49 protein-coding genes (1 of these 49 only partly in view) are annotated in these 56,346 nt (G+C 71.8%); 21 read left to right on the forward strand and 28 right to left on the reverse strand.

What is annotated here, in order from left to right; genetic code table 11:
• Positions 1-103 precede the first annotated feature (103 nt).
• The 6 genes from ACIBKX_RS26525 to ACIBKX_RS26550 form a co-directional block, all read right to left on the reverse strand.
• Positions 104-4,003, reverse strand: a complete 3,900-nt coding sequence (locus ACIBKX_RS26525) for a lipopolysaccharide biosynthesis protein (protein ID WP_363275017.1) — start codon at positions 4,001-4,003, stop codon at positions 104-106.
• Positions 3,996-4,790 (reverse strand): polysaccharide deacetylase family protein, encoded by a 795-nt coding sequence (locus ACIBKX_RS26530; RefSeq protein ID WP_363275016.1) that lies wholly within the window; start codon positions 4,788-4,790, stop codon positions 3,996-3,998. Before ACIBKX_RS26530 ends, ACIBKX_RS26525 begins: the two co-directional genes overlap by 8 nt.
• Positions 4,787-5,836: a glycosyltransferase family 2 protein gene (locus ACIBKX_RS26535; protein WP_363275015.1), complete on the reverse strand. Its 1,050-nt coding sequence runs from the start codon at positions 5,834-5,836 to the stop codon at positions 4,787-4,789. Before ACIBKX_RS26535 ends, ACIBKX_RS26530 begins: the two co-directional genes overlap by 4 nt.
• Complete coding sequence (locus ACIBKX_RS26540; RefSeq protein WP_363275013.1) at positions 5,833-6,666, reverse strand: glycosyltransferase family 2 protein; 834 nt, start codon at positions 6,664-6,666, stop codon at positions 5,833-5,835. Before ACIBKX_RS26540 ends, ACIBKX_RS26535 begins: the two co-directional genes overlap by 4 nt.
• A 372-nt stretch (positions 6,667-7,038) precedes the next feature.
• A complete protein-coding gene (locus tag ACIBKX_RS26545) occupies positions 7,039-8,139 on the reverse strand; it encodes a GNAT family N-acetyltransferase (RefSeq protein WP_363275011.1) in 1,101 nt (366 codons plus the stop codon).
• 1 nt (position 8,140) lies between these two features.
• Entirely contained in the window at positions 8,141-8,473 is a 333-nt protein-coding gene (locus tag ACIBKX_RS26550; protein WP_363275010.1) for a hypothetical protein, read from the reverse strand.
• A gap of 333 nt (positions 8,474-8,806) precedes the next feature.
• Here ACIBKX_RS26550 and ACIBKX_RS26555 point away from each other — a divergent pair, with 333 nt between their 5' ends.
• Entirely contained in the window at positions 8,807-9,631 is an 825-nt protein-coding gene (locus ACIBKX_RS26555) for an SGNH/GDSL hydrolase family protein (RefSeq protein ID WP_363275009.1), read from the forward strand.
• Here the strand turns inward: ACIBKX_RS26555 and ACIBKX_RS26560 are convergent.
• The 4 genes from ACIBKX_RS26560 to ACIBKX_RS26575 all read right to left on the reverse strand — a co-directional run bounded on the left by ACIBKX_RS26560 (position 9,628) and on the right by ACIBKX_RS26575 (position 15,897).
• Positions 9,628-11,295 carry a serine/threonine-protein kinase gene (locus ACIBKX_RS26560; RefSeq protein WP_399376307.1) on the reverse strand — a complete coding sequence of 556 codons (1,668 nt, stop codon included), beginning with the start codon at positions 11,293-11,295 and terminating at the stop codon, positions 9,628-9,630. The genes ACIBKX_RS26555 and ACIBKX_RS26560 overlap by 4 nt on opposite strands.
• 110 nt (positions 11,296-11,405) lie before the next feature.
• Positions 11,406-12,848: a sulfite exporter TauE/SafE family protein gene (locus ACIBKX_RS26565; protein WP_363275007.1), complete on the reverse strand. Its 1,443-nt coding sequence runs from the start codon at positions 12,846-12,848 to the stop codon at positions 11,406-11,408.
• A complete protein-coding gene (locus ACIBKX_RS26570) occupies positions 12,845-14,185 on the reverse strand; it encodes a tetratricopeptide repeat protein (protein WP_363275005.1) in 1,341 nt (446 codons plus the stop codon). The genes ACIBKX_RS26565 and ACIBKX_RS26570 overlap by 4 nt, the downstream gene beginning before the upstream one ends.
• Positions 14,186-14,343: 158 nt before the next feature.
• Entirely contained in the window at positions 14,344-15,897 is a 1,554-nt protein-coding gene (locus tag ACIBKX_RS26575; RefSeq protein WP_363275004.1) for a DUF4331 domain-containing protein, read from the reverse strand.
• A gap of 148 nt (positions 15,898-16,045) precedes the next feature.
• Between ACIBKX_RS26575 and ACIBKX_RS26580 the strand changes: the two genes are divergently transcribed.
• The 4 genes from ACIBKX_RS26580 to ACIBKX_RS26595 all read left to right on the forward strand — a co-directional run bounded on the left by ACIBKX_RS26580 (position 16,046) and on the right by ACIBKX_RS26595 (position 19,708).
• Positions 16,046-16,630 (forward strand): sigma-70 family RNA polymerase sigma factor, encoded by a 585-nt coding sequence (locus ACIBKX_RS26580; protein WP_363275002.1) that lies wholly within the window; start codon positions 16,046-16,048, stop codon positions 16,628-16,630.
• Complete coding sequence (locus ACIBKX_RS26585) at positions 16,627-17,409, forward strand: anti-sigma factor (protein ID WP_363275001.1); 783 nt, start codon at positions 16,627-16,629, stop codon at positions 17,407-17,409. Before ACIBKX_RS26580 ends, ACIBKX_RS26585 begins: the two co-directional genes overlap by 4 nt.
• Positions 17,410-17,525: 116 nt before the next feature.
• Positions 17,526-17,792, forward strand: a complete 267-nt coding sequence (locus tag ACIBKX_RS26590) for a hypothetical protein (RefSeq protein WP_363275000.1) — start codon at positions 17,526-17,528, stop codon at positions 17,790-17,792.
• 188 nt (positions 17,793-17,980) lie between these two features.
• Positions 17,981-19,708, forward strand: coding sequence for an amidohydrolase (locus tag ACIBKX_RS26595; protein ID WP_363274999.1), 1,728 nt, complete (start codon positions 17,981-17,983; stop codon positions 19,706-19,708).
• A 19-nt stretch (positions 19,709-19,727) separates the two neighbouring features.
• Here the strand turns inward: ACIBKX_RS26595 and ACIBKX_RS26600 are convergent, their stop codons facing one another.
• The gene (locus tag ACIBKX_RS26600) at positions 19,728-20,510 is read right to left on the reverse strand and encodes an ABC transporter permease (protein ID WP_363274998.1); all 783 of its coding nucleotides are present in this window, start codon (positions 20,508-20,510) and stop codon (positions 19,728-19,730) included.
• A gap of 57 nt (positions 20,511-20,567) precedes the next feature.
• Positions 20,568-21,509, reverse strand: a complete 942-nt coding sequence (locus ACIBKX_RS26605) for an ATP-binding cassette domain-containing protein (protein WP_363274997.1) — start codon at positions 21,507-21,509, stop codon at positions 20,568-20,570.
• Between the two features lie 63 nt (positions 21,510-21,572).
• Between ACIBKX_RS26605 and ACIBKX_RS26610 the strand changes: the two genes are divergently transcribed.
• Entirely contained in the window at positions 21,573-22,298 is a 726-nt protein-coding gene (locus tag ACIBKX_RS26610) for a TetR/AcrR family transcriptional regulator (RefSeq protein ID WP_363274995.1), read from the forward strand.
• A 13-nt stretch (positions 22,299-22,311) separates the two neighbouring features.
• Here the strand turns inward: ACIBKX_RS26610 and ACIBKX_RS26615 are convergent, their stop codons facing one another.
• The 4 genes from ACIBKX_RS26615 to ACIBKX_RS26630 form a co-directional block, all read right to left on the reverse strand.
• Positions 22,312-25,098, reverse strand: coding sequence for an AAA family ATPase (locus ACIBKX_RS26615; protein WP_363274994.1), 2,787 nt, complete (start codon positions 25,096-25,098; stop codon positions 22,312-22,314).
• A 25-nt stretch (positions 25,099-25,123) separates the two neighbouring features.
• Positions 25,124-26,068, reverse strand: coding sequence for an NADP-dependent oxidoreductase (locus ACIBKX_RS26620; RefSeq protein ID WP_363274993.1), 945 nt, complete (start codon positions 26,066-26,068; stop codon positions 25,124-25,126).
• Positions 26,069-26,141: 73 nt separating this feature from the next.
• A complete protein-coding gene (locus ACIBKX_RS26625; protein ID WP_363274992.1) occupies positions 26,142-27,125 on the reverse strand; it encodes a zinc-binding dehydrogenase in 984 nt (327 codons plus the stop codon).
• Positions 27,126-27,153: 28 nt separating this feature from the next.
• On the reverse strand, positions 27,154-27,726 hold the full coding sequence (locus tag ACIBKX_RS26630; protein WP_363274991.1) for an NAD(P)H-dependent oxidoreductase: 573 nt from the start codon (positions 27,724-27,726) through the stop codon (positions 27,154-27,156).
• Positions 27,727-27,935: 209 nt separating this feature from the next.
• On the opposite strand from ACIBKX_RS26630, the gene ACIBKX_RS26635 reads away from it, so the two are divergent.
• On the forward strand, positions 27,936-29,333 hold the full coding sequence (locus ACIBKX_RS26635) for an MFS transporter (RefSeq protein ID WP_363274990.1): 1,398 nt from the start codon (positions 27,936-27,938) through the stop codon (positions 29,331-29,333).
• Positions 29,334-29,389: 56 nt separating this feature from the next.
• Here ACIBKX_RS26635 and ACIBKX_RS26640 read toward each other — a convergent pair whose 3' ends face one another.
• The 3 genes from ACIBKX_RS26640 to hmgA are packed head-to-tail and all read right to left on the reverse strand — an operon-like array spanning position 29,390 to position 32,717.
• Positions 29,390-30,595 carry a type ISP restriction/modification enzyme gene (locus tag ACIBKX_RS26640; protein ID WP_363274989.1) on the reverse strand — a complete coding sequence of 402 codons (1,206 nt, stop codon included), beginning with the start codon at positions 30,593-30,595 and terminating at the stop codon, positions 29,390-29,392.
• A gap of 15 nt (positions 30,596-30,610) precedes the next feature.
• Entirely contained in the window at positions 30,611-31,360 is a 750-nt protein-coding gene (locus tag ACIBKX_RS26645) for a GntR family transcriptional regulator (protein WP_363274988.1), read from the reverse strand.
• Positions 31,361-31,382: 22 nt separating this feature from the next.
• On the reverse strand, positions 31,383-32,717 hold the full coding sequence (gene hmgA / locus ACIBKX_RS26650; RefSeq protein ID WP_363274987.1) for a homogentisate 1,2-dioxygenase: 1,335 nt from the start codon (positions 32,715-32,717) through the stop codon (positions 31,383-31,385).
• Positions 32,718-32,862: 145 nt separating this feature from the next.
• Between hmgA and ACIBKX_RS26655 the strand changes: the two genes are divergently transcribed.
• From ACIBKX_RS26655 to ACIBKX_RS26665, 3 genes are all read left to right on the forward strand, one after another.
• The gene (locus ACIBKX_RS26655; RefSeq protein WP_363274986.1) at positions 32,863-33,495 is read left to right on the forward strand and encodes a TetR/AcrR family transcriptional regulator; all 633 of its coding nucleotides are present in this window, start codon (positions 32,863-32,865) and stop codon (positions 33,493-33,495) included.
• 148 nt (positions 33,496-33,643) lie between these two features.
• Complete coding sequence (locus ACIBKX_RS26660; RefSeq protein ID WP_363274985.1) at positions 33,644-35,098, forward strand: citrate:proton symporter; 1,455 nt, start codon at positions 33,644-33,646, stop codon at positions 35,096-35,098.
• Positions 35,098-36,345, forward strand: a complete 1,248-nt coding sequence (locus tag ACIBKX_RS26665) for an MFS transporter (RefSeq protein ID WP_363274984.1) — start codon at positions 35,098-35,100, stop codon at positions 36,343-36,345. Before ACIBKX_RS26660 ends, ACIBKX_RS26665 begins: the two co-directional genes overlap by 1 nt.
• 27 nt (positions 36,346-36,372) lie before the next feature.
• Here the strand turns inward: ACIBKX_RS26665 and ACIBKX_RS26670 are convergent, their stop codons facing one another.
• Entirely contained in the window at positions 36,373-37,587 is a 1,215-nt protein-coding gene (locus ACIBKX_RS26670) for a S8 family peptidase (RefSeq protein WP_363274983.1), read from the reverse strand.
• A 388-nt stretch (positions 37,588-37,975) separates the two neighbouring features.
• Here ACIBKX_RS26670 and ACIBKX_RS26675 point away from each other — a divergent pair, with 388 nt between their 5' ends.
• The 3 genes from ACIBKX_RS26675 (at position 37,976) to ACIBKX_RS26685 (ending at position 42,033) form a co-directional block, all read left to right on the forward strand.
• Positions 37,976-39,364 carry an aldehyde dehydrogenase family protein gene (locus ACIBKX_RS26675; protein ID WP_363274982.1) on the forward strand — a complete coding sequence of 463 codons (1,389 nt, stop codon included), beginning with the start codon at positions 37,976-37,978 and terminating at the stop codon, positions 39,362-39,364.
• Positions 39,365-39,425: 61 nt separating this feature from the next.
• Entirely contained in the window at positions 39,426-40,508 is a 1,083-nt protein-coding gene (locus ACIBKX_RS26680; RefSeq protein WP_363274981.1) for a Zn-dependent alcohol dehydrogenase, read from the forward strand.
• A 178-nt stretch (positions 40,509-40,686) separates the two neighbouring features.
• The gene (locus ACIBKX_RS26685) at positions 40,687-42,033 is read left to right on the forward strand and encodes an MFS transporter (RefSeq protein ID WP_363274980.1); all 1,347 of its coding nucleotides are present in this window, start codon (positions 40,687-40,689) and stop codon (positions 42,031-42,033) included.
• Here ACIBKX_RS26685 and ACIBKX_RS26690 read toward each other — a convergent pair.
• Together ACIBKX_RS26690 and ACIBKX_RS26695 are read right to left on the reverse strand one after the other, a co-directional pair.
• Complete coding sequence (locus ACIBKX_RS26690; RefSeq protein WP_363274979.1) at positions 41,999-43,000, reverse strand: urea transporter; 1,002 nt, start codon at positions 42,998-43,000, stop codon at positions 41,999-42,001. The two genes, ACIBKX_RS26685 and ACIBKX_RS26690, sit on opposite strands and share 35 nt — an antisense overlap.
• Positions 43,001-43,135: 135 nt before the next feature.
• Positions 43,136-43,786 carry a TetR/AcrR family transcriptional regulator gene (locus ACIBKX_RS26695; RefSeq protein ID WP_363274978.1) on the reverse strand — a complete coding sequence of 217 codons (651 nt, stop codon included), beginning with the start codon at positions 43,784-43,786 and terminating at the stop codon, positions 43,136-43,138.
• Positions 43,787-43,866: 80 nt separating this feature from the next.
• Between ACIBKX_RS26695 and ACIBKX_RS26700 the strand changes: the two genes are divergently transcribed.
• The 3 genes from ACIBKX_RS26700 to ACIBKX_RS26710 all read left to right on the forward strand — a co-directional run bounded on the left by ACIBKX_RS26700 (position 43,867) and on the right by ACIBKX_RS26710 (position 46,153).
• Positions 43,867-45,018 (forward strand): acyl-CoA dehydrogenase family protein, encoded by a 1,152-nt coding sequence (locus ACIBKX_RS26700; RefSeq protein ID WP_363275048.1) that lies wholly within the window; start codon positions 43,867-43,869, stop codon positions 45,016-45,018.
• A gap of 114 nt (positions 45,019-45,132) precedes the next feature.
• Entirely contained in the window at positions 45,133-45,423 is a 291-nt protein-coding gene (locus tag ACIBKX_RS26705) for a YiaA/YiaB family inner membrane protein (RefSeq protein ID WP_363274977.1), read from the forward strand.
• A 103-nt stretch (positions 45,424-45,526) separates the two neighbouring features.
• Positions 45,527-46,153 (forward strand): TetR/AcrR family transcriptional regulator, encoded by a 627-nt coding sequence (locus ACIBKX_RS26710; protein ID WP_363274976.1) that lies wholly within the window; start codon positions 45,527-45,529, stop codon positions 46,151-46,153.
• A 10-nt stretch (positions 46,154-46,163) separates the two neighbouring features.
• Here the strand turns inward: ACIBKX_RS26710 and ACIBKX_RS26715 are convergent, their stop codons facing one another.
• On the reverse strand, positions 46,164-46,628 hold the full coding sequence (locus ACIBKX_RS26715) for a MaoC family dehydratase (protein WP_363274975.1): 465 nt from the start codon (positions 46,626-46,628) through the stop codon (positions 46,164-46,166).
• Between the two features lie 116 nt (positions 46,629-46,744).
• Here ACIBKX_RS26715 and soxR point away from each other — a divergent pair, with 116 nt between their 5' ends.
• A complete protein-coding gene (gene soxR / locus ACIBKX_RS26720; protein WP_363274974.1) occupies positions 46,745-47,215 on the forward strand; it encodes a redox-sensitive transcriptional activator SoxR in 471 nt (156 codons plus the stop codon).
• Here the strand turns inward: soxR and ACIBKX_RS26725 are convergent.
• Together ACIBKX_RS26725 and ACIBKX_RS26730 are read right to left on the reverse strand one after the other, a co-directional pair.
• Positions 47,169-48,494, reverse strand: coding sequence for a solute carrier family 23 protein (locus ACIBKX_RS26725; RefSeq protein ID WP_363274973.1), 1,326 nt, complete (start codon positions 48,492-48,494; stop codon positions 47,169-47,171). The two genes, soxR and ACIBKX_RS26725, sit on opposite strands and share 47 nt — an antisense overlap.
• 4 nt (positions 48,495-48,498) lie before the next feature.
• Complete coding sequence (locus tag ACIBKX_RS26730) at positions 48,499-49,659, reverse strand: aryl-sulfate sulfotransferase (protein ID WP_399376309.1); 1,161 nt, start codon at positions 49,657-49,659, stop codon at positions 48,499-48,501.
• 102 nt (positions 49,660-49,761) lie between these two features.
• Between ACIBKX_RS26730 and ACIBKX_RS26735 the strand changes: the two genes are divergently transcribed.
• Positions 49,762-50,346, forward strand: coding sequence for a helix-turn-helix domain-containing protein (locus ACIBKX_RS26735; protein ID WP_363274971.1), 585 nt, complete (start codon positions 49,762-49,764; stop codon positions 50,344-50,346).
• A 77-nt stretch (positions 50,347-50,423) separates the two neighbouring features.
• A complete protein-coding gene (locus ACIBKX_RS26740) occupies positions 50,424-51,236 on the forward strand; it encodes a hypothetical protein (protein ID WP_363274970.1) in 813 nt (270 codons plus the stop codon).
• On the opposite strand, the gene ACIBKX_RS26745 is transcribed toward ACIBKX_RS26740, so the two are convergent.
• On the reverse strand, positions 51,182-51,910 hold the full coding sequence (locus ACIBKX_RS26745; protein WP_363274968.1) for a 3-keto-5-aminohexanoate cleavage protein: 729 nt from the start codon (positions 51,908-51,910) through the stop codon (positions 51,182-51,184). The genes ACIBKX_RS26740 and ACIBKX_RS26745 overlap by 55 nt on opposite strands.
• A gap of 28 nt (positions 51,911-51,938) precedes the next feature.
• On the opposite strand from ACIBKX_RS26745, the gene ACIBKX_RS26750 reads away from it, so the two are divergent.
• The gene (locus tag ACIBKX_RS26750; protein ID WP_363274967.1) at positions 51,939-52,457 is read left to right on the forward strand and encodes a hypothetical protein; all 519 of its coding nucleotides are present in this window, start codon (positions 51,939-51,941) and stop codon (positions 52,455-52,457) included.
• Positions 52,458-52,476: 19 nt separating this feature from the next.
• Here ACIBKX_RS26750 and ACIBKX_RS26755 read toward each other — a convergent pair whose 3' ends face one another.
• The gene (locus ACIBKX_RS26755) at positions 52,477-53,085 is read right to left on the reverse strand and encodes a hypothetical protein (RefSeq protein WP_363274966.1); all 609 of its coding nucleotides are present in this window, start codon (positions 53,083-53,085) and stop codon (positions 52,477-52,479) included.
• Between the two features lie 260 nt (positions 53,086-53,345).
• Between ACIBKX_RS26755 and ACIBKX_RS26760 the strand changes: the two genes are divergently transcribed.
• Entirely contained in the window at positions 53,346-56,159 is a 2,814-nt protein-coding gene (locus ACIBKX_RS26760; protein WP_363274965.1) for a penicillin acylase family protein, read from the forward strand.
• A gap of 12 nt (positions 56,160-56,171) precedes the next feature.
• Here ACIBKX_RS26760 and ACIBKX_RS26765 read toward each other — a convergent pair whose 3' ends face one another.
• A protein-coding gene (locus ACIBKX_RS26765) for a serine-threonine protein kinase (protein ID WP_363274964.1) crosses the window boundary here: on the reverse strand, positions 56,172-56,346 show its end. 1,139 nt of this gene lie beyond the right edge of the window; only the last 175 of its 1,314 coding nucleotides appear in the window; the start codon falls outside the window, past its right edge — the gene reads right to left on this strand; its stop codon occupies positions 56,172-56,174.

Below are 56,346 nucleotides of genomic sequence, written 5' to 3' on the forward strand. Positions count from 1 at the left end.
CCCGGCCGATCACCGCGCGGGTCGCGGGGAGGGGGTTCGAGTGGGGGGGGTCCGAGGTGAGGTGGCTGAAGCGGTAGTCCGCTTCAGCCACCCCGCACGCCACTCACGCCATCGTCAGGAACCGCTGGACCAGCGACGCGAGCAGCACGGCGAGCAGTGGCAGCGAGAACCAGAAGCTGCTCTGCAGCCAGCGCAGCTGCCGCACGCTCGGTGCCATCGCCACCCGCACGACCTCACGGGCACCGAGCAGCAGCACCAGCGCCACGGCCGCGAGCGCGCCGATCACCGACCAGGGGGTCCATGTCACCTGCGGCCCGATCGGTCCCGGATCGGCCTTCTCGACCTTCCCCTCCGGCTGTTTGCGCAGGCTGTAGAGGGTCGCGTCGTCGTTCGTGAGGACCTTCTTCAGCTCCTGCCGGTTGTCGAGGTTCTGGATGAGCCGGCTGTCCCAGCTCTTCGAGTAGCCGACGTCCATCTGGAGATAGACCGTCTGACTCTTGTTGATCATCAGATACGAGTTGGGGCCCGCGTCCTTGAGCGCCTTGACCAGACCGGAGACGAGCACCGGGTCGGCGGGCGCCAGCGTCGGCACGTACTGGACCTTCTCCATGTCGCGGGTGCCCCACGGCATCGCGGGCGTCACGTTGTTCACCGTGTCGTCGCTCATCCACAGCAGCCGGACCGTCGGGTCGTCGTGTTCGTAGACGTACTCCATCGCGGCGATCTCGCCCGTGCGGGTCCGCTCGAACGGCTCGTTGCCCCAGCGCGCCACCAGGAAGCCGCCCATCAGGACCAGCCCCGCCAGCAGCGCGGCCAGCGGCGCTAGGCTCACCCGGTCGCGGTCCCGCTCCTCGGCGGTGATGCCCGCCCGCGGGAAGAGCGCGAGACCGGCCAGGAGCGCGGCGCCGGGCAGCGCGAACATGAAGACGCGCAGCGCCATCTCGCCGCCGTACGACTGCATGCCGAACCCCAGGAACGGCACGAACGCCAGGACGAGCAGCGAGCGTTCCGTGTACTTGTGGTCGCGCCGCCGCCACCAGCCCCAGCAGGCGAGCGCCATGACGCCGCCCGCGAGCGCCACCCGCGCGTACAGCACGAGCTGATGGGTCGAACTGCCGCCCTCGATGCGCCCCGACACCGACGAGGACACATTGCCGCCGACGCCGCCGATCCCGCCGAACAGCTCGTCGAAGTGACCCGACCAGTAGGGCTCGGCGAGGAAGCCGATCCAGACGAGGACGAGGACCCCGAAGAGCAGCGGCAGACCGCGCAGCTCCGAGCGGCCCACCACGACGAGCAGGGTGAGGACGCCCAGCATCACGAACGGGGTGAGCTGGTGAGCCGGCACCGTCGCCGCGAACAGCGCCATCAGCACCAGGAGCAGAACCGTGCGCTGACGCCGGTCCGCGGGCTCGACCTCCAGCTCACCGGGGCGCCGCTTGGCCCACAGCACGTGCGGCGCCCGGAACCAGACGAGGAGCACCGCCACGAACACCAGATAGAGCAGATACGTGAAGCCCTGCGGGGAGAAGTAGTCCTGGCCGACCCAGCCGCTCAGCGCGAAGATCCACAGCCCCGCCCACCTGGCCCGCCAGGCGGCCCGCATCGAGCGCGTGAGCAGCAGCATCGGGGCCAGATAGAGCAGTTGCATGGCCAGCGGCCACCAGCGGATCACCTCGGTCATGGCGGTGATGTCGGAGACGCCGCACGCCTTCGCCACGAACGTCGCCGCCGCGAAGAAGCCCGGCCAGCTCCAGCGGGCGTCCAGGTCCGGCACCGCGGACCCGGTCCTGTCGATGTACTCCATGAAGCCCAGGTGCTGCCAGGCCGTCGCGAACCGCGGCTCGTCCTCAAGGACCGCGGGCAGTGCGTGCAGACAGACCACCGTGGCGATCAGCGTCGCCAGGAGCAGCACCCGGTGCGGGCGCTCCATCCAGAGCAGCGAGGCGAAGACGACGACCAGGAGCGCGCCGCCGAGCAGCGTCGTCCCGGGCAGCACGGAGATCAGCCCGAGCCCGCCCATCGCGTCGAGATCGGCCTCGTCGAATCCCGTCAGCGGCAGCCAGAACAGGCCGAGCGCCAGGACCAGGAGCAGCGTCATGACCGCGCTGTGCCGGCGGGGGAGCGGCTCCTCGGCGACGACCGGCTCGGGCGGCGCCGGCGGCGCCTCCTCGATCCGTACGCCGGTGTCCCGCTCCTCGGCCTCCGGTTCGCTGCTGGAGGCCGAGGAGGGGACGGGGGGAGCCGTGGTGGTCTCGGGGGACACGGGCGGAACGGGCGGCACGGGCGGCACGGGCTCGGCGGGAGCCGCCGGTGGCTCGGGCGACTTCAGGGGCGATCTCAGCGCCCAGGTCGGCCGGTGGTCCATGTCGTCCCCCTCGTCGGACCCAAAAGCCCCGCCCCGCGCCGTCGGCGTCCCGGCGGCGGGCGTTCCGGGACCGGGGCGTACGTCGGGCCGGCGCTCCTGGTGTTCGAAGTCGAGCTGTACGGCGAGGTGCAGCGTGTCCGAGTCGAGCGTCTCGCGCAGTGCCCAGGCCGGACCCCGCCGCTCCGTGCGCTGCCCGGAGGCCGTGCCGGACGGCGCCTCGGACGTCCCCAGGTCGGCCAGGTCGCCGTCCGGCGCGGTGGCCTCGGGCGGTGTGGCGGAGGGGGCCGCCCGCGCCACCCGGTAGAGCTTCGGCGCGGCGATCGCCACGATCACCGCGAGGCTGACGATCTCCGCGACGCCCGCGCCCGTGAGCCCCATCCGCGGCAGCAGAAGCAGCGTCAGACCGAGCACGAGGAAGCACAACAGGCCCTGCAGCCAGGCGATCCCGGAGGTGCGGCTCTGCGCGCGCTGCACCGCGAAGTACGTCTCCATGACGACCCGCAGCGCCGCGCCCACCGCGAACCAGCGCAGCAGCGGCGTCGCCGCTTCGGCGTACCCCTGGCCGAAGACCCGCAGCACATAGGGCGCGCAGATGAAGAGCAGACCGCACACCGGCAGCATGATCCGCGCCATCCGGCGCAGCGCGGCCCGGGTGTTCGCGGCGAGCCGCGCCGGGTCGTGCGCGCCCTCGACGGTCAGTGAGGCACCCATGTTGATGGCGAGCAGGTTGACCGTGCCGCCGATGGTGGTGGTGATGTAGAAGTACGCGTTGTCGACCGAGCTGACCTGCGAGGCGACGATCACCGGTACGAGATAGACCACGGCGAGCGAGAAGAGCGAGCCGGTGTAGTCCCCGGCCAGGAAGCGTCCGATCTCGCGCAGCGTGGGCGGCCGTGCGGTGGACTCGGTCGCCTTCACGTGCCGGGGCACGAGCCGCCGGAACACCAGCCAGCCGAGCGGGATCACGGACAGGGCGATCGCGGCGACCCAGGAGACGAAGACGCCCGCCGTCGGGATCGCCGCGGCGAACGCGATGAGCAGGCCCAGCTTCACGACCGAGAAGATTGTGTTGCCGACCGGCACCCACAGCGCGCTGCGCAGCCCCGTGAGCACCCCGTCCTGCAGGGTGAGCAGCGACCAGGCGACGACCGCGGCGACGAAGCCGATGCCGTGCAGCGGGCCGTGCAGGAACCGGTACGAGGGTCCCCACAGGTCGAGCGTCAGCAGGAAGATCAGCGCGGCGAACGCGACGACCAGCGAACTGCCCGCGTACGTACGGAAGATGAGCCTGCCCGTGGCGCGTCCCGCGATGGGGATGAAGCGGGCGAGGGCGCCCATCAGGGTGAGGGCGGTGAGCCCCGCGAGGAACTTCATGGCGGCGATCGCCGCCGAGCCCTGGCCGACCGCCGACTCGGAGTAGTACCGGGCGGCGGCCAGCCAGAAGCCGAGGCCGAGCACGCCGGAGATGCCGGTGTTCAGCATCAGCGCGTAGGCGTTGCGGAACAGCGGGCTCCCGCCGTCGCCGCCGCGTCCGGGCAGGCGCATTCTGCGCGGCCTGCCGGGCTTGCCGGACGGCTGCTGTTCGGGCTTGCGCGACCCAGAGACGTCTGCCTGGGCGGTCGACGTGTCAGACACGGGTACGAGTTGCCTTCCGGCGGGCCTGTCGGGCTCTGCGGACCACGGCGTACCCCTTGGTGAGGGCACAGTCCTTGGCGAAGTTGCGGGCGATGGCGCGGCCCTCGACGAGCCGCTCGAACTCCTCGATGCCGGTGGAGCGGCGCACGGTCACCCGCTGCAGGGCGTACGGCCCCTGGGCGCGCCGCGCGAGACGGTTGCCGACCGCGAGCGACTGGGCGAATCCGGCACCGCGCACCGTGCGGCGCACGCGGCGGTCGGAGTAGCCGTAGGGGAAGGCGAAGGAGGCCGGGCGGGTGCCGAGCTCGTCGGCGATGATCTCCTTGCAGCGCAGCAGCTCGGACCAGAGGTCGGCGTCGGCCAGCTGGTCGAGCTCCGGGTGTGTGTGGCTGTGCCCGCCGATCTCCGCGCCGGACGCGGCCAGTTCGCGCACCTGGTCCCAGTCGAGCATCAGGTCGAGGCCGCCCCCGGTGTCGTGCGCCCCCCGCAGCCAGCCCGTGGTGACGAACACCGTCGAGGCGAAGCCGTGCTTGGCGAGCACGGGCAGGCCGTGCCGGTGCACGCCCTCATAGCCGTCGTCGAAGGTGATCAGGACGGGCCTGGCCGGCAGCGCGCGGCCGGGACTGCGCCAGATCGCGGCGAGCGCGGCCGTGCTCAGCGGCGTGAACCCGCGTTCGCCGAGCAGGTCGAGCTGCTCGGCGAACGCGCCGGGGGACACGGACAACTCCCGTGTCGCCTCGGTCGGTTCATGCGCGATCGAGTGGTACATCAGGATCGGCACGCTCATGCGGCAGCCCCCTCACCGTCCGAACCGCCCACGCCGTCACCGGACCGCTCGATCTCCACGACCGAGAAGACGGTGCCTCCCCTGCGCGCGCGGGCGCTCCCGATGACGTACCCGCCTGCCGCCGTCACCACTCCCGCCACGATCGCGCCCGCGCGGCCCGCGCCGCCCGGCCTGGCGAGCAGCGCGTCCCGCAGCCCGCGCCCCACCCCGGCCGGCAGTACCCGCGTGGTGTACCGCCGCTCGGACTCGAGCCCCTTGTCGGCGCCCACACTTCGGGCCACCAGCGCCTTGGAGAGGCCTTCCGCGTACGTCCGCGTACGGAAGTAGTGGAAGCGCTCCCGTACGGCGGGGACGCGGTGGTGGATCACCGCGCGGTCGTCGATCAGCAGGACCGCGTCGGGTCTTGCCCGGACGAGGCGGATGCACAGCTCCGTCTCCTCGCAGCCGAGCGGGCGCTTGTCGCCGTCGCGCCCGATGCCGGTGGCGAAGCCGCCCGCCGCCTCGAAGGCGGTGCGGCGGAACGAGGCGTTCCCGCCCAGTACGTTGCGCACCCGCACCCGTCCCTGGGGCAGCCCCTTGTACGTACACCCGACGACCCAGTCGAACTCCTCGGGGAACCAGGCGGGCCTGCGCCTGGACTCCCAGACGGGCATGGTGCGCCCGCCCACCGCCATGACCTTCGGGTCGGCGTACCCCTCGGCGAAGTGCCGCAGCCAGTCGCGCTCGGCGACCGCGTCGTCGTCGAGGAACGCGATGATCTCGCCGCCGGACGCGGCGATCCCGGTGTTGCGGCCCGCGGAGAGGCCGCGGGGGCCCGCGTTGGCGAGCACCCGCACCCCTTCGGTCTCCTTGTACTCCTTGGCGAGCCGGTCGAGCAGCGAGGCGTTGTGGTCCACCACGAGCAGCGTCTCGAGCGCCGCCAGGGACTGGGCCCGCACCGAGGCGACCGCCGCGAGGATGTCCTCCCAGCGGTCCTCGGTGTAGACGCAGATGACGACGGAGACGCCCCCGGCCGTGCTTCCCCCGTGGTGTCCAAAACCGCTCAAGACACCTCTCCCTGACGTGTGCGGAAGGGGGACCTGGCGGGGCGGCGGCGCTGCTGCCCCCGGCGGTTGGAGCGCTCCGTGAGGATCACCTTGAGGACCCGCAGACCGTCGCGCACGGCGCTGAGATTGCTCGCGCCGTGGATGCGCAGATACTCGTGGCTCGGGATCTCCTGCACCTTGAGCCCGGCCTTGACCACCCGGATGTTCATCAGGGTCTCCACCTCGAAGCCCGTGCAGTCGAGGTCGATCTTGTCGAGGCAGTGCCGCCAGAAGGCGTTGTAGCCGTAGCAGAGGTCGGTGTAGCGGGCGCCGAACTTGGCGTTCACCACCGAGCACAGGACATGGTTGCCGAGCTTGCGGATCGGCGTCATGTCGTCCGTGCCGCCGCCGTTGGCGAAGCGGGAGCCCTTGGCGAAGTCCGCGCCCGAGACGAGGGCGGAGACATAGCTGACGATCTCGTGCCCGTCGGCCGAGCCGTCCGCGTCGACCATCACGATGATGTCGCCGGTGCACGCCTCGAATCCGGTGATCAGGGCGTCGCCCTTGCCCTTGCCGAGCTGCCGGACGACCTTCACGTCCGGCCACAGCTCACGGGCGACGGCCACGGTGTCATCGGTGGAATTGCCGTCCACCAGGACGACTTCATGGATCCAGTCGGGCAGTGTCTTGAAGACGTACGGAAGATTCTCCGCCTCGTTCATCGCGGGAATCACCACGCTGACCGGCGGCGCAATCGCCAGGTGCGTCGAAATCGGCCGATATTCGCGGGCCGGTCGCGGACCGCTTAACGGATCTTGGCCGGGCTCGGCCGGGCGCACAAAAGAACTCATGAGTCTGATCCCTCTCGTCCGGTGGACCGCCCGCCCCCGGGCGGTCCGGCTATGTATCCGGTTCGAAAGGGGGGTTCTCACTTGTGCATGACGAAATGGATCTCCGTGCATGCCGAGTGAGCTGGCATTGCGCGGGACGTGACACGGCACCTTGCGGTCGCCGAGCACGGCACCCCCCTACCGCGCCCCGCGCCGGAACCACCGCGATCTTGAGCCCTCCCCTAGATCGCATTGCGTGATGGACCGATGCGGGTGGATGTACGACGGTATTGATGATTGAGACCGTATGGCAAGACCTGGAACGTGGCCTCACGTTTTTGATGATTTGAGCGTTCTTGACGAGCACATTCGGAGTGTGCTCTTCCGTCCCCCTTATTCTTTCTGCCGTGAACGGATCTTTCCCATTCGTTTCAGCAGCCGGTCGGCCGGCTCGAACAATTCAGGCCGGGACAACACGGTGTTGCGCAGCGCCCTGACCGGGGCGCGCCGCGCCCGGTGTCCGATCGCCGCCGGATGGCGCAGCGCCACCCACCCCTCGGACACGGTGAGTTCGCGTGTCTTCAGGGAGTCCTTGTACTGCTTCTGACCTCGCCCGAGGTCCATGTACGCGATGCCGTCGGCGGCAGCCGCCTCGGCCATGTACAGATGCAGGATCAGACCGGGCGAGTACTTGGCGAAGGCCGGGTCGTAGGCCGGAAACCACTGGGCGAAGACCCGCTCGGAGCGCAGCCCGAAGTGTCCGGCGGCCGGTACCCCGTCGACGTACAGGACGGAGAGCAGGCCCGCGAACTGGTCGGACTTGGTGTGGAAGAGCTGGCGCACCAGCTGGCGGATCCAGGCCTGCGCGAAGCGGTCGCTCCGCCCCGTCCTGCGGTACTGGGCCGACTTCCAGGCCATCAGGGTGGTCAGCGCCTCGGGGTCACGCTCGTCGTGCACATAGCGCACGGTGCCCTGATCGCGCTGCAGCCTGCGCTGCTTGGCCTGGGTCGAGCGGGTGAACTTCGGTGATCTCGCCTTGAGCTGGCCGAGATAGGCCTCGTACCCCTGGTCGATGTCCATGACGGGGGAGGCGAAGGAGCCGGAGGCGCCCGCCTCGAACGGCTCCTGGCCGCCGGCCAGATGGTCGAACTCCCACAGCGCGAGCCCGCAGGCCCGCAGCAGCTCCCGGGCGTCCCAGCTGAAGCCGGGCCTGTGCACCAGGCCCTGGCAGTCGGAGACGCCCAGGCCGACGGCCCGGCCGACGCCGGTGATGGATCTCTGGAACGGGAAGAACGCCGCCGGTTCACCGGCCTCGCGGACCACCGCGATCCGCACCCCGCGCCGCCAGCGGCCCACCGCGAGGGTGAACTCCGGGGAGAGGAACGGATTCGCCAGCTCGGGCGAGCCGTGCAGATGGGCCTTGGACTGCATGGCCGTCCAGGCCAGCCGGTCGGCGGCGGTGAGTTCTCCGGGGCGGTGCACGGTGATGTCCACGTCAGGAGGTCCACCTTCTCGGGGCGCGGCCTCGCAGTCGCCGCGCCAGTACCAGCAGGAAGATGAGCGAGCCGATCGCACCGACCGCCGCGACCCCGCCGCGCACGGACCACATGTGCAGGGCCAGCATGGCCTGGGCCACCAACAGGTTGACCGCCACGGCCCCGGAAACGGAAGCCACGATCCGGCCCCATGGCTCAAGTCCGCGCAGTGCGGCAGCGATCGCCGCGCCCGGCGCCGCGAGGAGGAAGAAGAGCACGAAGGGTCCGCGCAGCGGTGACGCGATGTCCGTGAGCGCCAGCATCGCACCGACGGCGCCGACCGCCACGGCCATGCCCCCGAGCAACGGAAGCAGGTCTCCGCGACGGTCCGGCCGGTCCCGGCGGCCTTGCCCGGTGTCTGATGACGGTGCCTTGATCCTGATGGTCTGCATTGGCGACTTTGCCCCCCGAAGCGCCGGATGCCGGGCTTCAATGTCGCGCAGTCCGTGGCGGCGCGTCAAGATGCGGAGGGAGTGTGGAGATGTCCGCCTCTGTGCCCTTGGACGGGAAGGCAACTCCCTTTGCGGGCAAGGGAATTAAAGGCGAACTTGTTGACATGAACACTACCGACGGCGAGGGGGGCGTGCTACCACAGTCGAGGCAGAAATCCTGCTAAGGGAGGTTCCATGAGATTGTCCCGAATCACGGCAACCGCATCCTCGCTCCTCCTCGCCGCCGCCTTCGCCCTGACCGGGGCCTCAGTGGCTCAAGCGGACCAGCAGACCGACCAACAGGCCGCCGCCACGGGCTATGTGGCGCTCGGCGACTCATACTCCTCCGGCGTCGGAGCCGGCGGATACGACAGCGGAAGCGGCGACTGCAAGCGCACCCCGCGCGCGTACCCCGCGCTCTGGGCCGCCGCCAACTCACCCTCCAGCTTCAATTTCACGGCCTGCTCGGGCGCTCGTACGGGTGACGTCCTGGCCAACCAGCTCGGCCCGCTCGGTTCAGGGACGGGCCTCGTCAGCATCAGTGTCGGCGGCAACGACGCGGGCTTCGCCGACGTCATGACGACCTGTGTGCTCCAGTCCGAGAGCAGCTGCCTCTCCCGCATCGCCACGGCCCGCACCTACGTGCAGAACACGCTCCCCGGCAAACTCGACCAGGTCTACTCGGCGATCAGCGGCAAGGCGCCCTCCGCGCAGGTCGTCGTCATGGGCTACCCGCGCTTCTACAAGCTCGGCGGCAGCTGTCTCGCCGGTCTCTCCGAGACGGAGCGCGCCGCCATCAACGACGCCGCCAACCTCCTCAACTCCACGACGGCGAAGCGGGCCGCCGACCACGGCTTCGCCTTCGGCGATGTGACCAGCACCTTCACCGGGCACGAGATCTGCTCGGGCGACGCGTGGCTGCACAGCGTGAAGTGGACCAACATCGGCGAGTCCTACCACCCCACCGCCGCAGGACAGAGCGGCGGCTACCTTCCCGTGTTCAGGGCGGCGGCCTCCTAACGGGCCGAGTTCGACGTCTGCTTCGGCGACCGGTCCTGGTCCGAGGTGTACCGGTCCTGGTCCGAGGTGTAGGGGGAGGCTCCGTCCGTCGGGGTCTCCTCCTCGCATGTGACCGAGTACGCGACGGAGTTCGAGGTCGCCTTCACGGGACTGCGCACCTCCACGCTGATCTCGTTCTGGTACGTCTGACCGGGCTCGCCGGTCACCGTCTCCGTGTGGTGCACCTGCTTGGTCCTGTTCCCGCCGGACGCGAACGTGAGCGTCTTCCAGCCGGGGTCGCTCGGCTCGCCGGTCTTCGTGACCCAGCGGTAGTCGACGGTGGCCGGCACCCGGCCCACCGTGAACGTCGCGGTGAACGAGGGGGCCTGGCCGGCCGCCGGCGGGCACACCCCGCTGTACTCCGTGTGCGCCCCGGTGACGGACACCTTCACGGACTGCTGCGGGGGAGTGGTCGTCCCGCCGTTGCCGCCGCCCGTGGAGCCGCCGGTCGATCCGCCGTTGCCACCGCCGTTGTCGCCGCCCGTGGAACCGCCGCCAGTGGAGCCTCCGTCGGAGCCGCCCGTCGTGCCGTTGCCGCCGTTCGTGCCGCCGCCGGAACCGCCGTTGCTCCCTCCGTTGTCGCCGCCTCCGCTGCCCCCCGAGGAGGAGCCGCCGTTGCTCCCGCCGCCCCCGCCGTCCCGGTTGACCAGGGCGTACGCCAGTCCGCCGAGGGCCAGCGCCAGGGCGACCAGACCGGCCGCGAAGACGAGCACCGACCTGCGCGAGCGGGCCGGAGTCGTCGTGGTGGTCCCGAAGCCGCCGGACACGACCGGCTGCGGCGGCGGTGTGGGAGGCGCCGTCTGCTGTTGCTGTTGTTGCTGCTGGGACGTGACCGTGGGCAGATACGGGACCGCCGGATCGGCGCGCGGCGCGCCGCCCGCCGCGACGAGCCGCAGATCCCGCTCGGCGTCGGCGGCCGAGATCCGCGTGGCGGGATCCTTCCGCAGCAGCCCTTCGAGTACGGGAGCCAGCGGGCCCGCGTCACGCGGCGGCGGCAACTCCTCGTCCACCACCGCCCGCAGGGTGCTGAGCGGGGTGTCCTGCCGGAACGGCGAGTTGCCCTCGACGGCCGCGTAGAGCAGTACGCCGAGCGACCACAGATCGGACTCCGGTCCCGGCCGCTGCCCCAACGCCCGCTCCGGGGCGAGGAATTCGGGCGATCCGATCACCTCGCCCGTCATGGTGAGCGCCGAACTGCCCTCCACCATCGCGATCCCGAAGTCCGTGAGGACGACCCGGCCGTCGTTCGCGATCAGGACGTTGCCGGGCTTCACGTCGCGGTGCAGGACCCCCGCGTCGTGCGCCGCGCGCAGCGCCGCGAGGACCTCCGCGCCGATGTGCGCGGCACGCTGCGGCGCCATCGGGCCCTCCGTCTCGAGGATGTCCGACAGCGAGAGTCCGCGCACGACCTCCATGACGATCCACGGGCGCCCGTCCTGCGTGGCCACGTCATAGACCGTCACCACATTGCGGTGCGGGATACGGGCGGCGGCCCAGGCCTCGCGCTCCAGGCGCGCGTACAGCCGGTCGACGTCGGGGGCCGGGAGCCCCGCCGGGGCGCGCACCTCCTTGACCGCGACCTCGCGGCCCAGGACCTCGTCACGGGCGCGCCACACCGTGCCCATACCGCCCTCGCCCAGGGGGGCCAGGAGGCGGTAGCGCCCCGCGATCACACGCTCGTCGTCGCTCACGGGCGTCCCCCATCGGCAGCCGTGCGATTCTCCACAAAACTACCTCAACCGAGCGCCGTTGCGGCCCCCTTGAACACCAATCCACACCCGAGGGCGACCACGACACAGGCCGAGCCGACCGGCAGGAAGCGCTGCGTGGTGCGGCGCAGCCAGCGCGGCCCGTTGACCCGCCGTACGGCGGCCGACCCGACCCGCACGACGAGGAACCCTGCCGCCGTGAGCGTCACGGCGAGCCCCACCCCGTACGCGAGCACGAGCAGCAGTCCGAACCAGGCCTCGCCGAGGGCGGCGGCGCCGACGAGGACGACGACGGCGGAGGGGCTGGGCACGAGACCGCCGGCGAAGCCGAGGAAGAGGGCGCCGCGGAGGGTGGGGGCTGGTCCGTGGGAGTGGTGGTGTCCGTGGGGGTGGGTGTGCCCGTGCGTGTGGTGATCGTGGGAGTGGGCGTGGGAGTGAAGGTGGGCGCGGCGGCGCCAGGCCCGGCGCAGGAGCAGTGCTCCCGCGCCGGTCACCAGGACGCCGCTGGCGATGCCCAGCCAGGCGATGACCGAGGGCGCCGCCGCCGAGCCGCCCGCGACCAGGAGGCCGAGCGCCGCGACGCCCAGGGTGTGCGTGACGGTGACCGAGGCCGCGAGGGGGAGGACGTCCCGCAGGGTGGCCCGGCCGCGGGCCGCCGCCGACGCGGCCATCAGCGTCTTGCCGTGTCCGGGTGCCAGGGCGTGCAGGGCGCCCAGCCCCAGGGAGATGGCGAGGGCCAGTGCGGCGAAGCCGGGGGTGAGGTCGTGCCGGGCGACGAGTCCCGTCAGGGCCTGCGTCCAGCGGTCCGCGCCGCGCGGCAGCGGGCTCGCGGCGGGTGTCTCGTCGGGGTTGCCGGGCGCCGCGAGTGCGGGGCCGCCGGGTGTGATCCGCAGCTGCGCGGATGCGTCGCCGGGCGGTGAGGAGAGCAGTCGCTCGGGGTAGCGGGTGAGCCGGCGCGAGACGGACTTCTCGGGTACGTCGCTGCTCCGTACCGTCATCCGGTCGCCCTGGGCGGTGATCTCCCGCCAGCCGGGGCCGGGTTGGCCCGCGGCCTCGAAGCGGAGAGTGAGCTCGGTGCCCCGGGGGAGCGGGGCACCGAGCTCACACTGCACGCGCAACGTGGGGAGGCCTGCCTGGCCGTCGCGCGTGGTGGCGCCTGATCGCGCCACGCGGAGGGGTACGGTTCGGTCGCCGATCCGGAGTCGGCTTTCGCGGGCCGCGGTGTCGCACCGCTTCTTGGCCCAACTGGTGATGTCCGTGCGCTTGATGTCGCGCATGGCCTGGGTGGCCGGGATCTCCGCGAGGTCTTCCACGTGGTCGACGGTGAGGTGGCCGCGGGCCGCGACGAGGCCGTCGTAGCGGTTCGTCGTGAAGTTGCCCAGCGGGTGGGCGGAGGCGTGCCCTGCGGGCAGCAGGGCGAGGGCTACTGCGCCGACCAGTACGGCCAGTGCTGCCAAGGCGCGTTTCATCGGGTACCCCCCGCGGTGCCTGTCCGGCCGGCGCTTGCCCACAGCAATGACGGCGCGAGCGACGGGTTCAGCTTCAGCGCCCTCGCTGCCCACTCGCGGGCCGCCTCGGGGTTGCCCGTGGACCTTTCGATCTCGGCCCGGTGATGCATGAACGACGCCTCCCGGAAGCCCGTCGACGTGGCGAAGCGGGTGTACTGGACGGCCTCCTCGGAGCGGCCGTTGCGGTGGAGAGCCCAGGCCAAGGCGTCCGCCGTGTGGACCGTGTGGCGGCGGGACCACTCGGCACGGGCCAGGCGCAGTGCCTCCCGGCGGTCGCCGTGATCGGCCAGGGCGACCGCCGCGTCGAGGTCCGCGTTCACGCCGTTGGCGCGGGCGAGGGACACCCAGGCGGACACGAGCTCGTACTGCTCCCGCGCCTTCGCCCGCTCCCCGCGCGCCTCGTACAGCTCGCCGAGGGCCACCAGCGGCCCCGGCAGCGGCGCCCGGTCCACGACCTCGCGCAAGGCGCGGATCGCCCGGCCCGTCTCGCCCTGCCCGGCCCAGGCCCGTGCCCGGCACTCCAGTGCCGGCAGATAGCCGGCATCGGCCCGCAGCGCCCGGCCGCACTGGCGCAGCGCCTCGGCGAACCTGCCCTCGCGCCAGGCGAGTTGGCCGAGGGCGGTGGTGACATAGGCCATGTCGCCGGGGGCCGGCGCGGAACCCGTGCCTGCCGCCCGGTTCAGGGCGCGCCGGGCTCCCGCCACATCGCCGCGCAGCTCACGGACGTACGCATACCGCGTGAAGACCGGGACGCCGGGCCGCCGGACGTCCGCCTCGTCGGCGGCGCGCCCCGCAGCGCGGTAGCGGCCGAGCTCGACCAGGGCGTCGATCCGCGATGCCAACGCCCCTTCGTTGTACGGGTTTTCGGCGAGCGCGGACTCCGCGTGCCGCAGCGCTCCCTTGAAGTCGTGGCGGGCGGCGGCCTGGGCCGCGCGTCCGGCGAGGGCGGCGTCGTTGCGGGGCCGCAGCTCCAGGGAGCGGTCGAGGGCCCGGTCCGCCTCGCGGTAGCGGGACGGGTCGCCCCCGGTGCGGGCCTGCTCGACATAGGCGGTGCCCAGCGTCGCCCACGAGCCGAAGTCCTTGGGCTGGGACCGGAGATGGGCCTGCAGCGACTCGACGCCACGGTCCAGGTCGCCGCTCCTGAGCCCGTCGAGGCCGCCGCCGGCCGCCCCCGCGACGGCCGGCGGCGGCTGCCTCCCGCTGTCCTCGCCGCCCAGGACCACGGCACCGGCGGTCAGCGTGAGCGCCAGCGCGACGGCGGCGACACCGGAGCGCACGGTGGGACGGGGCAGAGCCATGGCTGTGGACCTTTCAGGAGAGTCGGGGCGGGGCGGGAGAAGGGAAGAGGGCGCGGCCCGCAGGGGGATGAATGCGGACCGCGCCGGTCTGGAGGGGGTGGCACCCCGGCCGGACCGGATGACCCCGGCCGGGGTGGGCCTGATTCACCCCGAGGGCCTCACGTCCCTCGCGGAGTACGCCTGCGCCACCAGGCGAGCCCGAGACCCACGAGCAGCACCCCGGCCGCCCCCGCGGCGCCGGAGGCGATCAGGACGGCGTCGGTGTCGCCGTCGGAACCGGAACGGCCGGGCACAGCACCGCCGTTGAGCGCGTTGCGGGCCGAGTTGTCGTCAGAACTGGAGCCGCTGCCCTTGGCCAGCGGTCCGCGGGAGCCCGGCGTGGGCAGTGCCACGTACGGGAAGGTGCCGCCGAACTTCACCTCGTTGGCGTCCACCGCGTCGCCCAAGTCGTTCTTGTTGCCGACCAGTTCGCCCTCGATGGCCTGCAGCTCGATGTCGATGACGTCATCGGTGAGCCGCCGCCCGTTCGGGAACCCGGCGTTGTCGCCGTCGAGCACACCGAGCCGCTTGGGATCGGCGGCGGGCTTGATCGACGTGTTGAGCCGCAGCGCCTCGGCCGGCCGCACGTTCGGCGGCTGGTTGAGGTCCTTCACACCGGTCAGGAACACCGACACGAGGTCGTTGCGGGGCTCTGCCGGAGCCTTCAGTCCGTAGATCTTCTCCAGGACCTTGGGCAGTTCGGGGTTGGTGACGTACTTGAGGAACTGCTTGTCGTTCCAGGGCGAGGACGCGTTGAACTTGTCCTTGTCCTTCCTCGGCACGACAACCTCGTTCACCAGCGGGTTGCCCATCCGCGAGACCTGCGTCCACTTGCCGCTCGCGTTCTTGCGCTGGGTCGTCGACCAGACGCCGACGACGGGCTGCTTCTCAGACTGCCGCAGCTCCGCGGTCGGCACCTGAAGGGCGATGGTGTTCACGTTGTAGCCCTTGAGCGTGTCCCGCCCGACCTCGGAGAGATTGCCGCCGTACGCGAGGTCGAAGACCCTCAGGTCGGCGAAGAACGGGTCGTCGGCCTGTCCGGCGTACGTCGAACCGCCGCCCTTGATGTCGCGCACGGCCTGGTCGCGCAGCTTCTTGTAGTTCGGCATCGACGCCTTGCCGACGTGCGAGGGCGCCGCGGGCACGTCGTCGGCGAGCTTCGTCGTCGACGTGACCTTCTGGTCCTTCAGTTTGATGAGGTCCAGGTCGTAGGTCTGCGTGACGTTCAGGTCGGGGTCGTCGAGGCTGGTCACGGGACCGGTGTTGTAGAGGAACGAGTCGCCGTTCTTGGTCTGCGTGGAGAACGTCCACCGGTAGAGCAGATCGCCCTGCGCGTCCCCGTCGCTGTCGACGTGGACGTCGTACTGCGCGTCGTCGGCGAACGGATAGAAGGTGGGACCGCCCGCGGGCTCCTCGAAGGGCAGCCAGTTCGCCACGATCGTCGTGGAGTCGGGCCGGTCGGGGCTGACGAACGCGTACACGTCCGTGTTGTCGTACTGGGGCTGCCCCGAGATCAGCGGGGCCTCCCGGTGGCTGGCGGCACCGGCCGCCCCTGGTTCGAGTGCGGTCACGCCGGCGGCTGCGAGCCCCCCGGCCGCCAGTGCGCCACAGACAAGCGCGGCGAGGCCGCGCCTGCTGTGACGCCCCCCGCGGCTTCTGGCGATAGCTGTCATCGCGTCCGTCCTTAACGTTCCTTCGCGCGACCGGCGCGTGCTGAGCGCGAGCCGCCTGACGAACCCCATTCGGGGCGGGCGGCCCGGCGGATTGGCCTCTTTCCCAATCCGGTCCGTTCTCTCGCCCCGAAGACCCGTCGACCGGACAATGAGCCCGCGCGCCCGAAGCGCCGGGGAAGGGGGACGGCGGATGGACGCCGACGAGCTGCTCCCGCTGGTCGCGCATGGCGACCAGCAGGCCTTCGAGAAGCTGTACGGGCTGGTCTCCGGGCCGGTCTACGGACTGGTCCGCAGGGTGCTGCGCGATCCCGCGCAGTCCGAGGAGGTGGTCCAGGAGGTGCTGCTCGAACTGTGGCGCACGGCGGCCCGCTACGACCCCGCGCGCGGCAGCGCCCTCTCCTGGGTCCTCACCCTCGCCCATCGCCGCGCGGTGGACCGGGTGCGCAGCGTCCGCGCGGCGAGCGACCGCGAGCGGCGGGTGGCCGGGCGGGCCGAGATCCCCGCCTACGACCAGGTCGCCGAGGAGGTCGAGGGCAGCCTGGAGCGCGAGTGGGTGCGCCGCTGTCTGCGCCGCCTGACGGACCTGCAGCGCCAGGCCGTGACGCTCGCCTACTACGACGGCTACACCTACCGGGAGGTGGCCCGCCGTCTCTCCGTGCCGCTCGGCACCGTCAAGACGCGGATGCGGGACGGGCTGCTGCGGCTGCGCGAATGTCTCGGCGCGGCGACATGAGGCGGCTCTCGCAGATCTGGCCGCCGCCGGTCGGGCGGCTCGGCAGGCCCGTGCACTCGCTGGCCGTGCCGTACGCCCTGGACGCCCTCGACCCCCGTGAACTGCGCCGCTTCGAGCGCCATCTGCCCCGGTGCGCACGCTGCCGCACGGAGACCAGGGAGCTGACCGAGGGCGCCGCACGCCTTGCGGGAGCGGCGGCGGTCCCGGCACCGGTCGCACTGCGCGAGCGGGTCATGACGGCCGTCCGCACGACGGAGCAGGAGCCGGTGGTGCGGGCGCCCGCCGTCTTTGGCGCGCCCCCGCGTTCCCGTGTGCTTCTGGTGCCGCTCGCCGCCGGTGCCGCGCTGGCCCTCACCGCGTGCGCGGTCCTCGTGGTCCAGTTGAGCCGCGTCGACGAACGGCTCGACCGCGAGCGGACCACCGCACGTGAGATCGCCCACGTCCTGGCCGCTCCCGACGCCCGTGCGACGGGTGACCGAGACCGCTGGGGACGCGGCATCAACGTCGTCGCGTCGCCGTCCACGCGGCGCGCCGTGGTGACCGTCACGGGGCTCGGCGGGCCGCCGCGGGGCCGGGTCCATCAACTGTGGGTGATGCGCCCCGCGGCGCAGCCGCGCTCGCTGGGCCTGCTCGACGGCGAAACGCCCGTGCTCGCCGACGGGCTGAGCGCTTCCGCTTCCTCACTCGCTGTCACCACCGAGCCCGATGGTGGCTCAGAACAGCCCACTTCTGCCCCTCTTGTCCAACTCGCCCTGGAATCAGTTGGATTCGGAGAGTAATCGTCAACCTCCTTGTGGGGAAGGTGAATCCCGCTACCGGGATACACGAGTGTGATGGCGGGGCGATAGGGTTAACCTGCCCTGGGCCGGGTGCCCTCGTACGGGTGGGGAGTGACATGGAACAGATAACGGTGCGCAGCAGGGCGCGTGTCCCTGCGATCACTTGCGGGAGCAGTGCGACCAGCTCTCGTCTCGACCGCCATCTCGCGGTGCTGGGCGGTCCCGCCGTCCCGCAGCGGGAGTCGCACGAGGCGACGCTGCTGATGCGTGAACTGACCTCGCGGGGTGCGCATGACCGGAGCGGTCATGGTGCGCGGGTGCGGAGGGTCTCCCTCTTCGCTCCGTTGCGCAGGCTGCGTCGGTCGCTTTTCGGCGGTCGTTGACCACGGGTGGTCGGGGGGCTCTTCCCGTCGTTTCGTCGGCGGATCGGTCCCACCCATCCACCCCACTCCCCGTAGTGCACCCCTTCCGTAACACCCATGTCATGCGCACCTGTTGACGCCGCAACGATTCAGTCGCACTGTTGCTGATCGATTGGCCGATACACCCAACCTCACCCCCGGAGGTGCGCGTGTGTGACCTGCACGATCAGCATGAGCATGAGGCACTCCCCGCGAGCGGCCCGCCGTTGAGCCGGCGCCGCATCATGCAGCTGCTCGGCGCGGCCGGTGTGACGTCCGCCGCCATGAGCGTCGAGGCCGACCCCGCGATGGCCGCGGGCGCCGACGACAGCCCCGCCGCCTACCAAGCGCCCGAAGGCCTCGCGGCCGACACCCCCGCCAAGCGCTCCGCACTCGACTGGATCGCCTCCCACGACGACCGGATCACCGGCCTGAACGCCGAGATCTGGGACAACGCCGAGCTGTCCCTGCGCGAGTGGAAGTCCTCGATCGCCGAGGCCGATTTCCTCGAACAGGCCGGATTCGACGTGCAGTTCGGCACGGCGGGCTTCCCCACCGCCTTCACGGCCGGCTACACGTACGGCAGTGGCGGCCCCGTCATCGGCTTCAGCGGGGAGTATGACGCGCTGCCCGGCCTCTCGCAGAACAAGGGCGTCGGCCACCACGATCCGCGCGAGTACGTCCACGACCCCTTCGCGCCGGGCTACGGCCCCGGTCACGGCTGCGGGCACAGCGCGCTCGGCACGGCGGCGGCAGCGGCGGCCGCGGCCGTGGCGCAGGCCGCGAAGAAGCACCGGCTGCCCGTCACCGTGAAGTTCTTCGGCTCCACCGCCGAGGAGACGCTGATCGGCAAGACGTACGCCGTCAGCAAGGGCGTGTACGAGGGCCTCGACGCGTTCCTCGACTGGCATCCCTCGACGGCCAACGCGACCGGCTGGGGCACCACCACCGCGATGACCGCCGTCACCTTCACCTTCCTCGGTGTGGCGGGCCACGGCGGCACCCCGCTCGGCAACAAGTCGGCCCTGGACGCAGCCGTGATGATGGCGACCATGTCGGAGTTCCTCCGGGAGGAGAACCTCGCTCCGTCGGGCCGCCTCCACTGGGTGATCAACAACGGCGGCGACATTCCCAACGTCACCCCGGAGATCGCGGAGATCAGCTACTACGTACGCGAGGGCAGCCCCGCCCGCGTCCAGGTCCTCCTCGACAAGGTGATCGCCGTCTCGGAGGCGGCGGCCAAGGCGTCCCGGACGACCGTCCGGCACCGCGTCACGTCCGCCTGCTGGAACCAGCTCCCCTCCAAGTCCTTCGCCGAGCTGCTGCACGCGAACATGAAGGAGATCGGCCCGCCCGAATTCACCGACGAGGCCCATGAGTTGGCCAAGGAGCTGCAGAAGTCGCTCGGCCTGCCCGAGCGCGGGATGCACGACAAGATCGGCGAACTCACCCCGCCCAACCCGGTGTTCATGGGCGGCGGGTCCACGGACGTCGCGGACATCAGCTGGAACGTCCCCACCGTCTCGATGGGCGCCGCGCTCGCCCCCGTCGGCACCAAGATGCACACCTGGTCCACCGCCGCCTGCGCGGCCGCGGCGCCGGGACAGGCCGCGGTGCTCGCCGCCGCGAAGTATCTGGCGGCGACGGCGGTCGACCTGCTGACGCAGCCCGAGCGCCTCAAGGCCGTCAAAGACGAGTTCAAGGAGCGTACGAAGGGCGTGAGTTGGAAGACCGCGCTGCCGGACGGCTATGAGCCGCCGATGTACGAACCACCGGAGTGGTTCTTGAAGAAGACGGGCCAGAAGTGGCCGCCGTCGAACATCACCTGGCCGCCGAAGCGAGTGGTGTCCCAGGAGAAGTTCTCCTCGCTGGGCCCGGAACTCGAACCCCAGACGTAGTCCGTACGTCGTTGCCCGCTCACCGTCCGCCGTTCGCGTACCGGCGGACGGCGAGCGGCACGCACAGGGCCAGCAGCACCGCGCACCACAGGAGCGAACCGGCCACGGGGTGCGTCACCGGCCAGCCGGCGTCCGTCGGCACGGGCGCGTTGCCGAACAGGTCACGCACCGCCGTCGCCACCGCGCTGATGGGGTTCCAGTCGGCGACCGTGCGCAGCCAGCCGGGGAGTCCGTCGGTGGGGATGTACGCGTTCGAGAGCAGTGGCAGCATGAACGTGGCGCCGCCCAGCTGCCCCGCCGCCTCCTCGCTCTGCGAGGCGACGCCGAGGAGGATGCCGATCCAGGTGGTGGTGAACCGGAAGAGCAGCAACAGGCCGAAGGCGCCGAGGGCTTGCAGCGCCCCGCCCTCGATCCGCCAGCCCATCGCGAGCCCCACGAGCATGAGCGGGATCAGCCCGACGGCGGTGGTCAGCACATCGGCGGCGGCCTGCCCGAGCGGGATCGCCGAGCGGGTCATCGGCATCGTACGGAACCGGTCCATCACGCCCCGGTGCAAGTCCTGGGCGGCGGTGAACATCCCGGTCATGATCCCGTTCGCGGCGGTCGCGACGAGCATCCCCGGCACGAGGAAGGCGCGGTAGTCGGTGCCAGGCATGGCGAGGGCGCTGCCGAAGACGTACCCGAAGAAGAGCAGGAAGACGATGGGCATCGTCTGCGTCATGATCAGAATGGCGGGCGCATGCTTGATGCGCGTCAAATGCCGCCCGAGGATGGCGGAGCCGTCGTAGAGGATGGCGTTCACGGATAAAACCTTCCGGGTGATCGGGTGGGTGGGAAAGATCCGCCGCGAAGCGGCGGGCTAGGAGACGCGGGCCGCGACCAGCCGCAGGAACACCTCGTCCAGCGTCGGCGCTCGCAGCGTCGCGTCGATGACGGGCACTCCCGCCGAGTCCAACTCCCGTACGACCCGCGGCAGGTTCACCGCGGGGTTGAGCGCGACGGCCCCGGCTGTCCGGCGACCCGTGTCGAGGGACGGCTCGGACCCCGTCAACTGATCCAGCACCACCGCCGCCGCATGCAACTCCTGCTCCGACGAGTCCTGCGGCAGGACCACCTCGACGTAGCTCCCGATCTCGGCCTTCAGCTCCGTCGGCGTACCGCGATGCGCCGCCCGCCCCTCGTCGATCAGGACGATCTCGTCGGCCAGCTGATCCGCCTCCTCCAGGTACTGCGTGGTCAGCAGCACCGTCGTCCCCTCGGCGGCCAGCTCCCGTACCGCCTCCCAGATCCCGCCCCTGCTCTGCGGATCGAGCCCGGTGGTCGGCTCGTCGAGGAACAGCACACGGGGCCGCACCAGGAGACTCGCCGCGAGGTCGAGCCGCCGCCGCATCCCTCCGGAGTACGTACGGGCGGGCCGATCGGCGGCCTCCGTGAGCCCGAAGCGCTCCAGGAGCTCGTCGCCCCGCGCCCGCGGAACCCGCAGCAGCCGTGCGAAGAGCCGCAGGTTCTCGCTCCCTGTCAGGTCACCGTCGACTGAGGCGTACTGTCCCGTCACCCCGATCAGCCGGCGCACGGCAGCCGCGTCGCGCACCACGTCGTGCCCCGCGACGAAGGCCGTGCCGGCATCCGGCGTCTGGAGTGTCGTCAGGACGCGGACCGCCGTCGTCTTGCCGGCGCCGTTGGGCCCGAGCAGCCCGCACACGGTGCCCTCCGGGACGGCGAGATCCAGGCCGCGCAAGGCATGCACGTCCCCGAAACGCTTCTCCAGACCTTCACTAAGTACAGCGTACGTAGAAGTCATGACCTCACCGTACCTCACTACGTACGCTGTACGTAACTAACATGGTGGTCGAGGTGATGATCAATGGCGGGCCGACCGGCCGAACCGGAAGTGATCTGGGCGCGCCCCGAGCGCGCGGGCCGCGGCCCGAAGCCCGCGTACAGCAGGGCGGACATCACGGCGGCAGCCGTCCGCATCGCCGACGCGGACGGCATCGACGCGGTGTCCATGCGCAGAGTCGCGGGCGAGCTGGGCTGCGGCACGATGTCGCTGTACAACTACGTGCCGCGCAAGGAGGACCTGTACGAGCTGATGGTCGACGCCGTCAGTGCCGAGTACGAACTGCCGGCCGCGCCCCCGGGCGGCGACTGGCGCACCGAGCTGCTTGCCCTCGGCCGTCAGGCGCGCGGCATCATGCACCGCCACCCCTGGCTGCCGCGCATCATGTCGACGCTCTATGGCTTCAGCCCGAACGCCCTGCGCTTCCTGGAGCACTGCCTGGGCACCCTGGAGGGACTCGACGCCCCCTACGGCACCAAGATGGAGCTGATCGGCATGCTCAACGGCTCCGTCATGACGTACGTGGTCAATGAGTTCGCCATGGCGGAACGCACGCGGGCGCTGCCCTGGTCCGAGGAGCAGGAACAGGCCGTGCGGTTCGCGTATCTGGCGGGGCAGGTGAGCGGCGGTGCCTATCCGCACCTCGCCGCGATGCTCGCCCAGGGGCCGCCGCCGGGCGACGCGGACGAGGTCTTCGACCGGATGCTGAACCGGCTCTTCGACTCGTTCGCCGGACCGGCCTCCGGCTGAGGCCGGTCGGCCGTTACGCCGTCGCCGGCTCCTCGTCGTCCCGGAACTCCAGCCGGGCCAGCTCGCCGCGCGATGCCACGCCCAGCTTCGGATAGGCGTTGTAGAGGTGGTAGCCCACCGTGCGCGGCGAGAGGAACAGCTGGGCGCCGATGTCCCGGTTGGTCATGCCGGTCGCCGCGAGCCGCACCACCTGCCGCTCCTGCGGGGTGAGCCGCGCGATCGGCGCCCGGTCGCCGCCGTGCCGGGCCCGGCTCTCGCCGGTGGCCCGCAGCTCGGCGCGGGCCCGCTCGGCCCATGGCGCCGCTTCGAGCAGCTCGAAGGTGTCCAGGGCGGACCGCAGCGGCGTACGGGCCTCGCTCCTGCGGCCCGCGCGGCGCAGCCACTCGCCGAACAGCAGCTCCGTGCGGGCCTGCTCGAAGGGGCGGCCGTCGTCGGCGTGCAGCGCGAGCGCCTCCTCGTACGCGGCTCCGGCGTCCGGCTCCGGGGCGAGCAGCGCACGGCAGCGGGCGGCAAGCGCCGCCGCCCACGCGGCGCCCGTCTGCCCGGCCCACTCGGCGTAGCGCGCCGCCAACTCCCGTACGGAGTCGGCCTGTCCGGTGCGGGCGGCGGCCTCGACCCGGTCCGGCACGGAGTACAGGGCCACGATCGTGTGCCCCGAAGGGCTCGCCGCGATGTCCTCGTAGACGCGGCGGGCCGTCTCGTAGCGCCCGGCGCCCAGCTCCAGCATGCCGAGCGCGACCGGGCCCCACACCTGCCCCGGCAGCACCTGCCGGGGGTCGCTGCCCCGGCCCGCCAGCTCCCGGCAGCGCTCCTCGTCGCCCGCGAGCGCCGCGAGATAGGCGAGTACGCCCGTCAACTGCCCCACATAGTGCGGCTGTCCGGTGTCCTGCGCGATCCGCAGCCCCTCCAGGGCGCCGGTCACCGCGCAGCCGTGCCGGCCGAGGAAGATCCGGGTGCGGGTGCGCAGCAGCAGCACCAGCGGCAGCGGGCCCAGCGCACCCTGCTCGCGGCATTCGCGCTCCAGCTCGGCGGCCAGGTCGTTGCCGGTCTCCAGCTCGCCGAGCGGCGCGAACCAGGAGGCGATCGAGACCCGTTCGCGCAGCGTGTGCCCGTGGTCGTGGCGCTCGGTGCGCAGCGTCTCGAACAGCGCCCGCAGCGGCGGAAGTCCGGCCCCCGGATCGCCCGCCGCCAGCCGGGCGAGGCCCTCGGCGGCGGGCAGATAGGGCAGGGCCTGCGGTGAGGTCTTGAGGTCGAGCCCGGCGAGGCGGGCGCTGGTCCCGTCGATGGACTGTCGGTGCCCGGAGAGCCAGGCGGCCGTCATCGCCTCGTACGCCATGAACGCCGCCGTCTGGGGGGCGTGCGGGGCGATCTCGGCCGCCGTGTCCAGGAGCACGGAGCTGGAGGCGTCGAGCCTGCCCTCCTCGCGGGCGAGGGCGGCCCGTGCCTGCGCGAGCCGCGCGAGCACCGCCGGGTCGGTGAGGTGCGGGGCGGCGCGCAGGGCGAGTTCCGCCGCGCGCTCGTTCTGCCCCGCGTCGGCCGCCGCCGACGCGGCGAGCGCGAGCCGCCGGGCGCGATGGGCGCTGTCCGGGCTGAGCTGGGCCGCGCGTTCGCAGGCGGCGGCGACGGCGGCGAAGCCCCCGCGCTCACGCGCGTGCTCGGCGGTCTCCTCCAGGACGGCGGCGACGTACTCGTCGGGCTCGGTGGTGGCCGCCGCCAGATGCCAGGCCCGGCGGTCGATGTTGCCGACGCACGGCAGCGCGTCCGCGAGCGCGCGATGCGCGGCGATGCGGTCGCCGACCGGGGCGCTCTGGTAGGCGGCGGCCCGGATCAGCGGGTGCCGGAAGGTGAGCCTGCCGCCGTCGAGGCTGAGCAGTTCCTTGCGCTCGGCGGGCTCCAGATCGGTGACCGAGGCGCCGAGGCCGCTCGCCGCCGACGCGGTCACCGCGAGGTCCCCGGTGCCTTCCGCCGCCGCGACCACGAGGAGCGTGCGGGTCGCGCGCGGCAGGGCCAAGATCCGGTCGGCGAACGTCCGGAGCAGCCGGGAGTGGCTGGGCAGCGCGCTCAAGTGATAGCCGTACGCGGGTATCTGGCCCTCCCGCTGGGCGGCGGGCAGCTCGCGCAGGGCGAGCGGATTGCCGCCCGACTCGCCGCGGATCTGGTCGCGTACGTAGCGGGGCAGGTCGCCCGCGTGCTCGGCGAGCAGTTCACCGGCCGCCCCGTCGTCGAGCCCGGTGAGCCGCAGTTCGGGCAGGCCCTGGGCGGGGAACTGCGGGGCGTGCGCGTCGCGGGCCGCGAAGACCATCACGACGCCCTCCGCCGCGAGCCGCCGGGCCGCGAAGAGGAGCGTGTCGGCGGAGGCCTTGTCCAGCCAGTGGGCGTCGTCCACGAGGCAGAGCAGCGACCCGGTGCCGCCCTCCTCGCCGTCGGCGGATTCCGCGAGGAGGGTGAGCACCGCGAGGCCGATGAGGAAACGGTCGGGTCCGGTGCTGCCGGGCACGGCGAGGCCGAGCGCCGCGCGCAGGGCGTCGGCCTGGGGCGCGGGGAGGCCGTCGATCCGGTCGGTCACCCGGTGCAGCAGCAGATGCAGGCCCGCGAAGGGGAGTTCGCTCTCGGACTCGATGCCGGTGGCCCGCAGCACCCGGATGCCGTGGTCCGCCGCCCGTGCCGCCGCGTGCTCCAGGAGCGCGGTCTTGCCGATGCCGGCCTCGCCCCTGAGCACCAGGGCGGCGCTGTGGCCCTGCCGGGCCCGGGAGATGAGTTCTTCCAGCCTCGCCGTCTCGGCTGCACGTCCGTAGAGCATGAGGTCGACCCTAACCGTGGCCCTGTCAGGGGGTCAGGACCACCTTGCCCCTGCCGTGCCCCGAGCCCACGTCCCGCTGTGCGTCCGCCGCCCGTTCCAAGGAGTACTCCGCGCGGACGTGCACCCGCAGTCGACCCTTCGCGTACAGCTCGGTCATCGCGGCCAGGCGCTCGGCCGTGCGCGTGCCGGTGAGTTCGGGCAGGCCAAGGCGGCGGGCCTCCTCCGTGGCGACCATCGTGATGACACGGTCGGGATGGATCGCCACGGCCGCCGACGCCCGCAGCGCCTCGGGCCCCGCCCCGTCGAGCGCCGCGTCCACCCCGCCGGGGGCGATCGCCCGCACCCGGTCCTCAAGACCCTCCCCGTACGTCACGGGAATCGCCCCGAGCGAGCGCAGATGGTCGTGGTGCCGTTCGCTCGCCGTCCCGATCACCGTCGTCGCGCCCCAGGCCCGCGCCAACTGCACCGCCAGCGTGCCGAGTCCGCCCGCCGCCGCGTTGACCAGGACCGTGTCGCCGGGCCCGACCCGCATCGCGGTCAGCGCCATGTGCGCCCCCTGCGCGTTCCCGGAGAAACCGCCCGCCTCGGCCCACGCCATCTCCCCGGGCTTGCGCACCAACTGGTCGGCGCCCACCACGACGTACTGCGCGTACGACCCGAGCAGCGAGAAGCCGAGCACCGGATCCCCGGGGCCGAAACCAGCGACGTCGGGGGCGGCGGCGTCGACCGTGCCGGCGAACTCATTGCCCGGCACGAGCGGGAACGCGGCCCCGGGCGGTCTGATCACCCCCTCCCTGACCCCGATGTCGTACGGGAGTACTCCCGCCGCCCGCACCCGGACCCTGACCTGACCGGGGCCCGGCTCGGGGACGGGCAGGTCCATGGGGCGCAGGGCGTCGGCCGGGCCGTACGCGGTGATCGCGGCGGCCCGCATGGCCGACGTGGTCGTCCTTGTCCTTGTCGTCGTCATCGCTCACTCACATCCGTTGTCCGATCGGTGATGTCACCCAGGGCGTGCCTGGCCGGCCAGGGGATGCGGCCGGCTAGGGGATCAGGACGACCTTCCCCACCGTCCGCCGCGCGAGCAGCGCCGCGTGCGCCGCGTCCGCCTCCCGGAGCGGGAACGTCGTCACCGCCGGCACGAGTGAGCCGCGGGCCGCCTCCGCGAGTGCCCGCTCCTGGAGGCCGCGCAGACCGCCGGGTACGCGGGCGATGCGCGGGCCCAGCGCGTACGTCGCCGTGAGGAGCCTGCCCTGCAGATCCTTGGTGGCGAACTCCGTGGGGGTGCCCGACGACCAGCCGTACACCACGAACCGGCCGCCGCTGCCCAGGAGTTCGAGCGCCGCGCGGCCCGCGTCGCCGCCCACGCTGTCGAACGCGACGCTCACCTCGCGCCCGCCGAGCGCCGCACGCACCTCCTCCGCCCAGCCGGGCCGGGTGTAGTCGACGGCCACGTCCGCCCCGGCCGCCCGCACCCGCGCCGTCTTCTCGGCGCCGCCCGCCGCGCCCACCACCGTGACGCCCGCGTTCCGCGCCGCCTGCACAAGGAGGGTGCCGATGCCGCCGGCGGCCGCCGTCACCAGGGCCACGTCGTCCGGTTCGAGCGCGGCGACGTGCAGGACGCCGAGTGCCATGCGGCCGGTGCCGACCATGGCCACGGCCGCCTCGTAGGAGAGGTCGTCGGGCAGCGGGAACAGCGCGTCCGTCTCGCGCACCGCCAGCTCGGCGTAGCCCGCGTTCACCAGGCCGAGGTGCGTGACGACCCGGCGGCCGAGCCACTCCTCCTCGACCCCGTCGCCCAGCCCGTCGACCACGCCCGCCACCTCGCGACCCGGCGTGATCGGCAACTCGGGCATAGGGAAGGGGAGTTCATCGGCCGCGCCCGCCTGGAGCGCCGTGTCCAGCAGATGGACCCCCGCCGCCCGCACGGCGATCCTGACCTGGCCGGGCCCCGGCACCGGGTCGGGCGTCTCCTCGTAGCGCAGATTCCCGGGCCCGCCGAAGGTGTGCAGTCGAATGGCACGCATCGTCAACTCGCTTTCCTCGCAGGGGTGGTCACGCCGCGTACGGGTTGGTCGCCTTCGCGTCCCGCAGGGTCGAGCCCCACCAGACGAGCTGGTCGAGCATGACCTTCGCGGCGCCCGCCGGGCCCGCCTCGTCGTGCGGCCTGCCGTCCGGGCCGAACTGGTTCCAGACGCCGTGGAAGCTGACCGTGTCCCGCATGGTCGGCGCGTGCAACTCGGCGAAGACGAGCCGCAGTTGCTCCACCGCGCGCAGGCCGCCCGCGAGACCGCCGTACGAGACGAAGCCCACCGGCTTGGCCTGCCACTCCTCGCGGTGCCAGTCGATGGCGTGCTTCAGGTCGGCGGGGAAGCTGTGGTTGTACTCCGGCGTGACGACGACGAACGCGTCCGCCGCAGCGATCCGGGGCGTGATCTCGCCGATGACGGGGGCGCTCTGGCTGCCCAGCGTCTCCGGGCGCCCACCGGTCGCGAGGTCGATCACGTCGAGCGCGAGGTCGGCGCGCTGTTCGGCGACCGAGACGAACCAGTCGCGGACGGTCGGCGCGAAGCGGCCCTCGCGGGTGCTGCCGACGATGACGGCCACCTGAAGTCGCTGCGTGGTCATGGGAGTTCCTCTCTCGGGTCGTGCTGACACCGAGAAAGCTAGGGAGCACCGCCTCTGCCGGGCCTCTGTCGCACGACCGGGATCGCGACTGGGCGGGGACGGGGCGGGGACCGGGCGGGGACCGGGGACCGACTGGGGTGGGGTCTACCTGGTCACTCCCAGTCGTACGACAGAGGCGAGGCGCCCGGCCCTGTTCCTAGCGTCGGAGCATGACGCAGACGACATGTGACGCCACCCCGCCCGCCGGTCAGGACGCCGAGAAGACCCGCTGGGCGCCCGTCGCCGTGATGGCCCTCGCCTTCCTGATGGTCACCCTCGAACTCAGCCTGTCCTCGGTGACCTTGCCCGCCATCGGCTCCGAGCTGGACGTGGGAACGGGCGCCACCCAATGGGTCCTGCTCGCCTACGCGCTGCCCACGGCGGCCCTCGCGATCCCCGCGGGACGGTGGGCGGACCGCGTCAACCTGCGCGCCCTGTTCCTCTTCGCCGTACCGGCGATCGGCCTCACCAGCGTCCTGGCCGCCGTTGCCCCCACCTTCCCGCTGCTCGTCGCGGCCCGCGTCCTGCAAGGCGTCGCGGGCGCCCTGGTCGGCGCGCTCTATCTGCCGGTGGTCGCCGCGACGGTACGGCCCGACCAGCGCGGCCGGGCCATGGGATACGTCGCGACGATCATGCCGCTCGGCTCCATGGGCGGCTCGTCCCTCGGCGGGATCGTCGCGGACGCGTACGGCTGGCGGCCCGTGATGCTGATGAAGATCCCCGTCCTGATCGTGGTGATCTGGCTCGGGGCGCGCTTCATGCCCTCCGTCGGACCGCGTCGCGGGCTCGTCCGGCCCGACCGTTCCCTGGTCGGCGACGGGCTCGTGCTCGGCGGCGCGGTGACCGCCGTCCTGGTGGCCTTCGACCGGATCGAGGCCGGACAGCCGCTCGTCGCCACGGTGTTCGCGGCGGCCGGCGCCGTGCTCGCGGTGTGCTGGACGCGGCTGCGCTCGGCGCGCCCGGTAATCGGTCTGCTGCGGCGCAGGGCCATCGGCTTCCCGGTCCTCAGCCTCCTCCTGACCGGCACCTTCGTCGGCCTCTCCTACTTCCTGCTGCCGTTCTACGTCGCTGACGTCCTGGACGAGGGCGCCGCCATGACCGGCCTCGCGATGGTCTTCTTCATCGGCACGGTGGCCCTCTGCTCCCCGGTCAGCGGCCGGCTCGCGGACCGGCTGCCCGGCAGGATCGTCGGCACGGGTGGGCTGCTCCTCGTCATCGCCGGGCTCCTGAGCATGCTGACGCTCGGCCCGGACGCGGGGCTGCCCGACATCGGCTGGCGGCTCGCCGTGATCGGGGCCGGACAGGCGCTCTTCGGTACGCCGGTGAACGCGTCGATCATGGCCGCCGCACCGCCCGACATGCTGGGCACCAGCGGCGGGGTCGGCAACACCTTCCGCACCCTCGGCTTCACGGTCGGCCCCGCGATCGCGGCCCTCGCCCACGGACTGGGCGGCGGGGGAGCCACGGGCTTTCGCACCGGAGTCGTCGTGCTCGCCCTGCTGCAGGCGGCCGGCGTCCTGGCGCTCCTCGCGTCGGGCGGCGGCCGAAAGGCCGAGGCAGGGGGGTGAGGTCGGAAAGGGCGAGGTCGGAAAGGGCGACGTCGGAAAGGGCGACGCGGACCGCGTCAGATGAGCGCGAACTGGCCGCCCGGTCCCTCCTCGTGATGGTCGAGGACGGAGGCCGGGCGGCGCGCGGCGTCCGGCACGGGCAACACACCCGCCGCACGCAGCTCTTCGGCGCCGATCAGCGGCGTACCGTCGAGGGAGTCCGTCAACTCCCGCTGCTGAGGCTCCAGTTCACGCAGCAGGGCGAGTACGGTGATCAGCTCCAGCAGCTCGGACGTCCAGGCCTGCGGCCAGGCGCCGGGGCGGATCGCCGCGAGGCCGCCGCCCTCGACCGGCTCGGTTCGCCGGGCGAACCACAGGTCGAGCACCCGCACCCCGCTCACCTCGAACTCCCAGGCCTCGCGCGGCACCGGCGAGATGCGCCCCTCGTCCAGGCACAGCACCTCCTCGTCCGCGTCGTAGGAGAGCGCCGAGGGGCGGGCGGGCAGCGGTGCCCGTACATAGGGGCGGCGCCCGCCGGGCAGTTTCGGCCGGGCCCCGTCGCCGCGTGCCTGCAGCCACAGCAGCCGCCGGCCAAGCTCCGTGCCCCGCGCCCACACCTGCGGGTCGGAGGTCAGCGGCACCCGGCAGCCCGTCGCCGACCCCCGCGCGACCGCCAGCGTCCAGGCCAGCAGCTCCCCGGCGTCGACCCCGTGCCCGAGCGCGGCGGAGAGCCGCCCGAGCAGCCCCGGAGCCACATTGGGCTCAAGGCCTCCGGGGCGGCGGAACAGCGGGCGGATCCTGCCCGGACGTCCGGCGGGGGAGCGGCCGTCGGGCAGTACGGCCGAGGCGAGCACGGCGGGCCCCGAGGCCCCGGCGACATGCCCCTGCTCCACGAGGTAAAGCTGGCCCTCGCCCGCCACCCGCCACAGCTCGGGCCTTGCGGCGTCGATGAGCCGGTGGTCCGGGATCAGCCACTGCTCGTCGAAGGGGCCGTGCAGCACCCGCACCGGCTCCGGGCAGCGGCCGGACTCGGCGGCCAGCGGACCCGTGGAGCCCCGCTGCCCCGGCAGTTGACCGACCGCGGTGTGCAGGGTGCGGGCGCGCGAGGGGGAGAGCAGCCGGTCGCGCTCCGCGCCCTGCGCGCGCACGAACGCGTCCCAACGGGCCCTGAGGGATGCCGCGTCCGGGCCCATCGGCCACGCCCGGCCGGTCCGGAGCGGTGCGACGGACCACGGCATGAGGTCCGCGAGGAGCGGCGCTTCGTCGTGCGTCACGCCCGGCATCGTACGACGAGACCCTTACGTCGCGTCGAGGGTGACCGTGAACGAGAAGCGGTCCCCGCGGTAGTGGATGCGGGCCACGTCCAGGGCGCGCCCTTCCTCGTCGTACGTGATGCCCGTGTAGTGCAGGATCGGGCTGAGCAGCGGCACTTGGAGCAGCCGGGCCGTCTCCGGGTCGGCGAGCGTGGCCTCGACGGTGTCGGTGATCCTGCTGATGCGGACGCCCACCACGTCGCGCAGCACCTTCGTCATGGGCCAGCGCGTCAGATCGTCGAGATCGATCCGCCCGGCGAGGTCGGGATGGACGAAGTTATGGGCGTGGTTGGTGGGTTCGCCCGTCTTGTCGTCGCTGCGGAGGCGGTGGTACGTCGCCACCTCCGGTACGTCGGGGAAGTACTCGGTGAGTTCGGCCGGGACCGGAGCCGCGCCGTGCGAAAGGAGTTCGGTGACCATGCCCGACTGCTGGGCCACGATCGCGTCGACCGAGCCGAGCAGCCGGACCGGGGAGCCGCGCCGGACGTCGGGCTCGATGAAGGTGCCGCGCCGCCGGTGCCGGGAGATGAGTCCCTCGTCCTCCAGCTCCTTCAGCGCCTGCCGCATGGTCAGGACGCTCACCCCGTAGTGCCCCGCCAGCTGCTCCTCGGTGGGCAGCCGGAGCGGGGCCTGCGGCGTGCGCCCGAGTATCGAGGCGCGCAGCGACTGTGACACCTGATACCAGAGCGGCAGCTTGCGATTCAGGACGATCGAGTCCGGGGCGAAGGCGGTCACGGTCTCTCCGAATCAGTCCGCGTCAGTTCCGAAAATGGCGCTCCAGACCCTGCCACACATCGTCGTACCCGCGCTGCAGGTGGGACGCCTGAGCTGCCTGTTCCGTCGCCGTCACCGGCCAGCGGGTCTCGAACATGAAGGCAAGGCCGTCGTCGATCTTCTGCGGCTTCAGCTCGGCGGCCGAGGCCTTGTCGAAGGTCTCGCGGTCGGGTCCGTGCGCCGACATCATGTTGTGCAGCGAGCCGCCGCCCGGCACGAAACCTCCCTTGCCGCCGGTCTTCGCGTCGTACGCGCCCTCGATCAGGCCCATGTACTCGCTCATCACGTTCCGGTGGAAGTACGGCGGCCGGAAGGTGTCCTCGCCCACCAGCCAGCGCGGCGCGAAGACGACGAAGTCCACGCCCGCCAGCCCCGGGGTGTCGGACGGCGAGGTGAGGACCGTGAAGATCGACGGGTCCGGGTGGTCGTAGCTGATCGTGCCGATCACATTGAAGCGGTGCAGGTCGTAGACGTACGGGACGTGGTTCCCGTGCCAGGCGACCACGTCGAGGGGGGAGTGGTCATAGGTCGCGTGCCACAGGTTGCCGCAGAACTTGTTCACCACCTCCACCGGCCGCTCGACGTCCTCGTAGGCCGCGACCGGCGCCCTGAAGTCCCGCACGTTCGCCAGGCCGTTGGCGCCGATCGGGCCGAGGTCGGGGAGCTGGAAGGGCGCGCCGTAGTTCTCGCACACGTACCCGCGCGCGCTCGCGTCGAGCAGCTCCACGCGGAAACGCACACCGCGCGGGATCAGCGCCACCTCGCCGGGCTCGGCGTGCAGCAGCCCGAACTCGGTGCGCAGCAGCAGCCCGCCCCGCTCGGGCACGATCAGCAGCTCGCCGTCCGCGTCGCTGAACACCCGGTCCGTCATGGAGGCATTGGCGTGGAAGAGATGGATGCCCATGCCGCTGCGCTGGGTCGCGTCCCCATTGCCGCCGAGTGTCCACAGGCCCGCGAGGAAGTCCGTGCCGGGCGCGGGGTCCGGGAGCGGGTCCCAGCGCAGCCGGTTCGGGTCGGGCGCCGCGTCGGCGAACGGGGCCGTGCGGATCGCGCCGTTGTCGACGCGCGTGAACTGCGGGTGCGCGGCCGAGGGGCGGATGCGGTAGAGCCACGAGCGGCGGTTGTGCGCGCGGGGCTCGGTGAAGGCCGTGCCGCTCAGCTGCTCGGCGTAGAGCCCGAGCGGCGCGCGCTGCGGCGAATTCCGGCCGTGCGGCAGCGCGCCGGGCACGGCCTCGGAGCTGTGTTCGTTGCCGAAGCCGGAGAGATAGACCAGCCCCTCGGCGGTCTTCCGTGCGTCGGTCGTGTGGTCCCCGCTCATCATCGCTCCCTCGTCAATGATTCCTATGGGTCACCGTAGGATTCGCGTATACCTTCCGCAAGAGGGAGCGGTGGATGTCGTAAGGGAGATCCGGGAATGCCGTAAACGCGAGCCAGGAAGCTGAGCGGTGCTCTACTCTCCCCGGATGTCCCACCGCAACGCGCCCAAGGAACCCCGCCCCGCGAGCCATCTGCGCCGTACGCCCGTGCAGGCACGCAGCGCCGAGCGGCTGACCCGGATTCTCGACGCCTGCGCCGACCTCCTCGACGAGGTCGGCTACGAAGGCCTCAGCACCCGCGCCGTCGCCCAGCGCGCCGACGTACCGATCGGCTCGGTCTACCGCTTCTTCGGCAACAAACGGGCCATGGCCGACGCCCTGGCCCACCGCAACCTCGATCTGTACGGAGAGCGCGTGGCCGCCCGCGTCAGCGGCGTCGGGCGCGGCGACTGGCGCGGGGCCGTCGACGCAGCCTTCGACGAGTACCTCGCCATGAAGCGCACCGTCCCCGGCTTCGGCCTGGTCGACTTCGGCATCCCGTCGGCCCCCGACGCGATGCCCGACGCCAACTCCGACGTCGCCGAACGGGTCGCGGCCCTCCTGGCCGACCATCTGGACCGGCCGCTCGACGCACGGCTGCGCCGCACGGTACTCGTCGGCGTCGAGGCGGTCGACGCGCTCCTGCAGCTCGCCTTCCGCGTCCGCCCGGGGGGCGACCCGGACCTCATCGACGAGACACGGACGCTCCTGCACGCGTACTTCGCGGGTTCGCTCGACTGAGGCAGATGGCACCACGTGCCGCGCTGACCAGGAGTTTTGCGCTTATTGCTCGCGCGTCAACATCTTGTTAACGCTCAATTGACGGCCCTAACGTCATCCGGACCGCCAGACCTGGTGGGAGTTCGATGGTGAACGTTAGGTAGCCCCCATGCTGACAATCCTCGGATTCGTCATGATCGCCACGTTCCTGGTGCTGATCATGATGAAGAAGATGTCGCCGATCGCGGCGCTGGTGCTGATCCCCGCGCTCTTCTGCGTGTTCGTAGGAAAGGGAGCCCATCTCGGGGACTACGTCCTCGAAGGCGTCGGCAATCTGGCGCCCACGGCGGCCATGCTCATGTTCGCCATCGTCTACTTCGGCGTCATGATCGACGTCGGCCTCTTCGACCCGATCGTCCGGGCCATCCTGCGCTTCTGCAAGGCGGACCCGGTACGCATCGTGGTGGGCACCGCTCTGCTCGCCGCGATCGTCTCGCTCGACGGCGACGGCTCGACGACCTTCATGATCACGGTCTCGGCGATGTATCCGCTCTACAAGCGCCTCAAGATGAGCCTCGTCGTCATGACGGGTGTCGCGGCGACCGCCAACGGCGTCATGAACACGCTGCCCTGGGGCGGCCCGACGGCCCGCGCCGCGACCGCCCTGAAGGTCGACGCCGCCGACATCTTCGTCCCGATGATCCCGGCGCTCGCCATGGGCCTGGTCGCCGTCTTCCTCCTCTCGTACGCACTGGGTCTGCGCGAGCGCAAGCGGCTCGGCATCCTGTCGCTCGACGAGGTCCTGGAGAAGGAGACGTCCGGCGAGACGGTGCTCGTGGGTGCCGGTGGGGGCACCGGCGACGGCCGTACGTCGCTGACGAAGAAGACCGCCGGCGGCTCCGGTGCCGGTACCGACGCATCGGAGGGGTCCGCTGGGTCCGGCGCGTCCGGCGCGTCCGGCGAATCCGACGAGGACGACGGCTTCCAGGGGCTCGACCCCCACCGCGACACCCTGCGCCCCAAGCTCTACTGGTTCAACGCGGGCCTCACCGTCCTGCTCCTGACCGCCATGATCATGGAGTGGCTGCCGATCCCGGTCCTCTTCCTGCTCGGAGCCGCGCTCGCCCTCACCGTCAACTTCCCGCACATGCCCGACCAGAAGGCCCGGATCGCCGCCCACGCGGAGAACGTCCTCAACGTCACCGGCATGGTCTTCGCCGCCGCCGTCTTCACCGGCGTCCTCCAGGGCACCGGCATGGTCGACCACATGGCGAAATGGCTCGTCGACGCCATCCCCAGCGGCATGGGCCCGCACATGGGCCTGGTGACGGGGCTCCTCTCGCTGCCGCTCACCTACTTCATGTCGAACGACGGCTTCTACTTCGGCGTCCTGCCCGTCCTCGCCGAGGCCGGCCAGGCGCACGGCGTCGGCACCCTGGAGATCGCCCGAGCCTCCATCGCGGGCCAGGCCCTGCACATGTCGAGCCCGCTGGTCCCCGCCGTGTACGTCCTGGTCGGCATGGCCAAGGTCGAGTTCGGCGACCACACGAAGTTCACCGTCAAATGGGCCGTCCTCACCTCGCTGGTGGTGCTCGGCTCCGGCATCCTCTTCGGCATCATCTGATGCCACCCCCACCGGGCCGCGCCTGGTTGCTGCGCCTCGTCATCGCCTTCAGCTTCGCGCAGGGGGCGGTGTCGATGGCGCGTCCGGCCGTCTCCTACCGGGCTCTGTCGCTGGGCGCGGACGAGCGGGCGATCGGTGTCATCGCGGGTGTGTACGCCCTGCTTCCGCTCTTCGCCGCCGTACCGCTGGGCCGCAGGACGGACCACGGGCGGTGCGCGCCGCTCCTTCCGATCGGCGTCGTGCTGATCGCCGGCGGGTGCGCGCTGAGCGGTACGGCGGGGTCGCTCGGCGCGCTTGCCGCGTGGAGCGGTGTGATGGGCCTCGGCCATCTCTGCTTCGTGATCGGCGCGCAGTCGATCGTGGCCCGGCAGTCCGCGCCCCATGAACAGGACCGCAACTTCGGGCACTTCACGATCGGGGCCTCGCTCGGGCAGCTGATCGGCCCGATCGCCGCGGGCTCCCTCATCGGCGGCGACATGGGCCGCACCAGCGCCCTCGCCCTGCTGGTCTCGGGGGCGGTCGCGGCGGTCTCGCTCGCCTCGCTGTGGCGGATCGAGCAGGTGCGGACGGCCGGTGGCGGCTCCGCGAAGCGGGGCGAGAAGGTGCCGGTGCTCGGCATCCTCCGTACGCGGGGTGTGCCCGCCGGGATCTTCATCAGCCTCGCGGTGCTGTCCGCGACCGACATCCTCACGGCCTATCTGCCGGTGGTCGGTGAGCACCGGGGGATCGCGCCCGCCACGGTGGGGGTGCTGCTCTCGCTGCGGGCCGGGGCGACGATCGCCTGCCGGCTCGTGATGACGCCGCTGATCAATCTGCTGGGGCGTGCGGTGCTGATCGTGGTGACGTGTCTGCTGGCCGCGGTGCTGTGCGCGGGGATCGCGTTGCCGGTGCCGGTGTGGGGGCTCGGCGTGATGCTGGTGCTGCTGGGGTTCTGTCTGGGCGTGGGGCAGCCGTTGTCGATGACGACCGTGGTGCAGGCGGCGCCGGAGGGGGCGCGGTCCACGGCTCTTGCTCTGCGGCTTACGGGGAACCGGCTCGGGCAGGTGGCCGCTCCTGCGGGGGCGGGGCTCATCGCCGGGGTGGCGGGGGTCGCGGCGCCCTTTGTGATGCTGGGTGGGCTGTTGGTGGTGGCGGCGGGGTTGGGGCTGAGGAAGAACCCCCCTGTCGGGCCTCCCTCGGCCCCAACCCTCTCCGGAGCGAGGGGCTCCACCCCCAGAGCCCTGCTCCTCAAGCGCCGGAGGGGTTGACGGACCAGCTCCTCCGGCCTTCGACGGCTACAGGACCAGCTTGAGCAGCCTGTTCGGCGAACCGGCGCCGGGGCTGCTCACCTTGCCGTTCGTGGCACCGTTCACCAGCGCGGAAGCCACCTGTGGCGGAGTCGCCGAGGTGTGCCCCGCCAGGTACAGCACCGCCGCACCCGCGACATGCGGTGAGGCCATCGACGTACCGGAGATGGTGTTGGTGGCCGTGTCGCTGGTGTGCCAGCCCGCCGGGATTTTCACGCCGGGCGCGAACATGTCCAGGGACGAGCCGTAGTTGGAGAAGCTGGCCCTGACGTCCGAACCGTCGGTGGCGCCGACCGTGAGGGCCGCGGAGACGCGGGCGGGCGAGGTGTTCGAGGCGTCGGTGCCGGAGTTGCCCGCCGCGACGGCATAGGTGATGCCGTCGGCGATGGAGTTCTTCACCGCGTTGTCCATCGAGGTGGACGCGCCGCTGCCGAGCGACATGTTGGCCACGGCGGGCGCGCCGCTGCTGTGGTTGCTCGTCACCCAGTCGATGCCCGCGATGACACCGGCGGTGGTGCCGTCGCCGTTGTTGTCGAGCACGCGGACGGCCACGATCTTGGCCTTCTTGGCGACGCCGTACGTCGTGCCCGCGATGGTCGTGGCGACGTGTGTGCCGTGGCCGTTGCCGTCCTGGGCGGTGGAGTCGCCGTCCACGGCGTCGTAGCCGTTCACCGCGCGGCCGCCGAGGTCGGAGTGCGTGACGCGTACGCCGGTGTCGATGACGTACGCGGTGACGCCCGAGCCCGCGGAGTCCGGGTAGGTGTAGGTGCCGGACAGCGGCAGGCTCGTCTGGCCGATGCGGTCAAGGCCCCATGGGGGGTTGGTCTGGGTCGCGGTGGCCCGCACCGTCCGGTTCTGCTCGACGGTGGTGACGGCAGGGTCGGCCGCGAGTCGCTTGGCTTCGGTTGAACTGAGGCTCACGGCATAGCCGTTGAGCGCGGACCCGAAGGTCCTCTTCACCGACCCGCCGTACTCGGCTATCAGGTCCTTGCCCTGCTCGGACGCGGCCTTGAAGCCCGCGCCCCGATTCAGCGTGACGATGTAGCTGCCCTGCACGGCGTCGGCCGATCCGGCGCCGATGACGGTGCCCTCCGCGGGGGCGGCCTGGGCGGGCAGGGCGGTGACCGCACCGAACAGGGTGGCGGCGGTGGCGGTCGAGATCGCCGCGGCGATCACGGTCTTCTGGCTGCGCGGCAGTGCCATTACGGGGCAGTCCTCCTCATCGGCGGCGCGCACTCTGGGTCGGGCGGCACGCGGCTGTGGGGGTGTGGGCGCGTGTTCGCGCACACGGCCGGAAACGGAGTGTTCCGCTCTCGGCGTGATCGGAAGAGTGGTGGGTCCGCGGGCGCGGATCAAGCACAGTCGCGCCAGTGGCACGTTCTTGCCACATGGCTGCGATCGAGCTCGGGGCGGATGGTGGGATTCCGTCGCATGGTGCTGCCGTCCGCGGGCGTACCGCGGGTAGGAGGTCTGCCGGGACGGACGCCCCTGGTGTCCAAAAACTAACAGCGCTAGTTTGGTGCGCGGACGAGTGTGCGCGGACGGCCGATCGGTGTGCTCCGCGTGCGCGGACGACTCTCTGGAGGTTGCGATGAAGGCCCACGACGGGATGTACATCGGCGGTGCCTGGCGCCCCGCCGCGGGCACAGACATGATCGAGGTCGTGAACCCGGCCGACGAGCAGGTCATCGACCGGGTCCCGGCCGGGACCGCCGAGGACGTCGACGCCGCCGTGCGCGCCGCCCGCGCCGCCTTCCCCGCCTGGTCCACCACGCCGCCCGCCGAGCGCGCCGCGCTCATCGGCGCACTGCGCGACCAGCTGGTCGCCCGCAAGGACGAGATCGCCGGGACGGTGACGGCCGAGCTGGGCGCACCGCTGCAGTTCTCGCAGATGGTGCACGCCGGGGTGCCGATCCTGGTCGCCGGTTCGTACGCCGATCTCGCCGCGACGTACGCCTTCGAGGAGAAGATCGGCAACTCCACCGTCTATCTGGAGCCGGTCGGCGTGGTCGGCGCGATCACGCCCTGGAACTACCCGCTCCACCAGATCGTCAACAAGGTCGCCCCCGCGCTCGCCGCGGGCTGCACGGTGGTGCTCAAGCCGGCCGAGGACACCCCGCTGACCGCCCAGCTCTTCGCCGAGGCGGTACACGAGGCGGGGCTGCCCGCGGGCGTCTTCAACCTGGTCACCGGGCTCGGCCCGGTCGCGGGCCAGGCGCTCGCCGAGCACGAGGGCGTCGACCTGGTCTCCTTCACCGGCTCGACGGCGGTCGGCAGGCAGATCGGCGCCACCGCCGGGGCCGCGGTCAAGCGCGTCGCCCTCGAACTCGGCGGCAAGTCCGCCAACGTCATCCTGCCGAGCGCCGACCTCGCCAAGGCGGTGAACGTCGGCGTGGCCAATGTGATGTCCAACTCCGGCCAGACGTGCAGCGCGTGGACCCGCATGCTGGTGGACGCCGCCCGCTACGACGAGGCGGTGGAGCTGGCCGCCGCGGCCGCCGCGAAGTACGGCTCGCGCATCGGTCCCGTCGTCAACGCCAAGCAGCGGGCGCGCGTGCGGGGTTACATCGAGAAGGGCGTCGAGGAAGGCGCGCGGGTGGTCGCGGGCGGAGCCGAAGCACCGCAGGAGCAGGGCTACTTCGTCCAGCCGACGGTCTTCGCCGACGTCACCCCGGAGATGACGATCGCCCAGGAGGAGATCTTCGGCCCGGTCGTCTCGATCATCCGGTACGAGGACGAGGCCGACGCCCTGCGGATCGCCAACGGCACGGTGTACGGCCTCGCGGGCGCGGTCTGGGCGGCGGACGACGCGGAGGCGGTGGCGTTCGCCCGCCGCATGGACACGGGTCAGGTCGACATCAACGGCGGAAGCTTCAATCCGCTGGCGCCGTTCGGGGGCTACAAGCAGTCGGGCGTGGGGCGCGAGCTGGGCCCGCACGGCATGACGGAGTACCTCCAGACGAAGTCCCTCCAGTTCTGAAACCGCTCCTGCCGAAGCAGGCCGAAGTCTCTGTCCCGAACCCTTTGAGGAGTACGTCACCGTGGTCCGCGCCGCTGTTCTGCCCGCCGTCGGCTCTCCGCTGGAGATCACCGAGATCGATCTGCCCGAGCCGGGCCCCGGTCAGGTGCGGGTCCGTCTCGCCGCCGCCGGGGTCTGCCACTCCGACCTGTCCCTGACCAACGGCACGATGCGGCTTCCGGTGCCGGCCGTGCTCGGGCACGAGGGCGCGGGCACGGTGGTGTCCGTGGGCGCCGGCGTCACCCATGTCGCGCCGGGCGACGGAGTGGTGCTCAACTGGGCGCCGTCCTGCGGCAGTTGTCACGCCTGCTCGCTCGGCGAGGTGTGGCTGTGCGGGAACGCGCTGGCGGGTGCGGCGGACGTCTATGCCCGGCGGGCCTCGGACGGCGGTGATCTCCACCCCGGTCTGAACGTCGCGGCGTTCGCCGAGGAGACGGTGGTGGCGGGCAACTGCGTGCTGCCGGTGCCGGACGGCATCCCGCTCACGGACGCGGCCCTGCTCGGCTGTGCGGTGCTCACCGGGTACGGCGCCGTGCACCACTCGGCGAAGGTCCGCGAGGGCGAGACGGCCGCCGTCTTCGGGGTCGGCGGTGTGGGACTCGCGACGCTCCAGGCGGCGCGGATCGCGGGAGCCTCGCAGATCATCGCGGTCGACGTGTCGCCGGAGAAGGAGGAGCTGGCGCGCTCGGCGGGGGCGACGGAGTACGTCGTCGCCTCCGAGCTCACCCCCAAGGCCATCCGCAGGCTGACCGGCGGCCAGGGCGTGGACGTGGCGGTGGAGTGCGTGGGCCGTGCCGTGACGATCCGGGCGGCATGGGAGTCGACGCGGAGGGGCGGCCGGACGACGGTGGTCGGCATCGGCGGCAAGGACCAGCAGGTCACCTTCAACGCCCTGGAGATCTTCCACTGGGGCCGGACGCTCTCGGGCTGTGTCTACGGCAACTGCGACCCGGCGGTGGACCTGCCGGTCCTGGCGGAGCATGTGCGGGCGGGGCGCCTGGACCTGGGGGCCCTGGTGACGGAGCGGATCGCGCTGGACGGAATTCCCGCGGCCTTCGACAACATGATCGCCGGGAAGGGCGGCAGGGCGCTGGTGGTGTTCTAGCCACCGGGGCACACGGGCGGGAAGGCGGTGTCGCGGGGTGCCTCCGGGCACCCCGCCACTGTCCGGGGACAGCAATACGTACCGAACCGTTGACCGCATACCCACTGGTCGGTACGTTCCCTGCCATCACGGCGCCACCCCCTGTCCCGTCCCCGGAACCACCGGAGTGTGCACCCGCATGGACCCCGCACCGACCTCCGCAGCCCCCCTCTCCGCTCAAGCCCCCGCGTCACCGGCGGATCCCCACCGCCGCAAGGTCGCCACCGCCGCCGCTCTCGCCTCCGCGGTCGAGTGGTACGACTACTTCGTCTTCGGGATAGCCGCCGCCCTCGTCCTGGGCGACCTGTACTTCCCCGCAGGCAGTTCATCCGCAGGCGTCCTCGCCGCCTTCGCGACCTTCGCCGTCGGCTTCCTGGCCCGCCCCATCGGCGGCATCATCGCGGGCCAGCTCGGCGACAAGCGCGGCCGCAAGCCGATGCTGGTCCTCGCGCTGACCCTGATGGGCCTCTCCACGACGGGCATCGGCCTGCTCCCGACGTACGAGACCGTCGGCATCGCCGCGCCGATCCTGCTCGTCCTGCTCCGCGTGCTCCAGGGCATCGCCGTCGGCGCCCAGTGGGGCGGCGCGATGCTGATGGCCACCGAGTACGCTCCCGAGGGCAAGCGCGGCCTCTACGGCAGCCTGGTCCAACTGGGCGTCCCCATCGGCGTGGTGACCGCCAACACCGTCTTCCTCGTCGCGGGCGCCGCCACCAGCGAGAGCGCCTTCGAGGCATGGGGCTGGCGCGTCCCGTTCATGGTCGGACTCTTCGTCCTCGTCCTCGCCTGGTACATCCACACCCGCGTGGAGGAGACCCCCGAGTTCCGCGAGGCGGAGAAGGCGCTCGCCGAGAAGGAGAAGGGCGAGAAGGCGAACGGCGGCAACTCCCCGCTGCGCACCGTCCTCCGCCACCACCTCGGCACCGTCTTCCTCGCCGGCGGCTCCTTCGCGGTGAACACCGCCACCTTCTACATCATCATCACCGGCGTCCTCGACTACACCACCCGCGAACTCGACATGAAGCGCAGCGCGGTCCTCACCGTCTCGCTCTGCGTCAGCCTCACCCAACTCGCCCTGATCCCGGCCTCCGCGGCCCTCTCCGACCGCATCGGACGCCTGAAGATCTACGCCCTGGGCGCGGCCGGGCTCGCGGTCTGGGCGGTGCCGATGTTCCTGCTCATCGACACCGGATCACTGCTCTGGCTGGCCGTCGGCACCTTCGTCACCAGCTGCTTCCTGAGCATCATGTACGGGCCGCAGGCGGCGCTCTTCGCGGAGCTGTTCACGGCCGAGATGCGGTACACGGGCGCCTCGCTCGGCTACCAGATCGCGGCCGTGCTCGGCGGCGGGCTCGCGCCGTTCGTGATGGTGCTGCTCCTGGAGGCGACGGGCACCTCGATGGCCGTCTCCGCGTACATCATCGTGCTCGCGGTGATCGCCCTGTTCTCGATCAAGGTGCTTGCGGGGCGGGCGAGTTCCCGCTGATCTCCCCGGTCGCGACCGATTCCGGCACCGTCTCCGCCGACGGCGCCGGAATCGTCGTACGCAGGCGCGGGAAGGACGGCGCCGCCGCGAGGAACACCAGCGTCGTCAGGATGAACGGCCAGGTGAAGGCGTGGCCGCCGGACGGTGCGAGGAGCGCGGAGAGCGCCGGGCCGACGGCGGTCGCGGTGGCCGCGCCCACGGCCGCGTAGCCGACCGACGCCCCGCGCACCGGCAGGAAGGTGCCGCACAGCGCAAGGGCGACGAGCACCGAGTTGTATCCCATCGAGCCGTCCGCGATCCGCGCGGCGGGCGCCCCGAGTGCCCAGGCCACGCCGATGCCGACGAGGCTGCCCAGACAGGCCACGGCGCCCGCACGGCGGCTCGCGGCGAAGAGGCCGATGAGCACGAGCGCGCCGACGTACCACTGCGGCATGAAGAAGATTTGCGCGAAGTCGGCGAAGAACGCCCGTGCCAGGTCGGTGAGTTGGAGGGACGTGGGGCCCGTCGCCGCCTTCGGGAGCGCCGCGGGGCCGTTCGCGTGCTGCCCCACCCGTTCGAAGCCGGGCGCCGCGAGCGTCATCACCCCGGCCAGCAGGCAGTACGGCATCGTCAGGGGCGGCAGCCGCCAGAGCGAGAGGAGGTTCGTCATGGCCGCCGTGACGACCGTGACGACCACACAGCCCGCGAGCGCGAGCAGGGCCGTGGAGAGGCGTTCGGCCCCGAGGAACACGGCGAAACACAGCGCGGTGAGACAGCCGTTGAAGCCTTCGAGGCCCGTCGTCACGCCCTCGCGTGACGCGCCCATGGCCCTCGCGGTGGCCGTGGCGACGGCCGTGCCCGCCAGGGCGTAGAGCCCGTACTCCCAGCCCGCCGCGAAGAGCGCGACCCCGAACAGGGCGCCTGTGGCCGCGCTGGGCAGGAAGGTGACCTGCGCCTGTCCGCGCAGCACCTGAGCGACGAAAGCCACGACGGGAAGCGCACCGAAAGGCGGGCGCCCGGCATCCGTTGAGGGCCGCACGGCTCACTCCTGTGTTACGTCCATGTTTCGTCCGGCAGAACGGATGGACTTTACAGCTATCGGCCGGGGTTCGTCGCGCCCTGTTCAGGCAGCGGACGTCGCGACCTGCTCGTACTGCAGGGCGAGCCCGTCGAGCAGGGCCCGCAGTCCCGTCTCGAAGGCGCGCCCGTCGATCCGCTGCTGGCGGTCCGCGAGGAGGTGGGCCTGGCCCAGGTGCGGATAGTCGGCCGGGTCGTACGCCGCCTCGTCGTCGACGAAGCCCCCGGCGAACGAGCCGAGTGCCGAGCCCATCACGAAGAACCGCATCAGCGCGCCGATCGACGTGGCCTGCGCGGCCGGCCAGCCCGCGTCGACCATCGCGCCGAAGACCGCGTCCGCGAGGCGCAGGCCCGCCGGGCGGCGCCCGGGGCCGTGCGCGAGCACCGGGACGATGTTCGGGTGCCGGGTGAGCGCGGCCCGGTAGGAGACCGCCCAGTCGTGCAGGGACGTACGCCAGTCGCGCTCGTCGGCCGGGTCGAACATCGACAGGTCGACCTGGGCGCTGACCGAGTCGGCGACCGCCTCCAGGATCTCGTCCTTGGTGCGGAAGTGGTTGTAGAGGGAGGGCCCGCTGACCCCGAGCTCGGCGGCGAGGCGCCGTGTGGAGACGGCTGCGAGGCCCTCGGCGTCCACGAGCGCGCGCGCCGTCTCGACGATGCGATCTGTGCTGAGGAGGGGCTTGCGCGGTCGGGCCATGCGGCACATAGTAGGGCTGCCAACAGAAACTAGCAGTGCTAATTTAAAGCCGAAAGAACCGGGAAGAGTGGGTGCTCTCGATGAACCTGGAGCTCAGCGAGGAACAGATCGCCGTCAAGCGGCTCGCCAGGGACTTCGTCGAGCGCGAGATCGCCCCGCACGTGATCGAGTGGGACCGCGCCGAGAGCGTGGACCGGGCCATCGTGAAGAAGCTCGGCGAGGTCGGCTTCCTCGGGCTCACCGTCGACGAGGAGTACGGCGGCTCGGGCGGCGACCACCTCGCGTACTGCCTGGTGACCGAGGAGCTGGGGCGCGGCGACTCCTCCGTGCGCGGCATCGTGTCGGTCTCGCTCGGGCTCGTCGCCAAGACCATCGCCTCCTGGGGGAGCGAGGAGCAGAAGCGGCGGTGGCTGCCGGGGCTGACCTCCGGCGAATACGTCGGCTGCTTCGGGCTCACCGAGCCGGGCACCGGGTCCGACGCGGGCAACCTCGCCACGAAGGCCGTGCGCGACGGCGACGACTACCTGATCAACGGCTCCAAGATGTTCATCACGAACGGTACTTGGGCCGATGTCGTGCTGCTCTTCGCGCGGACGAACGACGCCCCCGGTCACAAGGGTGTCTCCGCCTTCCTCGTGCCGACCGGCACCCCCGGCCTGACCCGCCGCACGATCCACGGCAAGCTCGGCCTGCGCGGCCAGGCCACCGCCGAACTGGTCCTGGAGGACGTCCGCGTCCCGGCCTCGGCCATGATGGCGCCCGAGGGCAAGGGCTTCTCCGTCGCCATGTCGGCGCTCGCCAAGGGCCGGATGTCGGTCGCCGCAGGGTGCGTCGGCATCGCCCAGGCGGCCCTGGACACGGCCGTGACGTACGCGACCGAGCGCGAGCAGTTCGGGAAGCCGATCGCCGGGCACCAGCTGGTGCAGGAGCTGATCAGCGACATCGCGGTCGACGTGGACGCGGCCCGGCTCCTGACCTGGCGGGTCGCCGACCTCGTCGACCGGGGGCAGCCCTTCGCCACGGAGTCCTCCAAGGCCAAGCTCTTCGCGTCGGAGGCGGCCGTCCGCGCCGCCAACAACGCGCTCCAGGTCTTCGGCGGCTACGGCTACATCGACGAGTACCCGGCGGGCAAGCTGCTGCGCGACGCCCGCGTGATGACGCTGTACGAGGGCACGAGCCAGATCCAGAAGCTGGTCATCGGGCGGGCGCTGACGGGAGTCTCGGCGTTCTGAACGGACGTACTGGGTACGCCTGCTGGGTACGCCTACTGAGTACGCCTACTGAGTACGGGAGTTGAGTACGGGAGCGGATGCCGGCGGCGCCGCTCCCGCGCGAGGCTCTCGGTCATGAGTGAGACACCGGTCAAGCAGCAGAACACCACCGCCTACTACGGCCAGGCGGTCGCCTCGTTCGCCGTGGCGCTCGCGGCGACGGCCGTCGGGATATACAGCCTCGACGTCAGCGGCTGGATCCGCGCGTTCCTCGCCGTGTCCGTGCTGTACCTGACGACGTCCGCGTTCACGCTCGCCAAGGTGGTCAGGGACCGGCAGGAGGCCGACCAGATCGTCAGCCGCGTGGACCAGGCCAGACTGGAGAAGATCCTCGCCGAGCACGACCCGTTCAAGCCGGCCGCCTGACCCCGCGCTCCACCGGCTGCTCCGGGCGGCTCCACCGGCTGCTCTAAGCGCTTGCTCACCGTCAGGGGTATGGTGTCCCTCCCGACCGGCGGAAGGAGTGGGCATGAGCGCGGCGGAGGAGACCCGGGCCGAGGACCAGCCATGGGGCGAGGTCACGCCCGACGCGGCGCGGCGGCTGCTCGTCGCCGCGGTCGAGGCCTTCGCCGAGCGTGGGTACCACGCGACGACGACCCGTGACATCGCGGGCCGCGCGGGCATGAGCCCCGCGGCGCTCTACATCCACTACAAGACCAAGGAAGAGCTGCTCCACCGCATCAGCAGGATCGGCCACGACAAGGCCCTCGCCATCCTGCGCGCCGCCGCCGACGAGCCCGGCAGCGCGGCGGAGCGGCTCTCCGCGGCCGTGCGCTCCTTCGTCCGCTGGCACGCCCGGCAGCACACCACGGCGCGCGTGGTCCAGTACGAGCTGGACGCGCTCGGCGATGAGCACCGTGCCGAGATCGTCGCGCTGCGCAGGCAGTCGGACGCCGCGGTGCGGGACATGATCAACGACGGGGTGCGGGACGGGGAGTTCGACGTCCCCGACGTGCCGGGCACCACGCTCGCCGTGCTCTCGCTCTGCATCGACGTGGCCCGCTGGTTCAACGCCGCGGGCCACCGGACGCCCGACGAGGTCGGCGCGCTCTACGCCGACCTCGTGCTGCGGATGGTGGGCGCCCGCAAGCCGTAGCGGGCCGGGCTCAGAAGTAGTAGCGGGACACCGACTCCGCGACGCAGGCGGGCTTCTCGCCGCCCTCGAGCTCGACGGTGACCGCCGCCGTGACCTGCACGCCCTTGTCCTTGGTCGCCGCGACCTCCTGGAGCACGGCGGTCGCGCGCAGTCGCGAGCCGACCGGCACGGGGGAGGGGAAGCGGACCTTGTTGGTGCCGTAGTTGACGCCCATCTTCATGCCCTCGACCCGCATCACCTGCGGCACCAGGCTCGGCAGCAGCGACAGCGTCAGATAGCCGTGCGCGATGGTCGCCTTGAAGGGGCCCTGGGCCGCCTTCTCCGCGTCCACGTGGATCCACTGGTGGTCGCCCGTGGCATCGGCGAACAGGTCGATCCGCTTCTGGTCGATCTCCAGCCAGTCGCTGTACCCGAGCTGCTCGCCGACCGCGGCACGCAGTTCCTCGGCCGACCTGAAGATCCTCGGCTCCGCCATGTCCCTGGCCTCCTCAAAGTATTCGTACTAAGCGCTTGCTCAGCATGCTGTGTGCGCCGACGTGTGTCAACGGACCGGCGATCAGTTCCGATCGGCGGGCGATTAGGGTCTGAGGGGTGCCCCAGATCCCAGAGAAGATCCACGAACTCACGGTCGGCCAGTTGTCCGCCCGCAGCGGCGCCGCGGTGTCCGCCCTGCACTTCTACGAGTCCAAGGGCCTGATCAGCAGCCGCCGCACCTCGGGCAACCAGCGCCGCTACCACCGCGACGCGCTGCGTCGCGTCGCCTTCGTGCGCGCGGCCCAGCGCGTCGGCATCCCGCTCGCCACGATCCGCGAGGCGCTCGACTCGCTCCCCGAGGAGCGCACGCCCACCCGCGAGGACTGGGCGCGCCTCTCGGAGACCTGGCGCTCCGAACTGGACGAGCGCATCAAGCAGTTGGGGCGGCTGCGCGATCACCTCACGGACTGCATCGGCTGCGGCTGTCTCTCCCTGGAGAACTGCGTGCTCTCCAACCCGGACGACGTCTTCGGCGAACGCCTCACGGGTTCGCGTCTGTTGGCGGAGCGTCGCTCTTCGTCGGAGTGACGGGGTCTTGCGCGCGAGGCCGTCCGTCGGGCCCGAGACGGCGGAAGACGGCGCCGAGGATGACGGCGGCGAGCGCCCCGGCGGCCACTCCGCTGCCGAAGACGGTGTGTGCCCAGGACGGCAGGCCCGCGTACATCTCCGGGGCCGTCACCGGCAGCAGCCCCACCACCAGGGCGAGCGCGACGACGACGCTGTCGGTGCCGTGCGTCAGGTCGACCCGCGAGAGCATGCTGAAGCCGAGCACCGCGATCACCGCGTAGATAACCAGGCCCGCGGCGCCCACCACCGGCTCGGGGATCGCCGCGAGCGCGCGGGTCAGCGGCGTGAACAGCCCGCAGAGGACGAGCAGCACGCCCGCGCCCGCCGTGACGAACCTGCTGCGTACGCGCGTCAGTTGGACGATGCCGATGTTCTCGGCGCTGGTCACCATCAGCGACGTACCGAAGACGCCGGCACCCAGTGAGACCAGGGCGTCGGCGCGGGCGATGCGCGGCACGTCGCGGCCCGCGTCCGGGGTGCGGCCGACCGCCTCGCTGTTGAGGACGGTCTGCCCGGTGGCCTCGGCGAGCGAGGCGAGCGCGAAGACGAGGAGCGGGATCGCGGCGAGCAGGTCGAAGTGCGGGGCGCCGTAAGGGAACGGGTCCGGCAGGGCGAACGCGGCACCCGACGCGAGATGGATGTCCGTGCCGAGCAGCAGCGCGACGACGGTGCCCCCGGCCAGGCCGAAGAGCACCGCCATCTGCCGCCACACGCCGCGCAGCACGAGGAAGAGGACCGCGATGACGCCGAGCGTCGCGAAGCCGGGGGCCGGGTCCGACGCCACCATCGGCGCCGTCACCTTGATCATGTTGATGCCGATCAGGACGACCGTCGTACCCATCACGAGCGGCGGGAAGAGCCGCACCACCCTTCCGTAGAAGGGCAGTACGCAGATCAGGAAGGCCGCGGCGAGCAGCACCGACCCCGAGGCGGTCGCGGGCCCGTACTCCTTCGCGATCTGCAGGAAGATCGCCACCGCGGCCCCGCCCGGCAGCATCAGGAACGGCAGCCGCGCGCCGACCCGCAGCGCCCGCACGCCGAGCGACTGGAGCAGCGCGCCGATCCCGCAGAGCACCAGCGTGGCGCTGAGCAGCGAGGCGGTCTGCCCGGCGGTGAGCCGCAGCGTCGTGCCGATCAGGATCACGGAGGAGACGGGGGCCGCGACACCGGCGAGCAGATGCTGGACGGCGAGCGGGGCGAGGCGTGGCAGCGGCAGGCGTTCGTCGACGGCGGCGGCCACCGGGTCAGCCCTTCGCGGAGTCGTGCGCCGAGGGCGGAGTGTCGTGGGCCGGGGTCAGCCAGGGCAGTTCGGGCGCCGCGTAGCGGTAGGCGCGGAAGACGGCGTTGGGTTCGGAGGGGAAGAGCTTGCGGACCTCCTCCTCGTCGTAGCCGCCGAAGTACGGCACGACGTACTCCCAGCAGAGATAGCCGTCGGCGGTGACCTCGAAGAGCCGGCCCGCGGGGGAGTCGGTGACCAGCGTGTTGCCGTTCGGCAGCCGCTGGGCGCTGCCCATGAACGGCGCGAAGAACGACTCGCGGGCCGGGTCGTGGTACTCCCAGGCGATCTTGCCGCTCGACCGCTCGATCTCGATGACGCGGCTGAACGGCACGTCCCAGTGCGGCCGGAAGACGCCGTTGTCGAAGACGAGGAAATTGCCGTTCGGCAGCTCGGTGGGGCAGTGCTGCTGGGAGACGACGCCGGGCTCGGAGCGCCAGATGATGTCGCCGGTCTCGCGGGAGATGACGACGACCGCGGAGACCGAGCGGAAGCTGGCGAGGATGTTCCCGTCGCTCGTCGGCAGGACGCTGTTGATCAGCGGGTAGTGCTCGCGGGCGTAGTCCGGGTGCAGCGGGAAGTCCTCGCGGCCGAGGTGCTCGGAGACCTTCCACTCCCAGGTCCTGTTGCCCTCGGCGTCCACCTCGACGACGGTGTCCGCCCAGACGGTGCCGCCCTCGGCCTCGGAGCCGGGCACGCCGCCCCGCACGGCCGCCGCGTCGGCTCCGGTCAGCGGCTCCAGGGCGGTGTAGAGCAGGCGCCCGTCGCCGTAGTGGTGCGCGTCGTGGTGCTGGAGCGGGTCGCGGTGCTCACGCAGGACCGTGCCGTCCGGGGCTATCTCCTGCATGATCCCGCCGCGGTACTTGTGCCACATCGGGAAGAGCGCGGGCTCGTCGGGGAGTACGCCGTTGTAGGCGAGGTTCCCGTTCGGCAGGATCCGCGCGTGCCGGCCGGGCCGGTGCGGCAGGTTCCACTGGTGTACGACCTCGCCGCGGAGGTCGATCAGATAGACCTCGCCGCGGCCGGTGAGCGGCGCGAAGAGGGTGTAGCCGCCCTGGCTCGCCTCCTCGTCCAGGGCCATCAGGCCGGTGCCGCGCCGGCGGCGCTGATTCTGGTCCACGCGGGCCATGTCGATCCCGTCCTCTCGGTCCATGCCTGTCGGCAGTCGACTGCTCACTTAACTTTCTTAAGTGGTGCTGAAGACATTAACCCAAGGGATAGGCTGGGCGACATGGGTACGACAGATGACGCGGACACCCCGCAGGTGGGCCCCGGGATCCGCAGGCTGCGCCGCGCCCTCGATCTGACGCTGGCCGACGTGGCGGCGCGGGCGGGGGTCTCGGCGCCCTTCCTCAGCCAGGTGGAGAACGGCCGCTCCCGGCCCAGCATGGGATCCCTGCAACGCATCGCGGACGCCCTCGGCACCACGGCCGTCCAGCTCCTCGCGTCCGCGGAGGCGCCGCGCCCGGTCGACGTGGTGCGCGGCGACTCGGCCGCCGTGCGCGAGGGCGAGGGCAAGCGCGAGGCGCGGATGCGCCCGCTGGTCCGCGGCCATCAGCGGCTGCACGCCCTGGAGTTCACCGGCGACCACGACTGGGGACGCGAGTTCCGGCATCGGGGCGACGAGGTCCTGTACGTCGCGGACGGCTCGGCGGAGGTGGAGGCGGCGGGCTCGGTCTACCGCCTGGGGCGCGGCGACACCCTGTACTGCGCGGCCGAACTCCCCCACCGCTGGCGCCCGTTGGAGGAGGGGACGCGGGTCCTGGTGGTGGGCATCGCGGACCATGTCCAGGTGACGGACGACACGGGCCGCTGACCACCGGGAACCGTCTCTGGTAGCGTCACGCTCTTCGGCGGCGCCCGGGCGCCGCCGGAGTCACGTCAGGACCGCTCATGACCACCGCTTCCGCCCCCTCGTCGCCCTCCTCTCCCGCCCGCGACCTCGACGCCGCGCTGGCCCGGATCCGCTCCGTCTTCGACGGGATGACCGCCGCCCCGGACGAGGAGGGCTGTACCTACTGCTACGGGGAGCAGGAGATCGCGCTGCTCAGACAGCCGCGCGTCGAGCTTCCCGAGGATCTGCTGGTGCAGGTCTTCCACGAGGTGCCCGACCATTTCACGGACCATCCGGCGGTGATCCGCAGGCTGCTGCCGCAGTTCGCCGGACATCTGGCGGCCGGGCGGTTCGGCGGGCTCGGGTACGGGGCGACGGGACTCGGACGGTGCCGCTGGCCGCAGTGGCCGGCCGAACAGGCCGATGCCATAAGGAAGTTCATCGACGCCTGGTGGGCCGCGTGCCTCACGGACGAGTCGTCGCCGTACGACATCACCGACGTCTTCGCGGTCTGCGCCGACATGGGCGGCACCATCACCCCGCTCCTGGAGTACTGGGCGCGTCAGCCCGTCGGCGGCCGGGCCGACGAGCTGCTGCGCCGGGCCGTCGAGTGGTGGATGCCCGAGCTGTTCAGCGACCTGCCGCAGCTGATCATCCCCTGGTGGTACTGGCCCGATCCGGACGCGCCGGTCTTCGACTTCTTGCCCGAGCCCCTCCCCGAACTCCAGGCCTGGCTGGCCGTGCACGCCCCGGAGCGGCTGCGCGCGGTGGGCGCGACGGAAGGCCTGTGCGTCCAGATGCGGCTGCTGGCCCTGCCCTACGACGCGCGGTGGGACGACCCGTACTGGGACAGCCCCGAGGCCACCAACTGAGCGTTGGACACCGCCCGTTCCCCGTCCGGCAGGAACAGCGTGTCCTCCAGGCCGACGCGGGTCGCGAGGCCGAGCCGGCCCGCCAGGCGGAGCACCGGCCAGGCCCCGCCGTCCGCGCCGTGCAGCAGGACCGGGCGGCCGTGCGCCGGGCCGATCTCGGCGAGCAGCGCGCGGGCCGTGTCCGCCGCCGTGCCGCCATCAGGGTCCATCACCTCGGCGAGCACCCGCAGCACACGGGGCCCGAGCTCCGACGCGGCGAAGCGCGCGGGGCCGTCCGTGCCGGACCAGAGCCCCGCCTCCACCGCCACGCCCCGCTCGAGCAGCGCCCGCGCCACCGCCTCCGCACCCGGCTCGTGCCAGTTGACCGAGGCGTGGTCGGGCAGCACCGTCCAGGAGCGGATCCTGGCGACCCGCCGGTCAGGATCCGTTTCGGCCCACGCGCCGGTGGTCACCCCTATAGGTACGGAGGTCACGGCACGCAGCGCCGCCAGCGTGGCCGCAACCGCACGCGGGGACAACGTGTCTTGTCCACAAGGGGACTTGGGATGGACGTGGACGTCCCTGGCCCCGGCCCCGACGGCCGCCGCCACGGAGTCGGCCATCGCCCCGGGCGACACCGGGACCACCGCACCATCGCCCGCGCCGCGGGCGCCGTTCACACAGAGCTGCATCACCACAGGACAACACACAGGGGGAGGGCCGATGGGAATCGCCGTCTGCTCGTTGAAGTGGGAAGCCGCACGGACCGGACCGCAGAAGATCACGTACGACAGCGACGGGTACCACCTCGTGCGGTTCCCGTACGACGATGCCGAGGAGTCCTACGACCCCTGGCACATGCACGACCCGGCCAAGGGCGGGACCCGCCCCTCGCAGTTCCCGGACAGCCGCTCCGGGCTCATCTGGCCCAGCCACGAGGGCTGGGGCACCCTCTCCGCGATGATCTTCTGGAAGCCGGACGACCGGCCCACGGAGTACCGCGCGCGGTATGTGCGCGATCCGCTCGGCGGCTCGACGGGGTACGACTCGACGGCCACCACGGACTGGGCGCCGACGCGGGGCGGGCAGTACCGGACGTACACCTGGCAGATGTTCGTGCGTCCGGGGACGCCGGTCGGCCTGAAGATATCGGCGCGCGGCGTCGGCGACGTGAAGATCGCCGCGCCGCTCATGCTCGCCGAGTTCAAGCTGGCCGTCCAGACGGACGTGGCGACTCCCTGACGGGACCCGCCGGCGGGGCTCAGGCGGAGACCAGTGGACGTTCGTGCCGGGTGCGCGCCCGTGCCGTCGCCGCGGGCGTGAGCACGGGGATCGGCACCACGATCCCGCAGTTCGTGCAGACGGGGCCCGACGAGGGTTCGTGCGCCAGGCCGTGTATCCAGAGCAGATCGGGCCGGGCGCACACGGGACAGCCGGTGCCCGGTTCCCGCTCCAGGGCCGCGATCAGCCGGCGGAGCACCTCGGCCAGTGGTTCGGAGGGGTGCACACCGGGGTCGTCGCACCAGGCGACCCCGCAGCCGCCCCAGGTGTAGCGGTGCCAGTCGTCCAGGCTGCCCGGCCGGCGGAGCCCGTCGTGCTTCTCCTTGCGGCGGCGCTCCGCGAAGCCCTCCTCGTAGGCGAGCCAGACCGCCCGTGCCGCCTCCAGTTCGTCGAGCGCGGCCACCAGCCGCGCCGGGTCGGGCGAGCGGTCCTCGGGCCCGAAGCCCGCACGGGAGCAGAGATGGTCCCAGGTCGCCCGGTGGCCGTAGGGGGCGAACCTCTCCAGGCACTTGCGCAGCGAGTAGCGCCGTAGCGCCAGATCGCTCTGTGGATCGCGCACCTGTCTCGCGAGACTCCGGAATCCGGCCATCGCCCTGCACCTCCGTCGCACGTTCTCGGACGTTGCCGAGTAGACGTATCGACACGCGATTCGGCTCCCTCGACTTCCATCCGATTTTCGATGGCTGACATAAGGCGGCGGTGAGCTGTCGCTGTGTGGCCGGTGAGCTGGGGCGATGTGGCGGTTCTGAAAAGGCGACGGTTGTTCATCTTCCGGGTTTGGCAACCCGTCAGTAACCTCCGCTCCAACTCCCTTACGGAGGAGCCCAAGAGGAGCACAGAGGAGCACCTATGCGACGACGCATCGTCCGGCTCAGAAGCCTCACCGCCAGCGCGGCGCTCGCCCTCGCCGCATCACTCCTCGCCCCCCAGCCGGGGGCGGCCGCCGAGGAGCCGGCGCCGGCGGCCGACTACTGCGAGGGGCAGTGCGCGGACATCCTGCCGCCCGGCGCGAACGGCGACGCCACCCTCGCCCAGATCCTGGCGCACCGCATCCTGGGCACCAGACCCGCCCACGCGGACGACCAGTTGGGCCCGTACGACGCGCTCTCCTCCGGCTATCCGTCGCTCACCGACGACAAGCTGACGGAGTTCTTCAACGACGCCTCCTTCGGCGTCCGGGAGGACCAGGTCGCCTCCGTCACCCGGCCCCGTGACGACGTGACGATCACCCGGGACAAGAAGTACGGCGTCCCGCACATCAAGGGCACGACCCGCTACGGCACCGAGTTCGGCGCGGGCTTCGCCGCCGGGCAGGACCGGCTCTGGCTGATCGACCTGTTCCGGCACATCGGCCGCGGCCAGCTGTCCTCGTTCGCCGGCGGCGCGCCCTCCAACCAGGGCATGGAGCAGCAGTTCTGGCCGCAGGCCCCGTACACGGAGCAGGACCTGGAGCAGCAGGTCGAGTACATCAGGACCACTCAGGGCGAGCGCGGCAAGCAGGCCATGGAGGACGCGCAGGCCTATGTCGACGGGCTCAACGCCTACCGCGAGAAGTCGAAGAAGGGCCGCTACTTCCCCGGTGAGTACGTCCTGACCGGCAAGATCGACGCGATCACCAACATCGGCGAGATCGAGCCCTTCAAGGTCACCGACATGATCGCGCTCGCCTCGGTCGTCGGCGGCCTCTTCGGCAACGGCGGCGGGGGAGAGGTCGAGTCCGCGCTCTCCCTCCTCAAGTCCCAGGAGAAGTACGGCGTCGAGAAGGGCACCAAGGTCTGGGAGTCCTTCCGCGCCCGTAACGACCCCGAGGCCGTGCAGACCATCCACGACGGCACGAGCTTCCCGTACGCGGGCAAGCCGGAGAAGGCGCGCGGCACGGCCATGCCCGATCCGGGGTCGGTCGAGCGCGAGCAGCTCGTGTACGACAAGGAAGGCGGCGCCGCGACCGGCGCCAAGGACCCGGTGAAGGCGCCCAAGAAGCTCAAGCCGCTCCAGGGCATGTACGACAAGGGCGTGCTGCCCTCGGACCTCTTCCGGCAGGACGGCCACAAGAAGGGCATGTCCAACGCCCTGCTCGTCTCCGGGAAGCACACCGCGAGCAAGAACCCCGTCGCCGTCTTCGGCCCGCAGACCGGCTACTTCGCCCCCCAGCTCCTGATGCAGCAGGAGCTCCAGGGCCCCGGCATCAGCGCGCGCGGCGTCTCCTTCGCGGGCGTCGGCATGTACGTCCAGCTGGGGCGCGGCCAGGACTACGCCTGGTCGGCGACCTCCGCAGGGCAGGACATCACCGACACGTACGCCGTCGAGCTGTGCGAACCGGGCGGCGGCACGCCCACCAAGCAGTCGGCCGGCTATCTCTACCGGGGCGAGTGCACCCCGATGGAGAAGCTGGAGCGCAAGAACGCCTGGAAGCCGACCATCGCCGACTCCACGGCCGCCGGCTCCTACCGGATGCAGGTCTTCCGCACGAAGTACGGCGTCGTCACGCACCGCGCGACCGTCGACTCCAAGCCCGTCGCGTATGTCTCGCTGCGCTCCACCTACCGCCACGAGGCCGACTCGATCATCGGCTTCCAGATGCTCAACGACCCCTCGTACGTCAAGGACGCGGCGAGCTTCAAGAAGGCGGCACAGAACATCAGCTACGCCTTCAACTGGTTCTACGCCGACTCCCGCGACATCGCGTACTACAACAGCGGCGCCAACCCCGAGCGGGCCGCCGGCATCGACCCCGCCCTTCCGGTGAAGGGCCAACAGTCCTATGAATGGCGGGACTTCGACCCGAAGGACAACACCTCCGCGCAGACGCCGCCCGCCGAGCACCCGCAGTCCGTCAACCAGGACTACTACATCTCCTGGAACAACAAGCAGGCCAAGGACTTCAGCACGGCGGGCTTCGGCGTGAGCGCCGTGCACCGCGGCGATCTCCTGGACGGGCGGGTGAAGAAGCTGACCGAGGAGGGCGGCGTCACCCGTGCCTCGCTCACCCAGGCCATGTCCGAGGCGGCCGTCACCGACCTGCGCGGCGAGCAGGTGCTGCCCGAGCTGTTGAAGGTGCTCCGCAGCAAGCCGGTCACCGACCCGCAACTCGCCAAGGCCGTGCAGCAGTTGGAGGCCTGGCGCAAGGCGGGCGCCCAGCGCAACCAGACGTCGGCGGGCTCAAAGACGTACGCCCACCCCGACGCCGTACGCGTCATGGACGCCTGGTGGCCGCTGCTGATCGAGGCCGAGTTCAAGCCGGGCCTGGGCAAGGAGCTGTACGACGCACTGACGGCCCAGCTCTCCACCGACGAGGCGCCGTCCGCCGGTCACGGTCCCACCGGGGCGCATGCCGGATCGGCCTTCCAGTACGGCTGGTGGGGCTACGCCGACAAGGACCTGCGCGCGGTGCTCGGGCAGCCCGTGGAGGGGAAGCTCGGGGACGCCTACTGCGGAGAGGGCAAGCTCGACGCATGCCGTGACACGCTCCTCGCCACCCTCGCGCAGGCCGTCGCCAAGCCCGCGACCGAGGTCTACCCCGGCGACGCGAGCTGCGCGGCGGGCGACCAGTGGTGTGCGGACTCGGTCATCCACCGGGCGCTCGGCGGCATCACGCACGGGCCGATCCAGTGGCAGAACCGGCCGACGTACCAGCAGGTCGTCGAATTCCCCAAGCACCGGTAGCGGCCAGGGAGTTCACGACGAGGCGATCCGCCCTGCGGCGAACACGACACGCGCCAGCTCCTCGTGGCAGATGTCGCTGTGCGCGCCGGAGGGCGGACCGCCGCGCCGCACCACCGCCGAGGCGTCCACGCTCACACACCCCTTGGCGGGGAACGCCCGGCCCAGCTTGACGCGCCTGGCGCCCTCC

The organism is Streptomyces sp. NPDC050658 (assembly GCF_044457025.1).
Lineage (GTDB): Bacteria > Actinomycetota > Actinomycetes > Streptomycetales > Streptomycetaceae > Streptomyces.

Bases quoted from the DNA above. Each gene is read 5' to 3' on its own strand.
- ACIBKX_RS26530 (WP_363275016.1), bottom strand. From the start codon at position 4,790: ATGAGCGTGCCGATCCTGATGTACCACTCGATCGCGCATGAACCGACC.
- ACIBKX_RS26540 (WP_363275013.1), bottom strand. From the start codon at position 6,666: ATGAGTTCTTTTGTGCGCCCGGCCGAGCCCGGCCAAGATCCGTTAAGC.
- ACIBKX_RS26550 (WP_363275010.1), bottom strand. From the start codon at position 8,473: ATGGCCGTGGCGGTCGGCGCCGTCGGTGCGATGCTGGCGCTCACGGAC.
- ACIBKX_RS26555 (WP_363275009.1), top strand. From the start codon at position 8,807: ATGAGATTGTCCCGAATCACGGCAACCGCATCCTCGCTCCTCCTCGCC.
- ACIBKX_RS26560 (WP_399376307.1), bottom strand. From the start codon at position 11,295: ATGGGCACGGTGTGGCGCGCCCGTGACGAGGTCCTGGGCCGCGAGGTC.
- ACIBKX_RS26565 (WP_363275007.1), bottom strand. From the start codon at position 12,848: ATGAAACGCGCCTTGGCAGCACTGGCCGTACTGGTCGGCGCAGTAGCC.
- ACIBKX_RS26570 (WP_363275005.1), bottom strand. From the start codon at position 14,185: ATGGCTCTGCCCCGTCCCACCGTGCGCTCCGGTGTCGCCGCCGTCGCG.
- ACIBKX_RS26575 (WP_363275004.1), bottom strand. From the start codon at position 15,897: ATGACAGCTATCGCCAGAAGCCGCGGGGGGCGTCACAGCAGGCGCGGC.
- ACIBKX_RS26580 (WP_363275002.1), top strand. From the start codon at position 16,046: ATGAGCCCGCGCGCCCGAAGCGCCGGGGAAGGGGGACGGCGGATGGAC.
- ACIBKX_RS26585 (WP_363275001.1), top strand. From the start codon at position 16,627: ATGAGGCGGCTCTCGCAGATCTGGCCGCCGCCGGTCGGGCGGCTCGGC.
- ACIBKX_RS26590 (WP_363275000.1), top strand. From the start codon at position 17,526: ATGGAACAGATAACGGTGCGCAGCAGGGCGCGTGTCCCTGCGATCACT.
- ACIBKX_RS26605 (WP_363274997.1), bottom strand. From the start codon at position 21,509: ATGACTTCTACGTACGCTGTACTTAGTGAAGGTCTGGAGAAGCGTTTC.
- ACIBKX_RS26610 (WP_363274995.1), top strand. From the start codon at position 21,573: ATGGCGGGCCGACCGGCCGAACCGGAAGTGATCTGGGCGCGCCCCGAG.
- ACIBKX_RS26615 (WP_363274994.1), bottom strand. From the start codon at position 25,098: ATGCTCTACGGACGTGCAGCCGAGACGGCGAGGCTGGAAGAACTCATC.
- ACIBKX_RS26620 (WP_363274993.1), bottom strand. From the start codon at position 26,068: ATGACGACGACAAGGACAAGGACGACCACGTCGGCCATGCGGGCCGCC.
- ACIBKX_RS26625 (WP_363274992.1), bottom strand. From the start codon at position 27,125: ATGCGTGCCATTCGACTGCACACCTTCGGCGGGCCCGGGAATCTGCGC.
- ACIBKX_RS26630 (WP_363274991.1), bottom strand. From the start codon at position 27,726: ATGACCACGCAGCGACTTCAGGTGGCCGTCATCGTCGGCAGCACCCGC.
- ACIBKX_RS26635 (WP_363274990.1), top strand. From the start codon at position 27,936: ATGACGCAGACGACATGTGACGCCACCCCGCCCGCCGGTCAGGACGCC.
- ACIBKX_RS26640 (WP_363274989.1), bottom strand. From the start codon at position 30,595: ATGCCGGGCGTGACGCACGACGAAGCGCCGCTCCTCGCGGACCTCATG.
- hmgA (WP_363274987.1), bottom strand. From the start codon at position 32,717: ATGAGCGGGGACCACACGACCGACGCACGGAAGACCGCCGAGGGGCTG.
- ACIBKX_RS26655 (WP_363274986.1), top strand. From the start codon at position 32,863: ATGTCCCACCGCAACGCGCCCAAGGAACCCCGCCCCGCGAGCCATCTG.
- ACIBKX_RS26660 (WP_363274985.1), top strand. From the start codon at position 33,644: ATGCTGACAATCCTCGGATTCGTCATGATCGCCACGTTCCTGGTGCTG.
- ACIBKX_RS26665 (WP_363274984.1), top strand. From the start codon at position 35,098: ATGCCACCCCCACCGGGCCGCGCCTGGTTGCTGCGCCTCGTCATCGCC.
- ACIBKX_RS26670 (WP_363274983.1), bottom strand. From the start codon at position 37,587: ATGGCACTGCCGCGCAGCCAGAAGACCGTGATCGCCGCGGCGATCTCG.
- ACIBKX_RS26675 (WP_363274982.1), top strand. From the start codon at position 37,976: ATGAAGGCCCACGACGGGATGTACATCGGCGGTGCCTGGCGCCCCGCC.
- ACIBKX_RS26685 (WP_363274980.1), top strand. From the start codon at position 40,687: ATGGACCCCGCACCGACCTCCGCAGCCCCCCTCTCCGCTCAAGCCCCC.
- ACIBKX_RS26695 (WP_363274978.1), bottom strand. From the start codon at position 43,786: ATGGCCCGACCGCGCAAGCCCCTCCTCAGCACAGATCGCATCGTCGAG.
- ACIBKX_RS26700 (WP_363275048.1), top strand. From the start codon at position 43,867: ATGAACCTGGAGCTCAGCGAGGAACAGATCGCCGTCAAGCGGCTCGCC.
- ACIBKX_RS26705 (WP_363274977.1), top strand. From the start codon at position 45,133: ATGAGTGAGACACCGGTCAAGCAGCAGAACACCACCGCCTACTACGGC.
- ACIBKX_RS26710 (WP_363274976.1), top strand. From the start codon at position 45,527: ATGAGCGCGGCGGAGGAGACCCGGGCCGAGGACCAGCCATGGGGCGAG.
- ACIBKX_RS26715 (WP_363274975.1), bottom strand. From the start codon at position 46,628: ATGGCGGAGCCGAGGATCTTCAGGTCGGCCGAGGAACTGCGTGCCGCG.
- ACIBKX_RS26730 (WP_399376309.1), bottom strand. From the start codon at position 49,659: ATGGCCCGCGTGGACCAGAATCAGCGCCGCCGGCGCGGCACCGGCCTG.
- ACIBKX_RS26735 (WP_363274971.1), top strand. From the start codon at position 49,762: ATGGGTACGACAGATGACGCGGACACCCCGCAGGTGGGCCCCGGGATC.
- ACIBKX_RS26740 (WP_363274970.1), top strand. From the start codon at position 50,424: ATGACCACCGCTTCCGCCCCCTCGTCGCCCTCCTCTCCCGCCCGCGAC.
- ACIBKX_RS26750 (WP_363274967.1), top strand. From the start codon at position 51,939: ATGGGAATCGCCGTCTGCTCGTTGAAGTGGGAAGCCGCACGGACCGGA.
- ACIBKX_RS26755 (WP_363274966.1), bottom strand. From the start codon at position 53,085: ATGGCCGGATTCCGGAGTCTCGCGAGACAGGTGCGCGATCCACAGAGC.
- ACIBKX_RS26760 (WP_363274965.1), top strand. From the start codon at position 53,346: ATGCGACGACGCATCGTCCGGCTCAGAAGCCTCACCGCCAGCGCGGCG.